This window comes from Mycobacterium sp. (genome assembly GCF_002863225.1).
In the GTDB taxonomy this organism is placed as follows: Bacteria; Actinomycetota; Actinomycetes; order Mycobacteriales; family Mycobacteriaceae; genus Mycobacterium.
Map to the genome: position 1 here is coordinate 1 of NZ_PKEK01000010.1, position 57671 is coordinate 57671.

The window sequence follows — 57671 nt, forward strand, 5'->3', positions numbered from 1 at the left end:
AGTGGCGCCCGTGGATCCCGTGGCACCGGTCGCACCGGTCGCCCCGGTTTCACCGGTGGCACCAGTCGATCCCGTCGCACCCGTCGATCCGGTGTCACCAGTGGCACCCGTGGACCCCGTCGCGCCAGTGGCACCGGTCGCACCGGTCGCGCCGGTTTCACCGGTGGCACCAGTCGATCCCGTCGCACCCGTCGATCCGGTGTCACCAGTGGCACCCGTCGCCCCAGTGGCGCCCGTTGCACCCGTGGCACCGGTCGCGCCGGTTTCACCGGTGGCACCAGTCGATCCCGTCGCACCCGTCGATCCGGTGTCACCAGTGGCACCCGTCGCCCCAGTGGCGCCCGTTGCACCCGTGGCACCGGTCGCACCGGTCGCCCCGGTCGCCCCGGTTTCACCGGTCGCACCAGTCGATCCCGTCGCACCCGTCGATCCGGTGTCACCAGTGGCACCCGTGGACCCCGTCGCCCCAGTGGCGCCCGTTGCACCCGTGGCACCCGTGGCACCGGTCGCCCCGGTTTCACCGGTCGCACCAGTCGATCCCGTCGCACCCGTCGATCCGGTGTCACCAGTGGCACCCGTCGCCCCAGTGGCGCCCGTGGATCCCGTGGCACCGGTCGCACCGGTCGCCCCGGTTTCACCGGTCGCACCAGTCGATCCCGTCGCACCCGTAGCCCCGGTGTCACCGGTCGCACCAGTGGATCCCGTGGCACCGGTGGCACCCGTCGCACCCGTAGATCCGGTCGCGCCAGTCGAACCCGTTGCGCCGGTCGCACCCGTAGCCCCGGTGTCACCGGTCGCACCAGTGGATCCCGTCGCGCCCGTGGAACCCGTCGCACCAGTCGAACCTGTAGCCCCGGTCGCACCCGTAGATCCGGTCGCACCCGTAGCCCCGGTGTCACCGGTCGCACCAGTGGATCCCGTGGCACCCGTCGATCCCGTCGATCCCGTCGCGCCCGTGGCACCCGTCGATCCCGTCGCACCCGTAGATCCAGTTGCGCCAGTTGCGCCAGTCGAACCCGTAGATCCGGTGGCACCCGTATCACCCGTTGCGCCAGTCGAACCCGTTGCGCCGGTGGAGCCAGTCGCGCCGGTTGCACCCGTGGCACCAGTCGCACCCGTGGCGCCTGTAGCGCCAGGGCCACCCGGACCGCCACCGCCGGCATGGCCGTCGTCACCATCCGCTCCGGCAACCCCGTCGTGACCGAAGATCCCGCCCTGGCCGCCGTCGCCACCGAGCCCACCGTCACCCGCGTAGCCGCCCACACCGCCGACAGCCCCTGGGCCACCGGCTCCGCCGAAGCCGCCGTTGCCGGCATCGCCGCCGGCGCCACCGTTACCGCCGTTGCCGATAAGCGTTGCGCCATAACCGCCGACGCCGCCATCGCCACCGTCACCGCCCGCGTGGCCGGGCCCGCCCGGGACGCCCAGCAACACACCGTTGCTTCCATTGGCACCGCTGGCGCCATCGCCGCCCAGGCCGCCGTCGCCGCCGTTGCCGAAGAAGAAACCGGTGACGTTGCCGCCGTCACCACCGTCGCCGCCAGCGCCCCCGGTGCCGTCACCCAGCAAAACGCCGGCGCCACCGTCGCCGCCGTCACCCGCGATGCCGTAAAGGGTGTCGCCACCGTCCCCACCGGCTCCGCCTAACAGCGCATCTCCGCCGTCGCCCGCGTTCCCGAAGTAGGCATCGCCACCGGCACCACCCACACCGAAGATGTCGGTGCCGCCGTCTCCGCCGTCACCGAACCACAATCCGCCCGCTTCGCCTGTGGCCGCAGCAAGTGTCCCACCGTCGATGCCGTCGGCGCCGTTGCCGATCAGGATGCCGGTCCCCCCGATTTGGGACCAGAACAAGTTGAAACTGTTGTCCCACTGGATGGTTAGGGGACCCAAGAAGGTCGTGCCGTTGATCCAGTCCTGCTGGAATGCATGAATCGGTTCATAGATGTACGTCTCGTACAGCTGCGCGAAATCGGTCGAGACAGCTGCCGAGCTCATGGCATCGGGACTCGACACCCCCACGAGCGCGGAGTCGACAAATGACGGGTCGATGTTCAGTGAGCCCAGTGCGGCGTCCACACTCGCCGGATCGAAGGTTGCGGCGCTGGCCAAGGCGGCATCAAGACTGTCGAGCCAGCTGGTCAGATCGAGAGCGAGTGCGGGGTCGACACTCGAGAGCGAGTTGATGATGGGGTCGATAACGAGGTCTTCGATCCCATCGGCTTTGGCCGGCGGGACGCTGAGGATCGGGCCTAGCCCGAAAGTGATGAACGCGCTGGTTGCACCGCTGAGACCAATGACTTTGCCGACGCCACGCTCTAGCGCCTTACTTGACCGCCGCTTCGCCTTCTTCTTGGCGTGTCGACCAGCCATGGTGTTCCCCTTCGAACGCGACTTGAGGTCCAGCTGAGACAGGACTCAGTTTTGGCTTTAAACCAGGCTAAAAAGCCTCAGTTTGGCTGAGGCACTGCTAGCCGGGCTCCTCTGCGATGACCACTGGGTCAAACCCTGATCACTGCAGCCGGCGTCGTGAGAGGCAATCGAAAGACCCTGAGAAAATCCCGTTAAACAGGCCGAAAGGTCCTCCGGTAAGCAGCCGCGGTGGCGACTGTGGCGGGCACCTCGGGACGCGGCTAGAGCGGTGCCGTTGCAACCACGCATTGCCCCTCCCGGCTTGCAGGTAGATTCTTCTCAGGTTTTGCTAAGGTACGACTTTGTGGGCAATCCCACAATCGAAATGCTCCAAATTCTCGGAGGAATTTTTCTACAGGTCGCTGAACAGGGATTTTGAGCGCGCAACCCTCTATCCCGCGGGTCGGAGCGGGCGGCAAACCACTCCCCTGGACCCATCGACGAGCTCCCACTCAAGCCGGGGCAACTCGACCTGACCACTTTCTCAGCTTAAACTCAGGTTTGAAGTTTCTGTGCGCTCTGCTGGTGCGGCCCAGGAATCGGCCTTTCCTCGATCGGCCAGTGGAACGGCGTCCTGACGTCCGAACGCTGAACGACGACGGCGCAGCGGCCCGGACTCGTCGTGAGTCCATGTCGACGCCTTGCATCCCAGCCACGATTCGACTCACACTTCACGTACTCCGCCGACTACAGCCTTGGGCCGAATCTTGTTCGCCCACGCAATTATCCGAGGGACGAGTCTTGCAGTTTTCCGATCCGCGACGGGTTCCGCAGTTCCCGCCTACGATTTGGCACTGTGCCCGAGCCGGTGATCGCGCGTCCCGCGATCTGCCTGAACATGATTGTCCGGAACGAGGCGCACATCGTCCATGAGGTTCTCGACTCGGTGGCGCCGTACATCACTTCGTGGGTGATCGTCGACACCGGCTCAGACGACGGAACCCAGGACGCGATTCGCAGCCACATGTCACGGCTCGGCATCCGCGGTGAGCTACACGAACGCCCGTGGCGCAACTTCGGACACAACCGCACCGAAGCGTTGGTTCTCGCCCAGGGTCACGGCGACTACATCTGGGTGATCGACGCCGACGACATAGTAATAGGCACACCGGATTTCGCTGATCTGAGCGCCGACATCTACAGCATGCGCATCGGACGAGCCGAGTTCACTTACTGGCGGCCGCAGCTGTTTCGCGACGGGGCGCGGGTGCGCTACGAGGGTGTGGTGCACGAGGGTATCGCCGGAGAACCGGGCCAAGTGCAAGCGCTGCTGCCCGGCGAGTACTACATCGAATCGCGCCGGCTCGGCTCCCGCAGCCAGGACGCTCGCAAGTATGCCCGCGATCGCGACCTCTTGCTCGCCGAGGTCGAACGTAACCCCGAAGACACTCGATCGGTGTTCTATCTGGCCCAAAGTTATTACGATTTGGGAGATTTCGTCAACGCGCGCAAATGGTACGCGCGGCGGGCCGAAATGGACGGCTGGGACCAAGAGATCTACTACTCCAAGTGGCGGGTCGCGGAGTCGATGGCGCAACTAGTAGAACCGTGGCCCGACGTACAGGACGCGTACTTGAGGGCCTGGGAGTACCGGCCGACCCGAGCTGAACCGCTGCATCTCCTGGCTCGCCGGTATCGCCTCGAGAGACGTTTCGAGCTCGGTTACCTTTTCGCCCAGCGGGCCACTCAAATCCCGCTGCCTGGTGAAGACAACCTCTTCGTCAGCGCGGACGTCTACACCTGGCGTGCGGCCGATGAACAAGCGATCTGCGCGAGCTGGATTGGCAAGCACGCCGAGGCATTCGACCTGTGCCGACAACTCGTGGCCCGCCCCGGTGTCCCCGACGACGACCGGCGCCGGGTCGCCGGCAATCGCGACTTCAGTGTCCCGAGCCTGGTCGAATCTGCATTGGCATACCCGGAGGCGGTGGTGCGGCGCCTCATCCCCAACTCCGACAACGCTGACGCGGTGGTGAGCTTGCTAGCCGGGCCCGATCAGGGCACCACCGAACAGACGCTGAATACATTTCTGCATTGCTGTCTCGACGCATGGCGGATCAAACGCGTCCTGATCCTCGATGCCGGGTTGACCGCTCAAGATCGCGCGACGCTGCAGTCCCGTTACCCGCTAGTCGATTTCATTCCGGACGTGCCCGGAGACAGTCCTGACGCCCAACTCGCACGACTGCGCAACAGTGTCGACGGACGTCTGTGGCTACACCTGGGTTTCGGCTGGCAGTTCTTTGCGGCCGAGAACTACATCACCCGGCTGGCTGCCGTCCTCGACGCCGAAACACGAGTATTCCAAGCAGGAATCAACTTCACCGATGCGGCCCAGCTGACCGGCACCTGCGCCGAGGAAGCAACCGTACGCCGCACTCCCGAAGCCGGCCGCTACGTATTGACCGACTCCGCTGCTGTCGGTCCGGCGATGTTCGATACGACGCGAATGGACTCCCGCGGCGTCGCGAACCAACACTCGATGACGGCCACACTCGACGAAGTACTCTGCATCCACTCGGGCGCCGCGCCACCGCAGCCGACGGTGAATCAACCCGACGTGGCCGGACGTCTCACCGTCCGCTCGTCGACGCGATTCGCCGTCGCTGTCGTCTCTCCCCCCGACTACCAGCACAGCGAGGTATTCCGCGAAATCGCCGAGGGCTTCCACTATGCACTTTCAACACTCGGCTACGACTCGGTCCTGACGAACCGCCTCGACATGGACGACCGTCGCACCATCGTTCTCGGCCCCAACCTCCTCGCTACCTTCGACATCGCACCCCCTCAAAACCCCATCCTGTTCAATCTCGAGCAGGTCTATTTCGAGTCGGCCGAGTCGGTCTGGATGACGCCCAAGCTGCTCGACCTGTTCCGGCGCTTCCCGGTTTGGGACTACAGTCAGAGCAACATCGACCGCCTGACGGCGCTTGACGTTCCGGATATCACGCACGTCCCAATCGGGTATGTCCCGGAACTGACTCGAATCAGCCCAGGCCACGAGGACATCGACGTACTGTTCTATGGATCGAACAGTGACCCGCGCCGGCGCGCAGTACTTGACGGCTTGCGTAGTCGAGGCCTGGACGTTAAAGAACTGTTCGGCGTCTACGGCGCTGAGCGTGACGCGTGGATCGCCCGCTCCAAAGTCGTCATCAACATCCATCTGAGCTACTACAAGGCACAGGTCTTCGAAATCGCGCGCGTGTCTTACCTTCTGGCCAACAGACGTGTCGTGGTGTCGGAGCGCGGCTCAGATTCTGCCGAGACACGTGACCTCGAGGCCGGCATAGCCTTCGCCGAGTACGACGAACTCGTTGACCGATGCGTGCAACTCTGCGGTGACGAGTCCGCCCGCCGCGAGCTCGGCGAACGTGGCTACAAAGCCTTCTCGGCTCGTAGCCAAGTAGACATCTTCCGTCGCGTTCTGGCGTCAGATCGCACATAGCGGCGCGGTCCCTTTTGCTGCTGTGCGCCAACGGATTGTGCCCCAAAGCGGAACCGCCAACGAGGCATCGAACGTGCCGGTAACTGTTACCGTTACCCGCGGAGCTCGATGCGATTCGAATTCAGTCGCGCACGTGAGGGGGCCGGGAAGGTGCACGATTTCAATCAGGCGAGTGGCACATTCCAGATGCTTGGCGTGCCATACCTGGAATTTCTGACGGCTTTGCACGCCAACCTCGCGCCGCGCACCTACTTGGAAGTCGGGACCGAGAACGGGACCTCGCTGGAAATCGTCAATTGTGACGCGATTGCGGTGGACCCGAGATTCCAGCTGCGCGCCGGGGCTACCGGCAACCGTCGACGTACATTTTTCTTTCAGATGCCGTCGGATGCTTTCTTCGCCTCAGAAGACATACCCGGTTTGCTTGGTGGCCCAGTCGATATGGCTTTCCTGGATGGCATGCACCGGTTCGAATTTCTGCTGCGCGATCTGATTGGCGCCGAAGCCGCCTGCCATTCTCGCTCACTGATACTGCTGCACGACTGCGTGCCGTTGAATCCGCGGATGGCGTTGCGGGTGTATCAGCAAGGCGAGGCCACCGAGGGCGAGACAGCGTTCTTCTGGACTGGCGACGTGTGGAAGCTGCTGCCGATTCTCAAGGAGTACCGACCAGACCTCAGGCTTCACATACTCGACTGTCCGCCGACGGGTTTGGTCGCAATAACGGGGCTCGACCCCAAATCGCGCGTGCTCGCGGATCATTACTACGAAATCGTCGACAAGCACGCGGCCCTACCCATGGACGAGATTCAGCTGAAGTCGTTCTGGGACGACCTCAGACTGACCGACTCGCGTCCGCTCTGCGAACAACCCGACCGACTGACCGAACTATTCAGCATCTTTTGATCGGTTTGTGGTCGACGCGCCAGTAGGTCCCGGTTCCATCAATGGGCAAGATCGGCGACGTAATCCCGTGACGATCGCGGAAATCGTGAACGGCTTTCGCACATGGCGGAAGGAAATAGTCGTCGACTATCACGAACCCACCGTAGGAAACCTTGCGGTAGAGGGCATCTAGCGCTTCTATCGTCGACTCATACATATCGCCGTCGAGCCTCAAGACAGCGAGCCGGTCGATAGCGGCGCCCGGCAGAGTGTCCTTGAACCATCCTTCGAGAAAGACAACCCTTTCGTCCAGAAGACCGAAGCGCCGGAAGTTGTCTTCGACGTCATCGCGAGACACCTGCAGGCGGGTATGGGTGTGGTGCTGATCGCCGGTATCGGCGGGGAAACTTTCAGGGTCCGGTGGCGGCAGCCCCGCGAAGCTGTCCGCGACGAAGACGCGACGCGCGTCGTCGCCGTAGGCTTCCAAGATTCCCTTCATGAGAATGCAGGCGCCTCCCCGCCAGACTCCGGTCTCGATGAAGTCACCTTTGATGCCGTCCAGGAGCACCGTCTCGCACGCGTGGCGTAGGTTCCGCATACGGACGCTTCCGATCATGGAAAATGACAGTGACGGCCAATCCTTGCCCAAGAGTCGCTTGTTCGGGTCGAACTCACCGCCGGACCAGATGTCGCAGGGGGCATCCTCGAAAAGCATGCCGGTCAACGAGGCCTCGAGCAGATTGAGGTAGCGCTGGACCATTCGGCCGCGTCCGTCACTCATCGTGGACCAGATTCCTAACTGAGCGTCGCTTCTCGGGACGAGATGTGGACTGAAGTTGTCGACGCTCTGGCAAGAGTAGATGAATTGGTTTCGCGATATGTGCGATACGCCGTGAACGCGACGGCCCATCACAGCCCCCGCTCCAGGCACCGATTGAACTTTCTGGAACTCGGTCATCCGGTCGAGACCTGTGATAGAGCTTCTCCTGAAAAGGCATGCCTTCAAACAGCTGGTGGCTATGGTGCAGACTTCGATCGTCAGCCCTCCTCGACATGCGCAGGGCGGGCGCCCCGCCCAACCCGGATTCCGTCCGGACATCGAGGGCCTACGTGCCGTAACGCTATTGGCGATCCTCGGTTTTCATGCCGAAGTGCCGGGCGCGGGCGGCGGGTTCGTCGGACCCGACATCTTCTTCATCATTTCGGGCTTCGTCATCACCGGGCAATTGTGGAAAGACATCGACACCACAGGCTCCGTAGGACTGCGCCGGTTTTATGCGGGACGGGCTCGCCGTCTGCTTCCCGTCTCGGCACTCATAGGCACCATCACCATGATCGGTTCGGCAATCCTGTTGCCTCCGATGCAACTTCGCAACGTGATCGGCGACGGCATCGCCTGTGCTCTCTACGTCGGCAATTACCGATTCGCCTTCCAAGGGGTTGACTATTTTGCCGCCGACCGGGCTCCTTCGCCGTTTCAGCACTTCTGGACATTGGGCGTCGAAGAGCAGTTCTATCTGATTTGGCCGGTTCTGCTGGTGGGTACGGCCTGGCTCACCATGCGTGGGCGGCGAGGCGCCAAGCTGCCGGCAGCGCCGTCGAAGAGTCCGTACATCGTGTTGCTCATTCTGATCGGGGGCGCCTCCTTCGCCTACTCGCTGTGGGCCACCGATGTAATGCCATCCATGGCTTACTTTTCCCTCCCCTCGCGGGCCTGGGACTTGGCCGCCGGCTGCCTACTGGCGCTCACCGCCCACCACTGGCGCCGGCTTCCGAAAACACCCGCCATCGCTATCGGGTGGGCGGGCTTTGCACTAATACTGCTGGCATGTAACCGATTTCGACCGACCACGCCGTACCCTGGGACCGCAGCTCTCGTGCCATTGCTCGGCACGCTGCTGGTGCTTGGCGCAGGATGCGCGGCGCCATCCGACGGGTGTGGTCGCGTCCTGGCGTGGGGACCACTACGGGCGATAGGACGACTGTCCTACTCGTGGTACCTGTGGCACTGGCCGATACTCCTCTTCGTGCCGTTATTACTGGATCGCCCAGTTGGTTTGGCGGATCGGCTGGCCGCGGTCGCCATCTCCGGTGGACTGGCCGTGTTGACATTGCACGTCGTCGAAAACCCGTTGCGATACGCCGCTCGGCTGCGTCGTTCGGCGAAAGCCAGTCTCGCACTCGGTGCCGTCGCGACCGCCGCCGCCGCGTGTGTCGGCTTCGTGATGCTGATGCTCATCCCCGCGCCCGTCGGTCGGAGCGTGGCGGCGCAGGCCTTGGACGTCACCGCAGGAACACCGTTGGTGAACGCGACAGCCGACGAATACAACAAGGCGATCCAGCGGGCCTTTGCACAGGTGCAGACCGCCGTCGCGGAATCCGCGGACCTGCCAGACGTGCCTTCGAATCTCGACCCTTCCCTGGAGGGCGCGGCCGGCGAACCGCAGCGCTTGTTCTTCGATGGTTGCCTGCGAAACTTCTTGGAAGTCGGAGTGCCCGAATGCGCGATGGCCGACACGTCGTCGTCGACGACCGTTGCCCTCATCGGCGATTCAAACGGGGCGATGTGGACGCCGGCATTGCAAGAGGTTGCCGCGCAGCGGCATTGGCGCCTGGAAATGATGGCCAAGGGTAATTGTCCGGTGATGGACTTGCCGACCATCATTTCGGGCCGCCCCTACACCGAATGTGAGCAATGGCGCAACGACGTCACCGCCCGGCTGCAGAAGGAACATCGCAGCTGATCGTGCTCAGCGTGTGGCGCCGATACGGTGCTCCGGATGTGCCCGCTCGATTCACGGCCTACGACACGGTCTGGATCGACCGACTTACCACCTTGGTGCGGCAGCTACGCGCCACCGGCGCAGGGGTTCTCGTACTCGGGCCGATCCCCGATCCGCAATCCCGTGTGCCCGAGTGCTTGTCCATACATCTCGATGATGCAACCGCGTGCTCACCGGAGAAATCGGTAGCGGTGAACCAAACCGGAATCGCGGCCGAGGCGGCTGCGGTCGACGTGGCAGGTGGTCAGTACACGGACATCACCGATCTCTTCTGCGCTGCCGATCGCTGCCCGGTAATCGTCGGCAACACGATGGTCTACTTCGACCGGAATCACATCTCACTCGAATACTCGCAACTCATGGCGCCCGCCATCGGACCTCTGGCGGACCGGGCAGTCTCCGCTCGCTGAGTAGGCGTCTGCCGATATGACGTCGCAGAAAGACGCCCATCATCGGCGCAGACGGGAGTAGGGTCGACTGGTACTCAGCGACGGCAACAGTCTGTACGTGGCGTGCCTCCTGCGGAGCGCCCGGAAGAGGTTGCCGTGAAATCCAGCCAGAATCATCCCAGCGGCTATCCGCAGCGAATTAGCGGCGCCGGTCCGAATATCCCCCCACCCGAGGATTTTTGGCGCAACCCAAACGCGGTAGCACCCCTCGGCTCACCAGCGCTGGAGGCGCCCGCCGCGGCTCGGGCTGAGCTCGCCGGCGAGACGGCGGGGTCGGCGAGCAACGGCCGAAACAGACGCAAAGCGTCACATTCGCATACCACGATCGCACTGGCCACGATTGTCGCGCTGCTGATCGGTTTCGCCGGCGGCTGGATATTTCGCGGGAACGCCAGAATCGCCGAGGCGCTCGCCATATCGAGGGTTAAATCGATCTTCAACGGGTTCGACGAGCCATCGACGCGCGGCTTCGCCAAAATTGCTACGACCGCCAAAAATTCAGTTGTCTATATCGAGGACGTAAGAGTCAAAGACAAGGTCGGCTCTTATGGTTCGGGACTCGTCATCGACAGCCGCGGCTACATCGTGACCAACAACCACGGGATCTCGCAGGCGGTCAACAAACTCGAACTGCGCACGGTCTCGGTGATATTCAATGACGGCCGTAAGGTACTGGCCAACCTTGTCGGCCGAGATCCCAAAACCGACCTGGCCGTTCTGAAGATCGACAACGTCGACAACCTCGCCGTCGCGGAACTCGGTGATTCCGACCGAGTTCAGGTGGGTGACCTGGTACTCGCGGTCGGCTCGCCGCTGGGGTTACGTACCTCGGTGACGCACGGCATCGTCAGTGCCATGCACCGGCCAGTGCCTCTGGGCGACACCGTGATCGATGCCATTCAAACCGACGCCGGGATCAACCATGGCAACTCGGGCGGCCCGCTGATCGACATGAATGCGAAAGTCATCGGCATCAATACCGCGTGTCAGATCCAGACATGCGCGGGCGGGCCGGGCTTCGCCATTCCGATCAACGAGGCCAAGGCTGTCGCCGCTGTGCTGATTCAGGACGGTCACATCAATCACCCGAAGCTCGGGGTCGCCATCCGACCGGTGAGCGAGGCTACCGACTTCGGCGCTCAGGTGGCAGCCGTGACTGCCGAGAGTCCGGCGAAGAATGCCGGAATTCTCCCGGGCGACGTGATCGTCAAGGTCGGCGACCGTTCTGTCAGCGACGCCGATGAATTTGTCGTCGCGGTCCGTCTTCTCACGATCGGTCAGCCGGCACCGGTCGAGGTGATACGGAACGGACACACCGTCATGCTGACCGTCACGCCGTACCCGGATAAGTAGTTTCGCACAGACGCTCGCATCATCGGTCGTCGCCGTGTCGCCTCTCCGCACGTCACCGGTCGACAGCTGAGAAGAATCTGAGCTGTTTAGCAAACTCCTAAGCTAAACCTCAGGTATGTTATGTCCGACTAGTCGGATGAAACGTCCAAGGAGATCGCTGTGACCCGTACTTCTCGTCCTGCCATCAGCGGCGGAATCGCCCTGGTCAGCGCCAGCCTGATCGCGATCACCCCCACCGCGGCGCCGCCGCACCACATCCTTGATCTGCCGGTCCAGCTAACCACCATCGAGCACGGCGACTTGTTCTTCCCCGAGGTCGGATGGGACGAAATGGTCGCCAACACGACCGCCAACTGGAACGGCCTGATGGAGATGTACGGGCAGAGCACCAACCTGTTCTCGCTGCCTTCGGCCGTCTACTCCGAGGGTGTGCCGAAGGTCTTCAACGACCTCGTGACGCAGCTGCAGGCGCTCGCCACCTACTCGGCCGCAGTGACCGCGCAGAACGGCGCACTGGACCCGAACACCCCGCTACCGCCGCTACCCGACTTCTTCTCAAACCCGGTGACCAACCCAGTGTCGGTGCTGACCCTCGTCCTGCAGAACGCGATCGCATCGAACTTCGCGTCGAACGCCGCCCAGGTCGGCTGGGAGGGCATTCGCCAGAACATGCTTCCGTCGTTCAACGACATCGGCACCCAATTCAGCAGCATCTCCACCCAACTCCAGACGCTGTTCACGGACGGGACCTTCTCGGTCGACGCGTTCCAGACCGATCTGACCGACATCGGCAACGACCTGACGGCGATAGGCGGTTACTTGTCGCTGGCGCCTTCGACGATTCTGAACAGCTACCTCAACGGCTACCCGATCGTCTCGGCCAGCCCTGACGGCTTGAACGGGATCGTGCCGTCAGTCGGGGACGCCTACACACTGAACGCTCCGTTCAACGAAACGACGAATGTCGCCATCACGCCGTATTTCGGCCTGCTCACCAATCCGTTTGCGGCGTTCACTGAGAATGTCGGCGGGTTCGGCGACGGCGCCTCGCCGAGCTTCCTGGGTACCGCTCCGATGATCACCGGCACTCTGGCGTCGCTGCTTCAGACTCAGCAGACATTGGCCCACGAACTGCTGACGGTGACGTCGACGATCCCGGGCAGCGGTGTCGACGCGCCGCCGGTCACGGACGCGCTGACCATCCTGGGTCCGGACAGCATCAACATCGACCTCGACCTACTGGGAATCCCCGTCGTCGGTGACGTGATCAGCGGGATCAACACCGCCATCGACTCGGTCAACTCCGCAGTGAGCGAACTCATCGGCTACCTCAACACTTTCGTGAGCGGCACGTTGGACGCTGTCGTCAACCCCTTCATTGGAGCCGTCGACGGTGTCATCGACCTGATCAACGCGATTCCCGGAGTCGACATCGATGCGATCGGTGAGGTCAGCCTGACGATTCCGACGATCCCGGAAATTCCGAGCATCCCGACTGACATCGCGGGAACGATCGGGCTGCCGGATGTAACCGCACCAGGTGTGCCCGCGTACGTCTGGGATTTGGCCATGCACCAGATGGCCATTCTCGGCAGCATGGCCAGCATCGCCGCACCGGTCACCGGAACGGTGAGCAGCGACGGCATCGGCAACTTCCTTGCGCCGGACGCGATCATGAATCTCGGTTCCATTTTCAACGCCACCATGGAGAGCATCCTGGGCGACGGACCGTTGGCGATCACCGCGACTTTGCCGCTCGACTGGACGGACCTGATTGCCACCAGCCTGGCGAACTTGTTCACCGGCTGACACCGGACGAGTCCTAGATCGCGCTGAGACAGTCGCGGGCGATCGCCAGCTCCTCGTTGGTCGGGATCACCAGCACGGCGACCGGCGAGGAATCGGCAGAAATTCGCCGAGCCCCGCTGGCATGCTGTGAGTTTCGCTGCTCATCGAGCTCGATACCAAGGCCTTCCAGCCCACGCAGAACGTCCAGGCGGACCGCGGCGTCGTTTTCTCCGACGCCGGCCGTGAAACTGATGGCATCGGCGCGACCCAGAACCGCCAGATACGCGCCGACGTATTTGCGCAGTCGGTGCACAAACACGTCATAAGCCAATTGCGCTGCGCTGTCGCCGTTCTCGATCATCGCCCGCAACCGCCGAAAATCCCGCTCGCCGGCAAGGCCGAGCAACCCGGAACGGTTGTTGAGCATGGACCCGACGTCGTCGACGCTCATGCCCGCTTCGCGATGCAAGTAGCTGATGATGCCCGGATCGATGTCACCGCTGCGGGTTCCCATCACCAGACCTTCCAGCGGCGTCAGTCCCATCGACGTCTCCACCGGCCTCCCACCGGCGATCGCGGCTGCGGACGCGCCGTTACCCAGATGCAGCACAATCTGATTCAGCTCGTCCCAGGGTCGCTCCAGGAACGCGGCGGCCTGCTCGCCGACGTAGCGATGGGATGTGCCGTGGAACCCGTATCGCCGGATGTGCCACTTCTCTGCGACTTCGCGATCGATGGCGTAGGTCGCCGCGGCGCCAGGAAGGTTGTGGAAGAAGGCGGTATCGAACACCGCGACGTGCGGAACCTCCGGCAGCATCGCGCGGGCGACCTCGATGCCTTGCAAGGCGGGCGGATTGTGCAGCGGCGCAAGCATCGACAGCTGTTTCAGCTCGGCAATGACGTCGGCGTTGACGACGGTGGGCTGGTAGAACACCGGCCCGCCGTGCACCACCCGGTGCCCAACCGCGACCAGCCCGCACGTTTTCAGATCGATACCACCGTCGGACAACGCGTCGAACGCCACCTGCAGTGCGGCGGCGTGATCCGTGGTCGGCGACGACGGCTCACCGATGCGCTCGACGGTGCCGTCGGCCAGTGATCTACCCGAATCGGGTTCGATCAGTTGATATTTCAGCGATGACGAGCCGGCGTTGAGTACGAGCACGGTACTCGTCATGTGACACCCTGCGCCTGGATCGCGGTGATCGCGACCGTGTTGACGATGTCTTCGACGAGAGCACCCCGTGACAGGTCGTTGACCGGCTTGTTCAAGCCTTGCAGCACCGGGCCGATCGCGATCGCGCCGGCGCTGCGCTGCACCGCCTTGTAGGCGTTGTTGCCTGAATTGAGATCGGGGAAAATCAGCACGGTGGCCCGGCCGGCCACCGGGGAGTCGCGCAGCTTGGTGGCCGCGACCGAAGGCTCGACGGCGGCGTCGTACTGGATGGGTCCTTCTACCAGCAGCTCCGGAGACCGGCTGCGGACCAATCCGGTTGCTTCCCTTACTTTGTCGACATCGGCGCCCGTGCCCGATTCGCCGGTGGAGTACGACAGCATCGCCACCCGCGGTTCGATGCCGAACTGCGCCGCGGTCTGTGCCCCGCTGATCGCGATGTCGGCGAGCTGGTCGACGGTCGGGTCGGGGACGATCGCGCAGTCGCCGAAGGCCAGCACCTGATCAGGCAGGCACATCAGGAACACGCTGGACACCGTCGAGATACCGGGCGCGGTGCGGATGATCTCGAAAGCCGGGCGAACGGTGTGCGCCGTCGTGTGCGCCGCCCCCGACACCATGCCGTCGACCATGCCGTTGTGCACCAACATGGTGCCGAAATACGAGACGTCGTGGATGACCTCGCGGGCCTGCTCAACGGTGATGCCCTTCTTGGCGCGAAGCTGGGCATACTGCTCGGCGAACTGGTCGCACAGTTCGCTGGTTCGAGGGTCGAACACCGTTGCGTCGTCCACATTGACGCCGAGTTCGGCTGCGCGAGCACGGATCTGCTTTTCGTCGCCGAGGATGGTGAGGTCGGCGAGACCGCGCTGCAGCACCCGGCCTGCGGACTTCAGAATCCGGTCGTCGTCACCCTCCGGCAACACGATGCGCTTGCGGTCCGAGCGGGCCCGTTCGCGCAACTGGTAGGTGAACATCTGCGGTGTGGTCACCTTGGGAATCGGAATGGCCAACTGCGCCAGCAGATCCGCGAGGTCGACGTGGGTCTCGATCAACTCCAGCGCGGTGTCGATTTTTCGCTGCGACGACGTGGTGACTCGGCCGCGGGCCGACCCGACCGCGGTGGCGGTGTCGAAAGTGCCCAGCGTGGTGGCGATGATGGGAAGCCGCAGCCGCAGGCCCGCGACCAGCGCGCCCGTCGACCGGTGCAGCTCGAGGCCACCGTTGAGAATGATGCATGCCAACGACGGAAACCCGTCGGCGGCATGGGCGCTCGCGACCGCGAGAACCACGTCGGAGCGGTCGCCGGGGGTAACCACCGCCACGGCCCCATCGAGACGCTCGAGAACATGGTCGGCGGTCATGCCGGCGACCACCACGCCCATCACCTCGCGGTTCATCAGCGCGCTGTCACCGTTGAGCACGGTGCCGTCGACCGCCGCCTGCAGATCGGCAACCGTCGGTGCCACCAGCAAGGGCTCCTCTGGCACCGCGTAGGTCTTCGGCGCGAGCGTTCTCAACGCCTCGGTGATCGCAGCCAATTGCGTTGGTTCGCAACGGTTGGCGACGACGGCGGCAGTATGCGCGTGCTGACTGCTCAGCTCCGTCAGGCACACCTCGACGGCGTGCACCAACTGCTCGGCGCTGCGGCCTTTGGCCCGCATCGCCAGCACCACTGGCGCGCCCAGATTGACCGCGATGCGCGCGTTGACGCTCAGCTCGGCGGGGCTGGTGACATCGGTGTAGTCGCTACCGACGATGACCACCGCGTCGCACCCGTCGGCCATCGCGTGATAGCGCTCGACGATGTCGTCGATCGCGCCGTCACGGTCGGCGTGCAACCGCTGGTAATCGACACCGATACAGTCTTCGTACGGCAGGTCCGCGGTGGCGTGCGCCAGGAGCAGTTCGAGAATGTAGTCGCGATCACCACCGTCGGCACGCGTGATGGGCCGGAACACACCGACTTTGGCGACGGTGGCGGCCAGCCGATGCAGGATCCCCAGCGCGATCGCCGACTTGCCGCTGTCACCTTCCGGCGCGGCGATGTAGATGCCGGCCGGCGACGATGCGGGCCGCGTAGAGGCCCGAGGAGGAACCGGCCCATCAGACCCGGCCGGCCCATCAGACCCGGCCGACTGCGGTGAACTGGAAGGCACGCCGGGATTCAGCCCAGCCGTCGCAACCGAGGCTCGAGATCCCGCTGGAACAACTCCAGGAAGCGGCGCTGGTCGTGTCCCGGCGCGTGGAACACCAGGTGGTTGAGGCCCCAGTCGACGTAATCCTTGACCTTGGCGACGGCCTCGTCGGGATCGGAAGCCACAATCCAGCGCTTGGCGACCTGTTCGATCGGCAGCGCATCGGCAGCCTTCTCCATCTCGATCGGGTCGTCGATGCTGTGCTTCTGCTCTGCGGTCAAAGACAGCGGCGCCCAGAATCGGGTGTTCTCCAGCGCCAACTCCGGGTCGGTGTCGTAAGAGATCTTGATTTCGATCATCCGGTCGACGTCATCGGGGTTCTTGTCCGCGGCTTCGGCGCCTTCGCGCATGGCGGGGATCAGCTTGTCCTTGTAGAGCTCCTCGCCCTTGCCGGACGTGCAGATGAATCCGTCACCCGCGCGACCCGCGTACTTGGCCACCTGCGGGCCGCCCGCGGCGATGTAAATCGGGATGCCGCCTTCGGGCACGTCGTAGATCGAGGCGCCCTTGGTCTTGTAGTACTCGCCCTCGAAGTCGACCCGGTCGCCCAGCCACAGTTCACGCATCAGCCGAACCGATTCACGCAGCCGGGCGTAGCGCTCCTTGAACTCCGGCCACTCTCCCTCGTAACCGGTGGCGATCTCGTTGAGCGCCTCACCGGTGCCGACTCCGAGGAAGATCCGGTCCGGGTAGAGGCAGCCCATGGTGGCGAAGGCCTGCGCGATGACGGCCGGGTTGTACCGGAACGTCGGCGTCAACACCGAAGTGCCGAGCTGAAGCCGCTTGGTGCGCTCCCCGACGGCGGTCATCCACGCCAATGAGAACGGCGCGTGTCCACCTTCGTGTCGCCACGGTTGAAAGTGGTCGCTGACCGTCGCGCTGTCCATGCCGTGCTCTTCGGCGGCGACCGCCAGCTCGACGAGTTCCCGCGGGGCGAACTGCTCCGCCGACGCCTTGTATCCGAGTTTGAGTTCAGCCACGATGTCGTTTCTACTCCACTCCTTCGGCGCGCGGCCCGGTGCCTAGACTCCGGGATATGGCACCGGTAGTGAAAGCCGTCACCGAACACGTGCACCTCGCCCAGGGCGGCGCGGTCAACTGGACGCTGGTCACCGATGAACGTGGGGTCATCCTGATCGACGCCGGTTATCCGGGTGACCGCGAGGACGTCATCAGCTCGCTGCGCCAACTCGGATACCAGCCGGGCGACGTGCGGGCCATTCTGCTGACCCACGCCCACATCGACCACCTGGGTTCGGCGATCTGGTTCGCCAAGGCCCATCACACGCCGGTGTACTGCCACGCCGACGAGGTCGGCCACGCCAAGCGCGAGTACCTCGAGCAGGCATCACCGATCGACGTGGCGATGAATCTGTGGCGGCCCCGCTGGGCGCGGTGGACCGCCCACCTGGTGCGTGACGGCGGGTTGAGCCGCGAGGGAATTCCGAGCACGCTGCCGCTGACCGCCGACGTGGCGGCCACACTGCCGGGCAACCCGATGGCCATCCCGACGCCGGGCCACACCGGCGGGCACTGCTCGTATCTGGTCGACGGAGTGCTGGTCAGTGGTGACGCACTGGTCACCGGACACGCCCTGCTGGCCCGGAGCGGCCCGCAGCTGTTGCCGGAATTGTTCAGCCACGACCAGGCCGGCTGCATCCGCAGCCTCGCCGCGCTCGCCCTGCTCGACACCGAACTCCTGGTGCCCGGCCACGGCGATTTATGGCGCGGTCCGATCCGCGAAGCCACCGAGCGGGCTGCCGCGCTGGCGCGCTGACCGGTCACAATCGGATCACGTAGCCATCAGAATTCTTTAAGAGACGCGTACGTAGTCTAAGAGAAATTCGCTCCCCGCGGCCTCGTGTGCACCGCAGCTCACATCCATAGCCCGAATTGCCGTTGCGGCAATGGTTTCCGGCGATGCGGCCCGCCAGGTCTCACGTACCTTGGTCTATAGGTCCTCGGCAACCTGTACTCACAGTGCGACCTAAAGGAAAAACACATCATGAAATTCAGTGGCAAATCCGCGCGCCGCAATGCCGTTGGCTGCTGCTCGCTGCTCGCCGGTCTGGCTGCAAGCGCCGTCGTCGCGCCGACAGCCTGGGCGGCTCCAGACTGCAGCGCCGCCGGTGTCTCGAACACAGTGAGCGCGGTGACGGGCTCGGCTTCGCAGTACCTGAACAACCACCCGGGAGCTGACGCGGTCGTCACCGCCGCGAGGAATCAGCCGCGCGGCCAGGCAGCGACAGATCTGCGTAACTATTTCACCGCGCACCCGCAGGAGTACGTCGAATTGCGAGGCATTCTCGCGCCCATCGGTGACACCCAGCGACAGTGCAACACCTCGGTGCTGTCGCCCGATCTGGAGTCGGCCTACAACGAGTTCATGGCCGGCTGAGGCCACCCATTACCGAAATCGACGCTGGCGTTCGAACGTTCGAGAAAGACCCGCGCTAACGTCGATCTCGGCGCCGAAGATCGCTGAAAGTCGCTAGAGCCCGAGATGCTCGCGAAGCGTGGTGCCGCCGTATTCGGTACGGAACCCTGAGCGTTCCTGCAGCAGTGGCACCACGCTGTCGACGAATTCGTCGAGTCCGTGCGGGGTCAGGTGCGGAATGAAGATGAATCCGTCACAAGCATCGGCCTGGATGTAGCGGTCGATCTCGGCGGCCACGTGCTCGGCGGTTCCGACGAACTGCTCCCGGCTGGAAACCGCGATGATCAGCTCTCGAATCGAAAGGCCCTGTGCTTCAGCACGTTCACGGTAACGACGGGCGACCTCGATCGGATCTCCGTGTCGGACCCGGCCCTGGGTGATGCCGACGTCGCCAGTCGGGTCGTCGCTCGGCAGCGGGCCGTCCGGGTCAAAGTCCGAGAGGTCACGGCCCCACACTTGCTCCAGCATCGCAATCGCCGTCGGTCCGCTGATCTGCTGACGGCGGATGACTCGCGCCTTCTCCTGCGCGTCCGCCGCGCTGTCACCCAGGACGAAGGTCGCAGCGGGAAACACCCTGAGCTCGTCGGGGTCTCGGCCGAACGACGCCGTCCGCCTCTTGACGTCCGCGTAATAACGCTGCCCGTCTTCCAGCGATCCGTGCAAGGTGAACAACGCATCGGCATAGTGCGCGCCGAAGTTACGGCCTTCGTCGGAGTCGCCGGCCTGCAACAGAATTGGATGTCCCTGCGGGCCACTGGGCAGAGTGGCGACCCCACGTACGTCGAAGTGCGAACCATGATGCTCGACGACGCCGATCCGATCAGGTTCGGCGTAGACACCGGCATTGACGTCAGCACGGACGGCGTCCGGCGCCCAGCTGTCCCAGAATTTCCGCGTCACCGCGAGGAACTCCTCGGCCCGCTGGTATCGGTCGGCATGGCCGAGGAATCCGCCGCGCCGGAAGTTCTCCCCGGTGAAGGCGTCTGACGAGGTGACGATGTTCCAGCCCGCTCGACCGTCGGACAACTGGTCCAGGGTGGCGAATTGCCTTGCAACCTCGAACGGTTCGTTGAAGGTCGTGTTGATCGTCCCGGTCAGGCCGAGTCGGTCGGTGACCGCGGCCAGCGCCGCCAGCACGGTGAAGGTGTCTGGGCGGCCCACCACGTCGTGGTCATAGATCAGGCCCCGGTGCTCACGCAGTCGCAGTCCCTCGGCCAGAAAGAAGAAGTCGAACAAGCCGCGTTCCGCGGTGCGGGCCATGTGCGCGAACGACTCGAACTCGATCTGGCTGCCCGACTGCGGATCGGTCCACACCGTGGTGCTGTTGACGCCCGGAAAATGGGCTGCCAGATGAATAGGTTTGCGCTGATTGCCCTCTCGGATACTCATCCACCGATACCCCAGCGCTTGGCAAGTAGTTCGTGCGAACGCAGACGGGCCTGATGGTCATGCGTTACCGAGGTGACGACGAGTTCGTCGGCACCGCTGAGACGCTGCAACGCCGACAGGCGTTCGGCCACCTCATCAGGGTCACCGACGAACTGGGTCTCCAGCCGGTCCTTGACCACCGGCAGCTGCTCTTCGGTCAACGGCGCAGTGTCACCGGGCGCCGGGTAGGGCACCGCACCAACACCGGTACGGATCGAATACACCCACTGCCCATAGCCGGACGCGAGTTCCCTTGCGGTGGCGGTGTCATCGGCGACCACTACGTCGGCGGACACCACGACGTAGGGCTCTTTCAGCGTTGCCGACGGAACGAAGGTGTCCCGGTAGGCCTCGATGGCTTCCAGCGCGGTCGCCGGCGTGATGTGGTAACTCGCGACGAACGGCAGGCCGTGCGCACCGGCAAGTCGCCCACTCTGGCCCCGGGTACTGCCAAAGATCCACGGCGCCAATCCCGATTGCTCGCCCGGCACCGCGTGCACATCGAAACCGTCCACTCGGTAACTGCCGTCGAGCATTGCCAGGATGTCGCCGAGTTGATCGGCGAAGTCGGGTGCCACCGCCTCCGGCTGTTGCAGGACGCCCATGGTGGCCAGAACACGCTCGGTGTCGAGCAGCCCTTGCAGGTTGAAGGGCAGCGGTATCACCACACCGTCGACCTCGCGCCACTGGCGGGGTGGGCGGTCCTTGCTCGACGGGTGCTTGGGTTTGAAACCGGTGTCGCGGCGCTGACCACGACCCAGGCCGAGGTCGATGCGGTCCGGGTAGAACGCGCCCAGTGTGCCGAAGCTTTCGACGACCGCCGCGGCGGTGGTGTGGCCGAGCTGGACCGCGGCCGATCCGACCCGAATCGTGTTGGTGGCCGCGGCGATCTGCCCGATCAGCACCGCGGGCGCCGAGCTGGCAACCCCGACGAAGTGGTGCTCGGCGATCCAGTAACGGCGATACCCCCACCGCTCCGCGTGCTGGGCCAGGTCGATGGTGTTGCGCAATGCTGTCGCAGCGTCGCTGCCGGCACTGATCGGTGACAGGTCCAGGACGGACAGGGGTGTGAGAGTCACGAGTTCACTTCCGCATAGCGGTTGGGCGCAATGGGCAGGCCGAGTCGTTGCCGTAACGTCTCGCCCGGTTTGTAGGTCGTACGAAATCGGTTGGCCCGCTGCAACAGCGGCACCACGTCGTCGACGATGACCGGAAGGTCTGTGACGTTGACGGCCGGCCGCAACCGCGCGCCGTCGATACCGCGCTGCTGCCAGGCGAGCAGCAGCTCGACCACGTCGGCCGGACTCCCGTCAAAAATCAAGGCATCCGAACCGAATCCGGTGTCACCACCGAACGTCACAACCAGGTCGGCGTACACCTTGAGACCCTGTCCGCCGGCCGACTTGACCTCGTCGAGGATCGCGTCGAGTGAGACGTCGTCAGTGGGCGTCACGAACACCAGATCAGCGCTGGACGCGGCAAACTCATAGATGCGCGGCCCGTGCGCCAGGGCAGCGACCACCGGCTGGCCTTGCGGTGGGCGCGGGGTGATCGACGGACCCTTCACCGAGAAGTGCTTGCCGCGAAAATCGATGTAATGCAACTTTTCCCGGTCGATGTAACGCGCCGTCGCGGCGTCGCGAATGATCGCGTCATCCTCCCAGCTGTCCCACAATCGGCGGACCACCTCGACGACATCGGCGGCCTCATCGAACAGTTCGTCGCCATCTGCGGGGGCATCGCGCCGTCCGAACAATGCGGCCTCATGTGCGGCCGAACTGACCCGCGGCTGCCAGCCCGCCCGGCCGTGCGACACATGGTCCAGCGTCGCGATGGCTTTGGATAGGTGGAAGGGCTCGGTGTGGGTGACGGTAGCCACCGGGATCAGCCCGATGTGCTCGGTGACCGGCGCGATCCGCGCGGCGACCAGTACCGCGTCGGCGCGCCCGGCCAGCCGCCGCGGGCTGACCGGCTCGCGCCGTCCCGGTTGGGGTTGCAGGCTGTCGTCGATGGTGAGGAAGTCCAGCAGACCCCGCTCGGCAGTGGCCGCAAGACCGGACCAATAACGACCGGACAGCACCGACTCCGTCGCAGGATCACCGGCCAGCGTGGGACGCCACGCATGCGGGTGCCACCCGTAGCCGTCCAGGGCAACCCCGAGGTGCAACGGGTGGCCTGTACTCACGACAAGACCTTGACGAACGCGATCGGAAACACCGGGCCGCGCGCGGGCAGGGGTGCCGGAAGTCGGGTGTATCCGGTGGATACGTAGAGCGCCTCGGCCTCCGGCTGGCGGTGACCGGTCGTCAGATAAACCCGCCGATAACCGCGCTGGGCAATGACGTTCTCCAATTCCACCAGCAGCGCGGTGGCATAACCCGCGCGCCGATGCTCCCGGCCGGTCCAGATCCGCTTGAGCTCGGCGGTCTGCGCGTCGAAGCGCTGAAACGCGCCGCCGGTAACCGCGACGCCGTCCACCTCGCCGATCAGGAAACCGCCGTCGGGGGGCGCGAACTCCGCGGCCGGGACCGACTTCAACCAGGCCATGACGGTTGGTGTCGTGCTCTCGTAGCGCTGGGCGTACTCCACCGCCAACTCGTCCAGCAGTGGTTTGGCCCTCGGGTCGTCCGCAGTCACCGTCACGAAGCGGAGCTGCTGGGCGGGCGTGATAGGTGACGGCATCACTTCATTTCTAACGTCTCGCTGTCGACCGCATTCCAGCGCGGCTACGTGAGGAATGCCCGGACGTAGCGGCCGGCAACCGGCACGCCCTTCAAGTCCTGACGGCGCAAGCCCGGTAGCCCGGTCGCGGTGAACAGATTCTCGAGCTCGGTCACCACCGTTCTCCAGCCGAGCGCCGCCAGCGACTCCGCGGCGTCGTGCTGCTCTCCGGAGTGTGTCAGTTCGGCCATGTTGCCCCGGTACCCGAACCGTCGCCAGCGCTTCGCCAGCGCGTGCTCCTGGCTCAGCAACGGGGGTTGCCGCTCGGGAACATAGTCCGCTGCGGCTCGGCTTCCGGGGGCGCTCAACGCCGTGACATTGTCAAGCAACCGGTCCTGAGCGGCCGGCTTGAGGAACCCGATCAGCAGACCCTCGGCAATCCAGACCGTCGGCTGGGCGGCATCGAAGCCGATCCGGCGCAGCGCCTCCGGCCAATCCTGGCGTAGGTCGACACCTACGGCCCGTCGGTTGGCGGTCGGAGTGGCCTCGAGTGCACGCAGTGTCTGGGTCTTGAAATCGATCACCCGCGGTTGGTCCAGTTCGTAGACGGTGGTGCCGGCGGGCCACCACATCCGGTACGGCCGCGCATCCAACCCCGAGGCCAGGATCACCGCCTGTCGGATTCCGGCCCGGCAGGCATCGGTGAGGAAGTTGTCGAAAAACCGCGTCCGGACCGCGAAAAGGTCTGTCAGCAAAGCCATTCCGTTGTCATCGCCGAGATCACTGAGGGCCAGTTCGCCGGTGGCCACCTTGGTGAAGAAGTCCACCCCGACAGCGCGGACCAATGGCTCGGCGAAGGGGTCGCTGATCAACCCGGCCCGGTTGGCCAGCGCCCTGGCGGTCGCCACCAAAGTGGCGGTGGTTCCGACGCTGGTGGCCGGCCCCCAGGTATCGCTGTCGGTCCGGGCCATGGTCAGACCGACCCCGCCCGGCGCAGTCCGGACCGCGCGATCACACGCCATCCGAGCAGCAGAAGGGCCGTGACCGTCGAGGCAACCACGATGAAACCGCCGGCCACGCTCGCGGAGGTGATTTTGCGCAACAGCATCCCGATCGCGACCGTGCACAGCCACACCAGGACCCCGGTCGGATAGACCGCGGTAGGCCGGCGCCAGGCCTGCGACAACAGCCATCCGACCGCAGTCCCGCTCAGAAACGGCCACGAAGTGGAGGCGATGCCGGCCACGTTCAGACCCTCATCGTGACTGCGCCGTCCCACGGCGCAAAACACCAAGACACAGACGACATCAATGCCCAGCCAGGCCGGACTCCGTCGCTGATGCGCCATCCGACGAGGTTACCGGGCGACTCGGTCAGCAACTCGGTTCGGGTTGACCATCTCGCTGCCTGGGTACACCGCACCTAGACCAAAGCGCCCCGCGACCAGTTGGTGAGCGCATTCCAGGGTCGATAACGATGGGAATTCTTATGTCACGCTTTACAATTCCGGGTCTTTCCGACTCACAAGGCGAGGACGTCGCGGCGCTGCTGCAGAAGCAGCTCAGCGCTTACAACGATCTGCACCTGACCCTGAAGCACGTTCATTGGAATGTCGTGGGACCCAGTTTTATTGGCGTGCATGAAATGCTCGATCCCCAAGTGACGCTGGTGCGGGGCTATGCCGACGAGGTAGCCGAGCGTATCGCCACGCTGGGTGCGTCACCGAAGGGCACCCCGGGCGCGATCATCGAAGACCGGACCTGGAACGACTACTCGTTGGGGCGCGACGTCACCGGTGCGCACATGGCGGCTCTCGATCTGGTGTACGCGGGCATCATCGAAGACACCCGTAAGCACATCACCCGGCTCGAGGATCTGGACCTGGTCACACAAGACCTTCTGATCGCGCACGCCACCAAACTGGAGAAGTTCCAGTGGTTCATTCGCGCACACCTCGAGAACGCCGGTGGCAGCCTGAGCAATGCGGGGGCCAAGACCGAGAAGGCTGCGGCGCGCGCTGCGGTCGACGCCGCTTAGCCAAGCGAAAACCCTTACATTTCAATAAATTCAGCGTTGATGACATTAGTCACAACGCTGATTACCCGGTTACCTTATGCGGTTGCAGGGTAACCCATACACGAGGTGCCATGCACCGATCGACTCATACAATCCCTAGAGGAGCAATTAGTACGTGACTACATCCCAAACCGGTTCTCTCATTGCGCAGCTGCGCACCGTTCTGGACCTGACGAACACCGAAATCCAAATCGCCGAAACCCGTGTCGCGCAGGCTCGTACCGACGCCGTACGCCGCGAGCTGACCCAGAACGCCTCCAACGGTCGCGACCGGGCGGTTGCCATCGCTTCGGCGATCCGCGATCTCGGTGGCTTTCCAGACGTGATCGGACCGTTCCTGGGACGCGCCGGGGCTGCAGTCAAGGCACTCACCGAGCAGGCTCAGCCGTTCAGCGAAGCACTCCTGGGCGACCTTGCCCTCGAGGGCCAGTTGCTGGATCGCTCGCGCTACATCAAGGCGCTCGCCGTTGCCGCTAAGCGTTCGGACGTCGAGGACTTGGCTACCCGCCTGGTGGAAGCGCACTCCGCGACGGTGGATTGGATCACCACCGTTCTCGCCGAAGACGCGCTCGGCGGACCGGCCGCACTGCGCCGCACGCCGTTACAGGCCGCGACCGGGTCGGTCGTCAAACTGGTCAACCTGCCGGTCAACTGGTCGACGCGGGGCGTCGACCGTGCGGTGGAAGTTGTCCGCTCGACCGCGCCGGCCTTCAACGACCTGTTGAGCCGCGGCGCGCACGCCGGCGATGTGGCAGCGAAAGCGGCGGTCGCCGCACGAGACGCCGCAATCCAGTCCGCGGAAAGAGTGATCCGCGACCAGGGCAGCACGCAGATCGCGGACAGGGTGCACGCCGCACGCAGTGAGACCGGGGTGCTGAGCTCCGACGAGCTGCCTATCGCCGACTACGACGAGCTCAATCAGACCGACGCGGTAGCCGCGATCAAGGATCTGACGGCTCCGCACGACATCCGCGCGATCGTCGCCTACGAGGAAGCCAACAAGGCCCGCTCGCGCGTGGTCTCGGCAGCTCAGACCCGCGTGGCCGCCATCGCTCAAGAGGTAGTCGGCATCAGCTGACCTACTTCACGCACGTCCTACAAGAGCCCCTGCAGCGATTCAGCTGTGGGGGCTCTTGCCGTGCCGGACCGGCGTCGGCTCAGCGCTTCGGTCTCGGGCGGATACGCGCTTCGGCCTGGGCGAGCTGGACGGTATGACCCTCAGCGCACTGCACCTGCGTCGCCAGCGGCGCGCCGCACCCTTCGCCGTGAACTAAGTCGAGCCGTCGTGAGTCGCCCTGCAACAGCTGGCCGAACTCGACCAAGCTGACCAGTACGGGAAACAACTGTCGACCGCGACCGGTGAGCACGTACTCGTAGCGAGTTCGCTGCCCAGGCGTCTTGTAGGGCTGCTTCACCAGGACACCGGCGTCCACCAGCTGCTTGAGACGCGTCGCCGCGATCTGCTCGGTGAATCCGGCACGTTGCGCGAAGTCCTCGAAACGGGTTGTGCCCCAAAAGGCCTCACGGAGCAAGATCAGAGCGGACCGGGTGCCGATCGTGTCCAAGGCACGTTCGATAGGGCAGACCTCGCGATACCCGGTTCGGTCACCATCCGCGAGGCGTCCCGTGAGTGTCATCGCGTCAGTCATGCGGCCATCCTACCCCGCTGACCATACTTTTATACAGCCAGATAAGTCATCGCCCGGGGATGATCAGGCAGCTACTCGTCGCCGTCGCCAGCAACTTGCCGGCCTCAGTGGTCAGCGAGGCTTCGGCCAACGCGGTTCGGCGGCCCAGGTGGCGAACGGTGCCGGTGCATCTGACGGGTCCGGTGTCCACCCGTATCGCACCGAGAAATCGCACCGACAGGTCCTGGCTGGTGTAGCCGGTTCCGGCGGGCAACAGGCTGTGCACCGCGCATCCCGCTGCCGAGTCCAGCAGGGTGCTGTAGACCCCGCCGTGCACCGATCCGATTGGATTGTAATGAAATTCGGCGGGCACCATGGAGAAGACCACGACTCCGGACTCGACCGACTCCATTCGCATGTTCAGCGTGTGCAGCAGCGGTGGCGCCGGCAGGGTCCCGGCCTGCATGGCCCGCAGGTAATCCAGTCCCGCCATCTCGGACGCGGCCTGAGCCCCGGTCAGTGGATCCTCCCAGCTGAAGGTACGGGTGCGTCGTGCGTCGTCCTGCCCGCTGCCCGACTGTGTGGTCAACGTGTTGGTCATACCGATGCCTCCAATTGATTTCGGTTGGCGCGTAGGAATTCTCGCATCGACACCGGCTTCCGGTTGATCAGTCGGGTCAGCTCGGCAGAGTCGATCGGCAGGGCACCCCGAGCTGCTACCGCTGCTCCGACGTTGGCGATGTGGCCGGCCATCGCGCTATTGACGACCCCACCGGGATAGGCCTTAGAGACATCGATGAGTTCGGCGCGCCACTGGTCCGGTGAGATCGTCTCGAATGTGATGGGGCGCCCGAGTTCCTGGGTCAACATCTCGGCGATCTCGTGGTGGTTCAGCAGCTCCGACCCGGTCGGATAACAGACCGGACCGTCGAACGCATCCGGCCGCAGCAGGGCGGCCACCGCAAGCTCCCCGGCGTCGTCGCCGTGGATCCAGCCGACCGCACCATCACCGAAGCTGTTGCGTAGCAGATTCTCTCGCCTGATCGACTCGCCGTGCAGCGCGATGACGTTTTGATGAAAAGTGGCGCCGATCCGCAGAATGAGCACGTCGAGCCCGCCCCACGTCATCACCTCCTCCGCCAGCCATTGGGCGCGGCCCAGGTCGCTCGGGTGATGCGGATGGGCAGGCCCCATCGACATCACGACGGTGCTCACTGCACGTCCCGTCTCGCGCACCGCCGCGGCGTAATTGGCTGCGGCGGTCACAACTCCGGCGTCCACCGGGTAGGTGAAGTAGGCCTGCTCGACGTCGGTCAGGGCTCTCACCAGACTGCGTTTGTCATGTAGGTCGCCGATGACCACTTCGGCGCCGAGGGCGGCCAGCGCATCGGTGCGTTCGCTCAGCGAGCGGGCCAGAATGCGAACCGGCTTGCCTTCTTCACGCAGCCTGCGGGCGACGTGCGCCCCGGTGGACCCGTGACGGCCGGTGGCGCCTGTCACCAGGATCGGTGCGGCAGATGCGTTCATCGAGGCTCTCCTCGGGTAAGCGCGACGACGACGCCGCTCGATCGATTCGACCAACGATCGTTCCTGTCTTGATTCTTGTCAAGTTAGCTAGCTTCGGGCCGTGCGACATGTGTTGCTGCAGCTGGTATTCAGCACTGCCGAGACATCAAGTGCGCAGAAGCAGGAACGCCTGACAGTTGATCGCTGTGCACAAATCTATCTAGAAACCACACTTCACATGCAGTTATTCCGAATCAGACGCCATATTTCCAGAGCAGGCCAAAAGCTGATTTTGACTTGACTTGAATAGAGCTAGCTGTGACAGTGACCCTGCAGGACCACCTTCCCGCGACACCACCGAGAGGCACGACCATGACTACGAAGGACGGCACGCTGCTGGTCACCGGTGCAGCCGGGCGCACCGGTGGCTACGCCACCAAACTCCTGCTGGAACGCGGCCATCGTGTCCGCGCGCTGGTGCACCGCTCCGACGATCGCGCCGCCCGATTGCGCAATGGCGGTGCCGAGGTTGTCGTCGGCGAGCTTCAGGACATCGACGCGGTCCGCGAGGCCGCGGAGGGCGTTGATGCGGCGTACTTCGTGTACCCGATCGACTCAGGCCTGCTCGAGGCGACCACCACGTTCGCCGAAGCCGCCGAGGACGCCGGGGTCGGTGCGATCGTCAACATGTCACACATCTCGGCCCGACGGGCCGCGCCCAGCGACGCGGCACGCATCCATTGGTTGGGCGAGCGGATCCTGGATTGGTCGCCGATAGCTGTGACTCATTTACGCCCAACCTATTTCGCCGAATGGTTCACGATCTTCTGTGCCTCGGAAATCCGCGACGAGGGCGTCATGCGGCTTCCGTTCGGTGATGGGCGCCACGCGCCCATCACCGCGGAGGACCAGGGGCGGGTGATCGCCGCGATCTTGGAGAATCCCGAAGAGCACGCCGGGCAGGTCTACCCGCTGTTCGGCGCCGTGGAGATGAACCACTACCAGATTGCCGAGGCCATCTCGGAGTCACTGGGACGCCCGGTGCGCTACGAGCCGACCGACATCCCGACCTGGATTGAAGGCATCAAGTTACTGGGGTTTCCCGAGTTCCTGGCCCAGCACTTGAGCAATGTCGCCGTCGACTACCAGAACGGGATCTTCGCCGGGACCAACGACCTTGTGGAGCGGATCGGCGGCAAAAAGCCCACCACGGTGCAGGAGTTCATCGCCGACCATCTCGCGGAATTCACCGGCTGACCGGAATACCGCAACAGGTATCGACATGAGAATTTCCCGGCACCGGCGTTCCGACGCCGGCTTCGCTGCCGCCCCCACCGTGGCGGGGTGGCGATCTCGAAAGGCGAACGAGTGAGCCACCAGTCGGCCGGGCGCGCATTTCTGCAAAGGTGGTGGCTGGCCTTGGTCACCGTGATCGCGTTGGGTCTCGGCGTGGCGTGCATGTGGAAGGTCCACCAGTTCTCCGAACCGAAGCCGGTCATCACGGTCAACGGTCCGCAAGCACCGGAGGAGTTCAACCCCAAGCGATTGACCTACGAGCTATCGGGTTCGATCGGTAGCGGCGGCATGCTCGTCTACGTCGACATCGACGGACATCCGCACAAGGTCGATGTCACGGCGTTGCCGTGGACGCATACCGAATCGACGGTGTTGACCGTGGTCTCAGGCAGCATTTCGGCGCACGTGCACGGCGGTCATGCGACCTGCCGGATGCTGGTGGACGGCGTCGTCCGCGACGAGCAGTCGACGACCCACTCAGACGCCGACGTCCAGTGCCGGGTGAAGTCCGCGTGAGCGCACACCGGGCCGGCCGACCCGTCGTCGCCAGGACGGTTCGGGTCCTGTCGATACCGATCATCGTGTTCTGGGCATTCCTGGCGGTATCCACCAATGCCTTTATGCCGCAGGTGGAACGGGTCGCCGAAGAACTCGCCGGCCCGATGGTTCCGACCTACGCGCCGTCGCAGGTGGCGATGCTCAAGATCGGCGAAAAGTTCCACGAGTCGACCTCGACCAGTTTGACCATGGTGGTGTTGGAAGCCAACCGTCCGCTGGACGAGCGGGATCACAACTATTACGACGACTTGATCGGGCGGTTGCGCCACGACACCCGACACGTCCAGTACGCCATGGACCTGTGGGGCAAACCGTTCACCGCCGCGGGAGCCCAAAGTGTCGACGGCAAATCCACCTACGTGTTGTTGCGTCTCGCCGGTGACATCGGGCAGATGCAGGCCAACCAATCCGTCGACTCTGTAAGGGAACTCGTCGACAGAGACACTCCCCCACCGGGGCTCGAGGTATACGTCAGCGGCGCGGCTCCGCTGGCCTCGGACACCCTGTCGATCGCGGATTCAAGCCTGAACAACATCACGATCGTGACGGTCATCCTCATCTTCATCATGTTGTTGTTGGTGTACCGCCGGCTCACCACCCTGGTGGTGCCGATGTACAGCGTGCTGTTCGAGATCCTGGTCGCCAAAGGTGTCGTCTCGACACTGGGCCATGTCGGCGCCATTCCACTGTCATCGTTCGCGGTCAACGTGGTGATCTCGTTGACGCTGGGCGCCGGGACGGACTACGGCATCTTTCTGATGGGTCGGTATCAGGAAGCCCGCCTGGACGGCGAGAGCCCAGAAGAGGCGTACTACACCGCGTTTCACGGTGTAGCGCCCATCATCATCGGCTCAGGGTTGACGATCGCCGGCGCCTGCTTCTGTCTGAGCTTCGCCCGACTCAACTACTTCCACACCATGGGGCCGGCGGTCGCGGTCAGCATGCTGTTCACGATCGCGGCGGCGCTCACCCTGGCTCCGGCACTACTGACGCTGGGCAGCATCTTCGGGCTGTTCGAACCGCGGACACAGGTCAAGGGAACGCTCTATCGGCGGATCGGCGCGAGCGTGGTGCGCTGGCCGGTACCGATCCTCGCGGCCAGTTCCGCTGTCGTCATGGTCGGCGCGGTCTTCGTCCCGACCTACAAACAGAACTACGACGATCGCCAGTACCAGCCGTCGAGTGCCTCGGCCAAAAAAGGCTTCGCGGCCGCCGACCGGCACTTTCCCCCGAGCAAATTGTTCTCCGAGATGCTGATGGTCGAAACCGACCACGACATGCGCGATTCCGCGGACTTCATCTCATTGGACCGGGTTGCCAAGGCTTTGATTCGACTGCCTGGTGTGGCCATGGTGCAGAGCATCACCCGACCGCTGGGACGGCCGCTCGAACACGCCACCATCCCGTACCTGTTCACCACGCAGGGCAGTGGAAACGGCCAGCAGCTTCCGTTCAACCGGGAGCAGAACATGAACACCGACCAGCAGGCGAATATCCAAGCGCACTCAGTGTCTGTGCTGCGCAAAGAGATCAGCTTCTTCCAGAAGGTTTCCGACGAGATCCACAACACCGTGCTCACGGTCGAGGATCTGGAGAAGATCACGGCGGAGATGAACGAGGAGATCTCCAATCTCGACGACTTCTTCCGGCCGATCAAGAGCTATTTCTATTGGGACAAGCACTGTTTCGACATCCCGATCTGCTGGGCGCTGAGATCGGTGTGGGACACCCTCGACCACATCGACCACCTGGCCGAGGACATCAACAAGACCAGGATCTCTCTGGTCGAGATCGACAAGGCATTCCCGCCCATCATCGCCCAGCTGAAAGCCACTGCTGACGACACCGAAGCCCTGCGGGCCAAGCTGGTGAACTCCTACGGGTCGGCCGATCTGGCGACCATCCAGACCGAGCAGACCTTCGACGACTCGATCAACGTCGGCAACGATTTCGACAAAGCCCGTAGCGACGACTTCTTCTACATCCCGCACGAGGGTTTCGACAACGAGGACGTCAAAACCGGTATGCAGCTGATGATGTCACCGGACGGCAAGGCAGCCCGCTTCATCGTGACTCACGAAGGCAACGCCATGGGTCCCGAAGGCGTGCAGCATGTCGAGCAGTTCCCCGCCGCGATCACGACGATCCTCAAAGAGACCTCGCTGGCCGGCGCAAGGGTCTACATCGGTGGATCGGCGTCGAACAACACCGACATCAAGCAATACGCGATGTCGGACCTGCTGATCGCCGCGATCGCCGCCTTTGTGTTGATTTTCCTGATCATGATGTTCCTGACCCGAAGTCTGATGGCAGCCTTCGTGATTCCGAGCACCGTGGCGTTCTCCTACGCCGGGGCATTCGGTCTTTCGGTGCTCTTCTGGCAACACCTGATCGGGCTGCCTTTGCACTGGCTGATCTTGCCGCTGTCGTTCATCATCTTGGTGGCCGTCGGTTCGGACTACAACCTGCTGCTGATCGCCCGGGTCAAAGAAGAGTTGCACGCCGGGTTGCACACCGGTCTGATCCGCGCGCTGGGCAGCACCGGCGGCGTCGTGACGTCCGCTGGTCTGGTCTTTGCGTTCACCATGCTGGCGATGTTGATCAGCGACCTGCGAACGATCGGTCAGCTGGGATCCACCGTGTGCATCGGGTTGCTGCTCGACACCCTGGTGGTCCGGTCATTCGTCGTGCCATCGATCGTCACCATTCTCGGAAAGTGGTTCTGGTGGCCGACATTGGTGCGTTCGCGCCCGTTGCCACCGCAATCGACGATGACAGGAGCCCGGCAGTGAACTGGAACGTGTGGAACTACCTGACCGCGATCACCTTCGTGCTCGCATTGGTTTTCGCCACGTGCGCTTCCATCTACGTCGGGCGTGTCTTACGGCGAAGTCCGGTGCCACTGACCAACGAGGTCAACAGCGTACCTACCGTGCTGGGCAAGCTACGCAAACGAGTGCCGCTGGAGGATTACGAAAAGCCGCTTGCCACACAGATCGTCGACGCCCGCAGACCTTTGATGGCATTCTCGATCCCGGCCGCCTTCTTCACCATTGGAGCGTTTTATGTCGTCGGCAGCCTCGAGCATCTGCATGGCGCCCAGCCCTCCGAGCGGACCTACCTCGGTTTCATCCCGATGCTCACCTCGACGAACCTGACTATGCGGATGTTTCTGAGCGGGCGGCTGAAAAACCGGATAGAGAAATAACGCAAACCGGGGCGCGAGGTGTGCGCGGCGTAAACCACGACCGGCCACGCGGCGAAAGGCTGTTGAAGTGTTGCCCGACGGCACCGTGAGCACCCGCGACCGCCACTTTGGACGCTTATCGTTGAGCAATGTGACCACCGCAGACCAGCCGCACGAATCGGATCCTGTGGCCAGCGCACAGCAGCCGCGCAACTCCCTCGAGAGTCGCCGACGTTCCGGTGACGTTCGCCGGGAGGGCAGCTTCTGCAGTTGCGGCATGCAGCTCTCCCTCACCGGAATCTGCGTCAACTGCGACTAGCATTGCGGCCGAACACGTTACGGCACCCGAGTCCACGGCTGACAATTCCTGGACTCGAAGGCCTTGACCCCGGTGTTGATGTTTGCATACATCGAACCGACCGATGAATTGGTCTGCAGCACATGGTCCTTGGCCGCATCCGGCGTGCTGTACGTGAACCACGAGCACATCGAGTCCTCGGTCGGCACGTTGTTGATCCAGACGCCGAACGTCGAACCCGACCCGGAGGTGTGATACAGCCCGGGGGCGACGTCGGGTCCGACCACGAAAACGCCGTTTCCCGGGATCGGATCCACCGGATCGGCGCCGGCCGGCGATGCGAGCGCGACTGCAAGCAGGAAGGCCGCGGAGAGGCGACGTAGTGGGGGCATGACTCTTCCCTTCGTGCCAGTTCCCCCACAGGCAGCCTAGGCCCGGTCGTCCGCGGTGGCAGTATGAGGCCATGAGCACTGGCAAACTTCCCGCCTTCAATCCGCAGGATCCGCTCGGCCTGGACGTGTCGCTGTCCGACGACGAGATCGCGGTGCGTGACACGGTCCGGCAGTTCTGCGCCGAACACGTCCTCCCACACATCGCGGAATGGTTCGAGATCGGCGACCTACCGGTGCGCGACCTGGCCAAACACTTCGGGCAGCTCGGCCTGCTCGGCATGCACCTGGAGGGCTACGGCTGCGGTGGGGCGTCCGCCGTGCACTACGGGCTGGCTTGCACCGAGCTCGAGGCCGCGGACTCCGGCATCCGGTCGATGGTCTCGGTGCAGGGTTCGCTGGCCATGTTCGCGATCTGGCGATTCGGCTCCGAGGAGCAGAAGCAGCAGTGGCTGCCAGGTATGGCCGCGGGCGAACTGCTCGGCTGCTTCGGACTGACCGAGCCCGACGCCGGATCCGATCCCGCTTCGATGAGCACCCGCGCCAAGCGCGACGGGTCGGACTGGGTGCTCAATGGCCGCAAGATGTGGATCACCAACGGGTCGGTCGCCGACGTCGCGGTGGTCTGGGCGTCCACCGACGACGGCGTGCGCGGCTTCGTCGTACCCACCGACACTGCCGGGTTCTCCGCGAACACCATCCACCACAAGCTCTCCTTGCGGGCGTCGATCACCAGTGAGTTGGTCCTCGACGACGTTCGCCTCCCCGAGGACGCGATGCTGCCGGACGTCAAGGGTCTCAAAGGGCCGCTGTCCTGTCTGTCGGAGGCGCGCTACGGCATCATCTGGGGTTCGATGGGCGCCGCGCGCTCGGCGTGGCAGGCCGCGCTGGAATACGCCGGCGAACGCACCCAGTTCGGTCGGCCGATCGCCGGATTCCAGCTGACCCAGGCCAAACTCGTCGACATGGCGGTCGAGTTGCACAAGGGCTTGTTGCTGGCGCTGCAACTGGGTCGGCTCAAGGACAGCACCGGTTTGCGCCCCGAGCAGGTCAGCTTCGGCAAGCTCAACAACACCCGTGAGGCGATCGAGATCTGCCGCACCGCACGAACCATTCTGGGCGGCAACGGAATTTCGCTGGAGTACCCCGTGATCCGGCACATGGTCAACCTGGAGTCGGTGCTCACCTACGAAGGCACACCGGAGATGCACCAACTGATCCTCGGCCAGGCCTTCACCGGTTTGGACGCCTTCCGGTGAGCGTCCGCTTGGAGTACACCGCCGAGCATCGGCAGTTCCGTGCCATGGTGCACGATTTCGTGCAGCAGACCGTGCTGCCCGCCCACGAAGAGTGGGAGAAGGCCGGTCGCGTGGACCGGTCGTTGTTCACCGAGGCCGGCAAATTGGGGCTGCTGGCCTTCACGGTTCCCGAGGAGTTCGGCGGCCCCGGCGTCGAAGACTTTCGCTACAACGCGATCGTCGTCGACGAACTCCAGCGGGCGGGTGCGGCCGCGGAGGCCATCGCGCTCTCGCTGCAGAACGACATCGTGCTGCCCTATCTGACCGACCTGACCACGACCGAGCAGAAGCAGCGCTGGCTGCCGGGCGTCGTCACCGGGGAGACGGTGATCGGGATCGCGATGACCGAGCCGGGCGCCGGAAGCGACCTGGCCGGTATGCGCACCACCGCGGTGCGCGACGGCGACGGCTACGTGCTCAACGGCGCGAAAACCTTTATCTCCAACGGACAGACCGGCGACCTCTTCGTTGTCGCGGCACGCACCGGGACCGACCGGCACAAAGGTCTGTCACTGTTCGTCGTCGACCCGAACACGCCCGGATTCAGCCGGGGCAGGAATTTGGAGAAGATCGGTCTGCACGCTCAGGACACCAGCGAGCTCAGCTTCACCGACATGCGGGTGTCGGCGGACAATCTGCTCGGCGAGGAGGGCCGGGGCTTCTACCAACTGATGAACAACCTGCCACAGGAACGCCTGTCGCTGGCCGTCGGTGCGGTGGCCGCAGCCGAGGGCGTGCTGGCCGAGACACTGGAGTATGTCAAGCAGCGCAAAGCTTTTGGCTCGCCGATCGCAAGTCTGCAGAACACCCAATTTGTGTTGGCCGAGCTGTCCACTGAAATCGACGTCGCCCGTACCTATCTCGACGATTGCATCGCCGAGCACCTGACCGGTGAGCTGACCGCCGCGCGGGCGGCGAAACTGAAGTGGTGGACCACCGAACTCCAGGTCCGGACCGCCGACCGCTGCCTGCAACTGCACGGCGGCTACGGCTATATGCGGGAGTATCCGGTATCGCGCGCGTTCGTCGATGCCCGCATCCAGACCATTTACGGCGGAACCACCGAGATCATGAAGACTATCGTCGCCAAGGATCTCGGAATCTGAAGCGAATCAGGCGCTTTCGCGGGAGATCATCGACATACCGTTGACACCCGGCACCACCGGGACTTCGAGAGGGGAAGGCAGCCGCTCGGCGGCGCCGACCAGGATCAGCGATGCCGCCGTGTTCGGGTCCACCTGCCATTGCGAGCCGCCGGCGAATTTGACCAGCTTGTCGCGACTTTCGACGTCGGTGGCGAACATGATCCAAACGGGTTCTGAACTGTTATCCATGATGGTTGCCTCTGCGGGTTTGATGGACGGGACGTGGGTCTGGGGAGCGGCGGACAATCGCTAAGCCATCTCGAACGCCTGCGCCAGGACAAGTTGTTCTGGGGTGGACGGAATCAAGGTCGAGATGTCGGTGACGATTGGCCCGCGGCGGAATTGCTCATGGAGCAAATCCTTTGTCTCACTGACGATTTTGGCCAACTGACCGGGCTGCGCGTGGCTGACGAAGTCTCGCCGGTTCCACCACATCATCTTGGTTCGGTAGTGCTCACTGGGATAGGGCGTCGCCGGGACGGGCGCGACTACCGAGCCGGACGAACGCCAGCTGTTCAAGACCGGAGTGGCGGCCGTGCACATCGTGTACTGGAAATCCAGGATGACCATCATGTAGAAGCAACTGCGGGCCAGGGCCGTGGTGAGAAATGGATTCCGGTCGGCGGCATCGGTCACCCAGCCGCTCTTCATTTCCAAAACCCCGTAGGGCACCCGCTCGGCGATCATCGATCGCACGTCCTGCTGGCCGGGCTGGCCGGCCCACTCCTCGACCGCATGAGAGTCATCGGCGCAGCGCAGCGCGATCGCGCGGTAGCCGCCGACGACATGACCGGCGTCGTCGACCACGGCAGCGAACATGATCGTGTCGTCGCCGCTGCGCAGCGCTTCGAGGTCGAGTGCAGACTCGACACCGCGCTTGCTGTAACTGCGAACTGCGCCTGCGGCGTATTCGGTCCACAGATCGCGGTCGATCGACGGCTGCGACACGACGAGAGTGCCTTCGATGTCAGAATCGGGCCAGCTGAAATTCCGACCGAGGGAGAAACGTCCGACGACGCTGCCCGCAGACATTGACCTCATCGATCCTCTTTCCGGTAGCCAGCAGACCGTATTTCGGTTGATTCGGCCTGTTTCATTCTCTTGGTATCGTTTACCGTCTTATGAATATCAGACGGTATCCATATGATGCAATAGTTGGGTCGTCCGACTTATCGGACGGTATTCAGCCTGCTACGCGGTATGTAGTTTTGGACGTCCCCATGCCGCCACGCGTTCCCTACCGGCCGCCAACCAGCGAAGACAGGGACGCCTCACGACCGGTCTCCGGGACTATCCGGCACTCCGACAGGCTTGATCGCACGGTTCCGCAGCAGACTTGACACCTGTAAAGTTCGTCGAATGGACAACATCAGGGGCAAGACCGTCGTCATCACCGGCGCCGCGCGTGGTATCGGCTACGCCACCGCACAGGCACTGCTGGCCCGCGGTGCCCGGGTCGTCATCGGCGACCGGGACATCGACGTTCTCGAGAGCGCGGTCGCAGGAATCAGCAGCCTGGGCCAGGTGAGCGGCCATCCCCTCGATGTCACCGACAAGGAGTCGTTCGCCGCGTTCCTCGACAAGGCCCGCGCCGACGGCGGCGGCCACATCGATGTCCTGATCAACAATGCCGGCGTAATGCCGGTCGGACCGTTTCTCGAACAGTCGGCACAGGCAATCCGGTCGTCGATCGAGGTGAACCTCTATGGCGTGCTCACCGGCTGCCAACTAGTGCTACCCGACATGGTGAAGCGGCGCAGCGGTCACATCATCAACATCGCGTCGCTGGCCGGCATGGTGGCGGTACCTGGTCAAGTGGTCTACGCCGCAACGAAATTCGGCGTGGTCGGTCTGTCGACCGCGATGGCTGACGAGTTCGCGCCACAGGGCGTCACCATCACCGCGGTGCTTCCCACATTCACCAACACCGAGCTGATCGCGGGCACGTCGCCGTCATCCGCGCAGAAGCCGGTCGAGCCGTCCGAGATCGCCGCCGCCATCGTCAAGGTCCTCGACAAGCCGAAATCCCGTGTGTCGGTGCCCAGTTGGGGTAAGTCCTTCGCCGCCGTGGCAACGTTGATGCCCGACCGGGGCCGACGTTGGCTCAACAAGAAAATGGGCAACGACACGGTGTTCCTCAAATTCGACACCAGCGCCCGCCGAAGCTACGAAGACCGCGCGCAGCATGCGACGGGCGTCGTCGAACACCACGAGTGATCACTCCGACACCGCCACGGCGTCAAGGCATCAGCCGAACGTGGCGGCGCCCAGGCTTCTGATGGTCTGAGATTCAATGTTCTGGAACGCAGTCCCGTCCGGACGCAGCAGATCGTGGAACCACACCTTCGGTACCGCCGAGTACGGATGCTTCCACGAATCCCACGGAAAGTAGGTCTGCGTCTTACCGGCCACCAGGCCCCAGTTGATCGCGCCGACGTTGTGCCGCTTGGCAATAGGCAAGATCGATTCGATCGTGCTGCCCTGTGATCGGGCCATGTATTCGGTACACAGAATCGGGCGGCCATGCGGGGTCAGCTCACCGATGCGTGACTCGAACGCCGACGGCCCGGCGTAGGAGTGGAAGCTGATCACGTCGGAATTGGCCAACTGGATGTTCTGAATTGTGGTGCGGCTGTTGGCATCTGCCCACTCGCCGTCCCATACACCGCTGGTCAGGGGCTGACGTGCGTCCACAGAGCGCGCCCACGTGAACACCTGGGGAAGCAGCTCGGCCACCCGGTCCAGCTTGTCACCACGCTCGACGCTGGCATACTGCGGCGCGGGATTGTCGGGTTCGTTCCACACATCCCAGCCCAAAACCCGGTCGTCGTTGCGGAACTGGCCCATCACGCCCGTGACGTAGTCCTGCAGGGTGCGGGTGTAGCTCTTGTCGTCGATGCGGTCGGCACCTGGACCCTGAACCCAACCCGAGTTGTGCACCCCGGGAGTCGGGGCATGCTGACGACCCACTTGAGGGTGTGGATCCCAGCAGGAATCGAACAACACGAACAGCGGCTTGATCCGATGCCGGGCCGCGATCCCGACGAACTGCGCCAGACGGGTCTGAAAGCCGCGGGCATCCTGAGCAAAGAGCTGATCGTGCAAGAAAACCCGCACTGTGTTGAGTCCATGCAAACGGGCCCAACCGAGTTCGGTGTCGATGCGGCGCGGGTCGTAGGTGCCCGGCTGAAACATCTCGAGCTGGTTGATCGCGGTGGAGGTGATGAAGTTCGCGCCGACCGGCCAACCCTGGGCCTGGTACCAGCGGTTGGCTCGATCAGAGGACCATCGACTCGACTCGGCCGACGCGCGTGGCGGCTCAGCAGAGACGCGTGGCACTTGAGCTAGAGCCGTGCCCGCTGCCAGCAGCAGCGGCAGCTTCAGCACGGTTCGGCGATACACAAAACGACGATAAGTTGCCCAGCGCGCGGTTCCCGGTATTCAACGAGCGCGTCGCGCCAGTTGTTATCTCGCTGTCACCAAGTGGGTCTGTCGAACCGGGCCCGCGCGACCGCGGCAGGGCCTAGCCCAGTGCCCGGTCGATGTCGGCGAGCAGGTCGTCGGTTCCCTCGAGCCCGACCGAGATGCGCACCACCCCGTCGCCCAGACCGATGGCGGCCCGGCCCTCCGGCCCCATCGCGCGGTGGGTTGTCGTCGCCGGATGCGTGACAAGGGATTTCGAATCGCCGAGGTTGTTGGAGATGTTGATCAGCTGGAGACCGTCGATCACCTCGAACGCTCGCTGCTTGGCCGCGCCGTCGGGGGCGTCGAGTTCGAAGGTCACCACGGTGCCGCCGCCGGACATCTGCCGCTTGGCCAGGTCGTATTGCGGGTGCGACGACAAGAAGGGGTAGCGGACCCACCGCACGGCGGGATGGCCTTCCAGGTACTCGGCGATCCGTTGCGCCGACTTGTTCTGATAATCAACCCGAATCGCCAATGTCTCAAGGCCTTTGAGCATCACCCAGGCGTTGAAGGCACTCATCGCCGGGCCGGTGTGGCGCATCAGTTTCTGCACCGGACCGTCGATGTATTCCTTGTCGCCGAGGATGGCGCCGCCGAGCACCCGCCCCTGGCCGTCGATGTGCTTGGTGCCGGAGTAAACCACGACATCGACGCCGAGCGGAAAACCCTGCTGCAGCAGCGGGGTGGCAAAAACATTGTCCAACACGACCTTTGCCCCGGCAGCGTGGGCGAGCTCGCTGACCGCGGCGATGTCGACCAGCGACTGCATCGGGTTGGACGGCGTCTCGAAGAACACCGCCTGAGTCGGCACCGAGAGCGCCTGCTCCCACTGCGTCAGGTCGTCACCGTCGACGAGCACGGTCTCGACACCCCAGCGCGGCAGGATCTCGGTGCACACCACGAAACAGGAGCCGAACAGGCTGCGCGAGGCCACCAGTCGATCGCCGGCGCCGAGCAGGGCGCCCAGCGACGTGAACACCGCGGCCATTCCGCTGGCGGTGGCGAATGCCGCGGGCGCGCCTTCGATGAGACGCAACCGCTCCTCGAACATGCTGATCGTCGGGTTGCCGTAACGCGAATAGACGTAGCGGTCCACCTCACCGGTGAAAGCCTTCTCCGCCTCGGCCGAGGAGCCGTAGACATAGCCGGACGCCAGGAACATGGCTTCGGAGGTCTCTTCGAACTGCGACCTCAGGATTCCGCCGCGCACCCCGATCGTGGCCTGGCTGACCCCCTCGGGCAGTGGCTCCGGTATCCGGACCGAGGGCACTTCCGGCTGAGCAGGGCTCATGTCTGCTTCCAGGGCAGACCGACTGCGCGCCAACCGCTTCCGCCGCGGTGGTTGTCGCCGTCGAGCTGTCCTTCGAAGCCGTCGAGCACGTTGTAGGACGGCGCGACACCGGCCTCGGTGGCAGCCTCGGCCGCCCCGATCGAACGATTGCCGGAGCGACAGAGGAACACCACCGGACGGTCGTCGCGAGCCGGAACACGCTCGAGCAGCTCAGCGACAAAATTGTCGTTGTGCTTGCCGTCAGAGGTGTTCCATTCGATGTAGACCACATCGCGACCCAGTCCGGCCAGGTCGGGGACGCCGACGAACCGCCATTCGGCATCGGTGCGGACGTCGACCAGCACGGCCTCGGGGTTCTCGCTGAGCAGCCCCCAGGCCTGCTCGGGGCTGATGTCTCCTGCGTAGCTCACCCGCGTGAGTCTCGCATATTCGGCTGGGAGAGCCGTGGCGGGCCGAGGGGTCACCAGAGCTTGCGCAGCGCAGCCGACGCATCCCGGACACGGCCGCGCGCGGTGGCCACGTCGGCGGCGGTGACCACGGCCGCGCCCAGCGGACGCCGCGCTTCAGACTCATCGCGAGTGAATACCCGGATGTCGCTTTCGGTGGTGCGCAGCGCCTCACCCAGCGCGCTGCCGCGCCCCGGTCGTTGCACCGAGCCGCCAGTGCCGGCGTAGATGACTTCGGCGGCGCCCGGCGAAATCATGATGGTGTCGATGGGCAGTCCCAGGATGGCCCGCGCCTGCATCTCGAATTCCGACAGCCGTTGGGTGCGGACAGTGACCAGTCCGCTCTCGAACGGCCGGGCGGTGACATCGCTGAAGTACACCTCGTCGCCGCGGACCATGAGCTCGACGCCGAACAGGCCGCGTCCACCGAGCGCTTTGACCACGCGGGCCGCGATGGATTTGGCGGCGTCCAGCGCAGCTGGGCTGAGATCCTGCGGCTGCCAGGATTCCTGTACATCGCCGATGGATTCGCCATGCCCGATCGGTGCGCAGAAGTCCAGCGTCGGCCCTGCCGATCCCTCGCTGCGGACCGTGAGCAGCGTGACGTGGAAGTCGATCTCGACCAGCGTTTCGGCCAGCACCCGGCTGTGGGCCAGCCGCCCGCCGGCGGACACCGCCCGCTGCCAGGCCGGCTCCAGATCGTCCGGCAGCAACACCACCGATTGCCCTTCGCCGCCGACGGCAGCCACCGGCTGCACACGCAGCGGGTAGCCGGCATGGTCGGCGATGGCACGCAACTCGTCGAGCGATCCGGCGAACCAGAACGGCGCGGTGGGCAGGCCGAGCTCGTCGGCGGCCAGCCGGCGCATGCCTTCCCGGTCGGCGGTGAGCCGCGCGCAGCGGGCGGTCGGGACGAACTCCGCGGCGCCGCTGTCCGCCGCGGCGGTCAGTGCGTCGGACGCCACCGCATCGGATGCCGTCACCACGAAATGCGGGCGCAGCCGCTGGATCGCGGCACCCAGCTCGTCGGCATCGGCCATGTCGACCACCAGCGCCTGGTCGGCAACGCCGTGCGCGGGCGCGTCGGCATAGCGCTCGACGGCGATCACGTGGGCGCCGAGCCGCTGCAGGGCGACGGCCAGCTCGCGACTGAACTCTCCGGAACCCAGCAACATGACCGTCGTTCGGTCGGCATCACTCGGCTGCGGGGTCGGTTCGTTCTGCGGCGTGGTCACGGTGCTCAAGGATAGGTGGGGCGCTACGGCTGGCCGGGCAGCAACCGGATCATCAGGCCGTTTGCCTCGGCCAGCAGGGTTTCACCGTCCAGCAGTTCGCCGCGGACGAACGCCTTGCGACCCTCGGTCGCCGCGACATGACCGCGCACCACCAGGGGGGTGTCGGTCGGGGTGATCTTGCGGTAGTCGACGTGCAGGAATCCGGTGCGGCTGATCGGCCGGTTGGCGGCGTGCACCACCATCCCGAAGACGTGGTCGAACAGCAACGGCAGCACACCGCCGTGCACGGCGCCGTTGCCGCCGACATGGAACCGGCTGAAGTGGCCGCGCATCTCGACGCCGTCGGGGTCGAAGCGGCTCATCGTCCACGGCGGCAGCAGCAGGCTGCCCATCCCGGGCAGCTGCGGCGACCGACCGGCCGGAGCCACCCCTTCGGCAGCCGTGAACGGGGCGAGCTGCTCACTCAGCGCCTCGGCGTGGGCGGCGGCGTCATCCCAGAGGTCGTCGCTGGGATCGGCGGACACCGCGAGATCCTGCAGCCGCCGCATGGCCGTCACGAAACGTCCGAAGCCGGGCCCGGGACTGGCCGCGCCGTATTCCGGAAATCCACCGTGGTGCTCGTAGTCGGGATCGAGTTGATCGGGGCTGCGCGAGGATTCGGTCACGCGCGAGCCGCCAGCACGTCGCGACGCACGATGGTCTGGTCGCGACCCGGGCCAACTCCGATGCACGAAATGTGAGCTCCGCCAAGCTCTTCGAGCCGAAGCACGTAATCGCGCGCCTTGGCGGGCAGATCGTCGAATTCACGGGCTTCCGAGATGTCCTCCCACCAGCCGGGCAACTCCTCGTAGATCGGCTCGGCGCGGTGCAGATCGCTCTGCGTCATCGGCATCTCGGTGGTCTCTTTGCCGTCGACGCGGTAGCCGACGCACACCGGGACCGTCTGCAGGCTGGACAGCACGTCGAGCTTGGTCAGGAAGTAGTCGGTGATCCCGTTGACCCGGGTGGCGTAGCGCGCGATGACGGCGTCGAACCATCCGCAGCGCCGGCGCCGGCCGGTGGTGACGCCGAACTCGCCGCCCGTCTTGGACAGATATTCGCCGTTCTCGTCGAACAACTCGGTCGGGAACGGGCCCGAACCCACGCGGGTGGTGTAAGCCTTCAGAATTCCCAGCACGGTGGTGATCCGGGTCGGGCCGATACCCGAGCCCACCGCCGCGCCGCCGGCGGTCGGATTGGACGACGTCACATAGGGATACGTGCCGTGGTCGACATCGAGCAACGTGCCCTGCGAGCCTTCGAGCAGGACGGTCTCGCCGGACTCCAGCGCGTTGTTGAGCAGCAGCCGGGCGTCGGCGATGCGGTGCTTGAAACTCTCCGCCTGCGTGAGCAGGGCCTCGACGACCTGCACCGGATCGAGCGCCTTGCGGTTGTAGATCTTGACCAGCACTTGGTTCTTGAATTCCAGCGCCGCTTCGATCTTGTGGGTGAGCACCTCTTCGTCGAGCACGTCGGCCACCCGGATCCCGATGCGGGCGATCTTGTCCTGGTAGCAGGGCCCGATGCCGCGGCCGGTGGTGCCGATCTTCTTGTTGCCCATGTAGCGCTCGGTCACCTTGTCGATGGCCACGTGATACGGCATGAGCAGGTGCGCGTCGGCGGAGATCAGCAACTTGGAGGTGTCGACTTCGCGGTCCTCGAGGCCCTTGAGCTCGTCGAGCAGCACACCCGGGTCGATCACCACACCGTTGCCGATGACGTTGGTGACCCCGGCGGTCAAGATGCCCGACGGGATGAGATGCAGCGCGAAGTTCTCACCGTTGGGCAGGACGACCGTGTGCCCGGCGTTGTTGCCGCCTTGGTAGCGAACGACCCAGTTTGTGCGGCCGCCGAGGAGGTCGGTGGCCTTGCCCTTGCCCTCGTCACCCCATTGGGCGCCGATCAGGACGATTGCCGGCATGGCGTTTCTCCCACTCAATTCAGCCGCTTATTGTGGTCCAGCCGGTGACCCATACTATCTCAGCCGTTTGCGGTGAAGCTTCTGAATGCCAAGCCTGGTGACGATCCAGGCCGAATCGGCCTGAGGAGGAGGCGGGCTCGTGAACTCAGATGTGGTGGTTTTGACCTTCGCTTCCGGCGTGCCACGCGCGCTGCGGGGGCTGACGGTCACCGTCCCCGATGACACTGACACCGCCCTGGCCGCCGCCCGCCGCGTGGTGGTGGTCGGCGGTGATGCCGACCTGGCGTCGGTGCTGACCCGGCTGATGCGCGCCGAGCTGCTGGGCGTCGAGGTGGCCTACGTGCCGCGGCGTCGCACACCCGCAACCCGGGCCTATCGCCTGCCGTCCGGGCGCCGGGCGGCGCGCCGGGCGTTGGGTGGATCGGTCCACCGGGTGCCGCTGATCCGCGACGAGACCGGATCGGTGATCGCCGGGCGTGCCGTCTGGCGACCGACCGACGATGAGCCGCTGCTGCATGGCGAGGCCGTCGTCGACGACGCGGTGCTCTTCGACGGCGAGGTCCGCGGGGTGACGGTCGAGCCGACGGCGGCGCTGCCCGGGTTGCGGGCGCGGGTGTCGGGAACCCGTCGCTGGCTGGTCGGGCGCGCGGCGCAGCTCGGTGGCCCCGGGGTGATGGTGGTCCGCGACGGAGTGCCCGGGTCGCGGGCGGCGCGCCGCTCGACGATCTACCGGAACACGGAGGGCTGGCTAGCCGTCCGGTGACGAGTGCCGCCAGGCGTGAGGAGCCGGCGCATTGGCACCGTCCGGTGACAAGCGCCGCCAGGCGTGAGGAGCCGGCGCATTGGCACCGTCCGGTGACCAGCACCGCAAGGCGTGAGGAGCCGGCACTCTGGCACCGTCCGGTAGCTTCGTCGAGTGAGCGCCCGTGACTTGCACCAGTCGGTGCGGCCCAGCCCGATCTTCCTGGCCATCGTCGGCGTAACGATTCTCGGCGGCGGACTGGCCTACTGGGTGGGCGACGATGTGGGGCCGCTGGCCTACGCCTCGGTTTTCATTCTCGTGATCGCCGGTTGGGTGGTGTCGCTGTGCCTGCACGAGTTCGGACACGCCTTCACCGCTTGGCGATGCGGCGACCGCGACATCGCGCTGCGCGGCTACCTCGACCTGGATCCGCGGCGCTACGTCAGCCCGGTGTGGTCGATCCTGGTGCCGATCGCGATCACCGCGATCGGCGGGATCGGTCTGCCGGGGGCCGCGGTGTACGTGCGGATGTCATACCTGTCGGCCAAGCAGCGCACGCTGGTCAGCCTGGCCGGGCCCGCAGCGAACCTTTTGCTGGCCGTGCTGCTACTCGAGGCGACCAACCTGTTCTTCGACCCACTACATCCGGTGCTGTGGGCCGGGATCGCGTTCCTGGGGTTCCTGCAGATCACGGCGCTGCTGCTGAACCTGCTGCCGATTCCCGGCCTGGACGGCTACAACGCGCTGGAGCCCTACCTGAGCCCGGAGACGCAGCGGGCTCTCGCGCAATTCAAGCCGTACGGCTTTCTGCTGCTGTTCCTGTTGCTACTCGCGCCGCCCCTGAACCAGTTGTTCTTCGGTCTGGTCGACAGCGTCTTCGAACTGTCCGGGGTTCCGAGCTTGTTGTGGCGCGCCGGAGCCGGGTTGACACAGTTCTGGCGGCGCTGATCTGACGGGAGTCTGGAACGTGCCCGAGGGAACCCGCTAGCGGGCACCCACTTTCCGGTAGTGGTAGTCGCTGTCGCCGAACATCGCGTCGACGGCCAGGATTCGTTTCAAATGGTGACCGACCGCGACCTCGTCGGTCATTCCGATGCCGCCGTGGATCTGGATCGCGCTCTCGGCAACCGCCCGGCCAAGGCGGCCGACTTGTGCCTTCAGCAACGAGATGTCGCGCGCCTGCGCGCGGGCCGATTCCACCAGCGCGGTGGTGTAGAGCAACGTCGAGCGTACCTTCACGAGGGCGATCTTCATGTCGGCCAGGCGGTGCGCCACCGCCTGGAAGGTGGCGATCGGCACCCCGAACTGCTGCCGCGTTCCTGCGTAGGAGACGGTGTTCGCCACCAACGCATTCATGGCGCCGACAGCCTCGGCGGACAGCGCAAGGATGGCTCCCTCGAGGATCCCGGCTATGGCTTCGGCGGCGTCGGCCGCCAGAAGAGTTACCGGCGCCTCGTCGAACGTGCAGTTCGCGGCCTTACGTCCGTCGATCGTGCGGTAGGCCGTCAGGGACACCCCCGGCACGTCCGGGGTCAGCAGCACGATGCCGAGTTCACCTTCGGCGTGACCAGCGCCATGCAGTCGCGCCGTCACCACCAAGACCTGCGCGTCGCCGCCACCGAGCACCAACCGCTTTTCGCCGCTGAGCAGATAGCCGTCTGCGCCGAGCGTTGCGGCGGTGGTGATTCGCGCCGGGTCGGCGGTCCCGCGGCCCTCCTCGTGAGCGAAGGCTCCGAGCGCCTCGCCGTCGGAGATCATGTCCAGCCATGTGCGCGCGGCGTCGCTGTGCTCGATCAGCGCGAGCGCCCGACCGGTCAGGATCACCGACGAAAGGTAGGGCTCGCTCACCAGATGCTCACCGAACAGTTCAGCGATCGCGACGACGTCGGTCGACGATCCACCCAACCCGCCGAGCTCTTCGGGAAATGGCAGCGCGAGAAGCCCGAACTCTTGAAATTGTTGCCACACTTCGTCGGAGGTTCCGCGTTCGGAGCCGATGATTTCCTGCCGTCGTTCGAAGCCGTAGGACCGGCCGAGGTACTGAGACACGCTGCGGCGCAGCATCGTCTGCTCATCCGAGAAAGAGAAGTCCACCGGTCAGCTCCTTCCCGCAAACGGCAGACTTCGCGCGATCAGGTCGCGCTGTACCTCGTTGGTGCCCGCGTAGATGGTGGTGGCACGCGAGTTCAGGTAGAAGGGCATGGCAATCAGGTCCTGCTCGTCGCCCAGTGCGGGATGCGAGGACCCGATGGTGAGCGCCTCGTGTTGCAACGGAAGCGACTCCAGACCGGCGACGCGCGTCATCAACACCGAGAGCTTCTGCGTCAACTCGGTGCTCATCGTCTTCTTGACCGAAGGGAACGCCGGGTCATCGGCTACGGGATGCCCACTGATCGCCAACTTTTCGAAGTATTCGTAGGACGCGACATCGGCCTCCGCTTCACCCAGGTCGCGTTGAAACACCGAATCATCGGCCAGCACACCACCGTTGGGCGCATTGGCAGTGATGCTGGCTTCGCGGATCAGACGCACCCGCCGGCGCAGGAACGGGCCCTGCGCCGAGCCACCCCGCTCGTGCTTCAGTAGCGCCTTCGCGACGGTCCAGCCGTCGTTCTCCTCCCCCACCCGACCCGATTGCGGCACCCGCACGTCGTCGAAGAACACCTCGCATTGTTCGGGAAAGCCGTCGAGACCGACGATCGGCCGGATGGTCATGCCCGGGTAGTCCGTGCGGTCGAGCAGCAGAAAGGTGATGCCCCGCTGCTTCTTTCCCTCAGAGCTGGTGCGGACCAGCATGAACATCCGGTTGGACCGGTGGGCCAGCGTCGTCCAGATCTTGCTGCCGTTGATCACGTAATCGTCACCGTCGGCGACCGCGGAGCAGGTGAGCGAAGCGAGGTCCGAACCGGAGTTGGGCTCGGAATAGCCTTGCGTCCAATAGTCTTCGGCCGCAAGAATTCTCGGGAGATACTTGGCCTGCTGCTCGGCCGTACCCAGTTCCATCAGGAGCGGGCCCACCATCTGCAGACAGTTCGGCAGCAGCGGCGGCAGGTCGCGCGCGCAGTACTCCTCCGCGAAGATGAACCGCTGTTCGACCGACCAGCCAGGTCCACCGAATTCGACCGGCCAGGCTGGGGCGGCCCACCCTTGACGATGCAGGATGCGCTGCCATTCCATGACCTCGTCGAAGGAAGCGAAGGCGCTCGTCAGCTTGCGGCCCGCCTCCCGGATCGCCGGGGTCGGCGCGGTATCCAGAAAGGCCGCCACTTCCTCGCGGAAGGTGTCTAGCTCGGGAGCGAAGTCGATGTGCACGGCGGTCAGCCTCGCTTTCCAGCGACGGCGGTCCGACGCCGCCACGAATGACCCATTCTTGACACCTGTTTAGTTTGATCGACTGAACTACAGGCGCTCCGCCCTGTCAATGGCATGCCCTCCAAGCAGCAGGCCCGTCGCTAGCGGCCGATCTTGCAATACATGCGTAACTGCGCATATATTGCGGAGCATGGGTGCCGGCCACGATCACGCGAACCCGGGCACACCCGTGCCACGACTCGCCATCGCCACCGCCCTGCTCGGCGGCTTCTTCGCGGTCGAGCTGACGACCGCGCTGCTGATCGGCTCCATCTCCCTGCTGGCCGATGCCGGCCACATCCTGACCGATGTCGCGGCCACGTTCATGGGCCTGTGCGCGGTGATCCTGGCCCGGCGCGGCAGCACGTCACCGTCTCGCACCTACGGCTGGCACCGGGCCGAGGTGTTCACCGCCGTCGCCAACGCCGTGCTGCTGATCGGTGTGGCCACGCTGATCCTGCGGGAGGCGATCGGGCGAATCGGTCAGGCACCCGATGTGCCGGGTGTTCCGATGGTCGCCGTCGCGTTGACCGGGCTGGCCACCAATGCCGTTGTCGCGCTGCTGTTGCGCTCGCACTCGTCGCAGAGCCTGGCCGTCAAAGGTGCCTACATGGAGGTCATCGCCGACACCGTCGGCAGCATCGGCGTGTTGATCGCCGGCGTGGTCACCATCACCACGCACTGGCCTTACGCCGACGTCGTGGTCGCCGTCCTCGTCGCGCTGTGGGTGCTGCCCCGGGCGCTGTCACTGGCGGCGGGTGCGCTGCGGATCCTCTCCGAAGCCTCACCCAGCCACATCGACGTCGACGAACTGCGCGCCGCGCTGGCGGCGGTCGACGGCGTCAGCGAGGTCCACGATCTGCACGTCTGGACCCTGGTGCCCGGCAAGGACATGGTGACCGCCCACCTGGCCGGCTGCGACACCTCGGCGCGGGTGCTGCGCGAGGCTCAGGCGGTGCTGGCCGCACACGGCCTCGAACACGCGACGATTCAGATCGAGCCCCCGAACAGCGCCGGGGACTGCGCGCCCGGCTTCTAGCTCAAGCCCAGCCCCGCGCGGGCGGCCGGGTCGCAGTCATCGAGGAGATCCAGACACCGGGCTTGTTCGTCGGTCTCACCGATCGCGTCGGCCGCGCGGGCCAGTGCGGCCACGCAGCGCAGGAAGCCGCGATTGGGCTCGTGCGAGAACGGGACCGGGCCGAAGCCCTTCCAGCCGTTGCGGCGCAACTGATCCAGGCCGCGGTGGTAGCCCGTGCGCGCATAGGCGTAGGCGGTGATCGCCTTGTCGTCGGCCAGGGCATCCTCGGCCAGCTCCGCCCACGCGATCGACGCCGACGGATGCGCGGCGGCGACCGCGGTCGGATTGTCACCGGCCTGCAGCTGGGCCTCGGCGTCCGGGTCACCGGGCAGCAAGGTCGGATCGGGTCCCAACAGATCATGGATCGGCGTCATGCGGGTTATTGTGCCGTGCGACGCAACAGCGGGGTGCCATGACGCCGGTGACCGGGGTCGGGTCGCTAAGCTCCAATAGGTATTTCGACACCGAAGGGGACAGCTGCGCCTATGCCCAATTCATCAGGGTCGGACCCCGACGCCACCGATCACGACGCCACCGAAGACGCGGCGCGATCCGACGCCGACACCGCTGTCGAACCGACGGCCGGCGCCGACGAGAAGACGACGGAAAGCCCGCGCACCGCGGACCCGGCGACCGAGGTGATCGACCCGGGCGCGTTGGAGCAGCAGCCGCCGGCTCCGCAGCTTCAGCCCGGTGAACGCCGCTACACCGCTCCCGGATTCGACGCCAAGGAAACCGCGATCATCGATGCGGCCAGCGACCCTGCTACCGAGGTGTTCGCCCAGGGGCGGGCGCCCGGCGGCGGCCAGCCCGGCGCGAGACCCGCTACGCCGCAACTGATTCCGCCCCGGCTCGGGTCGAAGTTCCGGCCGTCGGGCCAGCGGAGCTGGGGTTGGGTGCTGGCGCTGATCCTGATCATCTTGGCGCTGGCGGCCGTCGCGGTGCTGGGCACCGTGCTACTGACCCGCAACGACCGGAAAGCCAACGCGTCGCGGGAAGACCAGGTACGCAGCACGATTGAGAGTTTCGACGCCGCCGTGCAGACCGGCGATCTGACCAAGCTGCGCAGCCTGACCTGCGGGAGCATGCGCGACGACTACGTCAACTACAACCAGCGCGAGTGGAGCGACACCTATCACCGGGTCGCCGCGGCCAAGCAGTACCCCGTCGTCGCCGATATCGACCAGGTGGTGGTGGACGGAAACCACGCCGAAGCCAACGTCACCGCGTTCATGGCCTACGCGCCGCAGACCCGCTCGACACGCAGCTTCGACCTGCAGTACCGCGACGACCAGTGGAAGATCTGCGAATCCAGTTCGGGCTGAGCCGTTTTCGCCTAGCGCGGCTAGCCCGGTGTTCGCGCCGAACGTGAAACCAGCTTCACAGTGGCGGCCGAACGTGAAGTCAACTTCACGTTCGGGCCGGGGGGCTAGCCGCTGACCGACTTGCCGTTGCTGTGCAGGTCGTTGCAAGCCTCGACAACGCGCTCGGTCATCGCCGCCTCGGCCTTCTTGAGGTAGCTACGCGGGTCGTAGACCTTCTTGTTGCCCACCTCGCCGTCGACCTTGAGAACGCCGTCGTAGTTGGTGAACATGTGCGCGGCCAGCGGCCGGGTGAAGGCGTACTGGGTGTCGGTGTCGACGTTCATCTTCACCACGCCGTAGCGCAGTGCCTCTTCGATCTCCGACTTCGCCGAGCCCGATCCGCCGTGGAAGACGAAGTCGAACGGCTTGGATCCGTCGGCCAGACCCAGCTTCGCGGCGGCGACCTTCTGGCCCTGCGCCAGAATGTCGGGACGCAGCTTCACGTTGCCCGGCTTGTAGACGCCGTGGACGTTGCCGAACGTCGCCGCCAGCAGGTAGTGGCCGTGCTCGCCGTGACCCAGTGCGTCGATGGTCTTCTCGAAGTCCTCGGGGGTGGTGTAGAGCTTGTCGTTGATCTCGGCCTCGACGCCGTCTTCCTCGCCGCCCACGACGCCGATCTCGACCTCCAGGACGATCTTGGCGGCGGCGGCCAGTTTGAGCAGCTCTTGCGCGATCTCCAGGTTCTCGTCGATCGGCACCGCCGAACCGTCCCACATGTGCGACTGGAACAGCGGGTTCTTGCCGGCAGCGACCCGTTCGGCCGAGATGGCCAGCAGCGGACGCACGTAGGTGTCCAGCTTGTCCTTGGGACAGTGGTCGGTGTGCAGGGCCACGTTGATCGGATACTTCGCGGCGACGACGTGAGCGAACTCGGCCAGCGCGACGGCACCGGTGACCATGTCCTTGACGCCCAGGCCGGAGCCGAATTCCGCGCCGCCGGTGGAGAACTGGATGATACCGTCGCTGCCCGCGTCGGCGAATCCTTTCAGCGCGGCGTTGATGGATTCCGAGCCGACGCAGTTGATCGCCGGAAAGGCGTACTCGTTCTCCTTGGCGCGCTTGAGCATCTCCGCGTAGACGTCTGGCGTTGCGATGGGCATGCGGCTTCCTTCCTGACGGGTCGCATCAGTATCGCAATATCCTCGGCGGGTCCGCAGCCCGCCCGGTCATGGCCGACCCGAACCGCCGGTATCTTGAAACACGTGAAATCCACGAGGAAGCTCTAGCGGCAATGCCCAACATCCTCGACCCGATGTACTGGATCGGCCCCCAGGGTCTGTTCGCATCAGCCGTGCTGCCGACGATCCTGGCCATCGTCTTCGTCGAGACCGGTCTGCTGTTCCCGCTGCTGCCGGGTGAATCGCTGCTGTTCACCGGTGGTCTGCTGGCCGCGCACGGCACGCTCGACATCTGGGTGCTGGCTCCTGCCGTGGCGCTGACCGCGATTCTCGGCGACCAGACCGGTTACTTCATCGGGCGTCGCATCGGGCCGGCGTTGTTCAAGAAAGAAGACTCGCGCTTCTTCAAGCAGCACCACGTGACCGAGTCGCACGCCTTCTTCGAGAAGTACGGGCCCGCGGCGATCATCCTGGCCCGGTTCATGCCGTTCGTGCGGACCTTCACTCCGGTGGTCGCCGGGGTGTCGTACATGCGCTACCCGGTCTACCTGGCCTTCGACATCGTCGGCGGTGTGCTGTGGGGTGGCGGGGTGACGATCGCCGGCTACTTCCTGGGCAACATTCCGTTCATTCACCAAAACCTGGAAAAGATCGTCCTGGGCATCCTGTTCGTGTCGATGCTGCCGGCGTTCATCGCCACCGGCCGGGCCTACCTGAAACGTCGCCGCGCAACCCAGGACGACAAAGACAAGCTGACCGTCGCCGACTAGTCGTGTCGATGAACCGGCGCACCGCCCTGCGCGCGGGCTTCGTCGGCGTCGGCGCCCTCGCCGCCGGATGCAACCGTCGCGGCGCTCCGACAGCTTCGCCGACGGTCGAGTCGCAACACGACGCCCTAGCGGCGCTCGAGAAGCAGCTGCCGGGCAGGTTGGGGGTGTGCGCGCTCGACACCGGGTCGCCGGCAAGCCTGCGCTACCGCGCCGACGAGCGCTTCCTGATGTGCTCGACCGCAAAGACGCTGAGCGTCGCGGCGGTCCTGCAGCGAAGCGCGCGCGAACCCGGCCTGCTCGATCGGCTGATCCGCTACGACCAGGCCGACGTCCTGGAGTGGGCCCCGGTTACCTCCAAGCACGTCGACACCGGGATGACGGTCGAGGCCTTGTGCGACGCGGCGATCACGGTAAGCGACAACACCGCGGCCAACCTGCTGGTGCGCCTGCTCGGTGGCCCGCCTGCCGTCACGACGTTCGCCCGGTCGCTGGGCGACAACGTCACCCGGGTCGACCGGCTCGAACCCGATCTCAATGTGACTGCGCCAGGGGATATTCGGGACACGTCGACGCCTGGGCAGATGGCGCTGAACCTGCGAACGCTGGTTCTGGGTGATCCGTTGCCACCGGCGCCGCGCACGCGGTTCGCCGATCTCCTCAAGGCCAACACCACCGGTGGCAAGGCCATCCGGGCCGGGCTCCCCCGGCAGTGGGTGGTGGGCGACAAGACCGGCTCGGGCGCGCAGGGGGAATCGAACGACCTCGCGATCGCCTGGCCGCCAGGCCGCGCACCGATCGTCGTCGCCGTCTACACCGCGCCTGACGATCCGCGCGTGCCGGCGGATCGGGCTCGGCAGATCATTGCCCGGGCCGCCACGATCGCCGCGTCGGCGTTGGCGCCGGCCGGCGGCTGAGCCCGCTAGGCCGTCCGGAAGCCCATCGCCACACCGTTCATGCAGTAGCGCAGCCCGGTCGGTTGCGGTCCGTCGTTGAAGACGTGGCCCAGGTGGCCGCCGCAGCGGTTACACAGGACTTCGGTGCGCGTCATGCCGGCGCTGTCATCCTGCTGCTCGAGGACGGCGTTGGGAAGGACCCGGTAGAAGCTGGGCCACCCGGTGCCGCTGTCGAACTTCGTGCTCGACGCGAACAGGTCCTGGCCGCAGCCGGCGCAGGTGAACGTGCCGGACCGGTGCTCGTCGTTGAGGGGGCTGCTGTAGGGGCGCTCGGTGCCCGCCTTGCGGAGCACGTCGTAGGCCGCCGGTGAGAGCATCCGCCGCCACTCGTCGTCGCTGTGGTTGACGTCGAACGTCTTGGCCGGAGTCCTCGGCGCACCCGATGCGCTGCAGGCCAGCACCGACCCGGTGGCGGCGAGCGCACCCGCTACGGCGGTGCCGAACAGAATCTGCCGCCGGTTGAGGACCGGCCTTTGCGGTGTGGTCACCTTTTCCACCATAGCCACCCGTGGCGATCAGACCGCGACGCGGAAATCGCAGCCGGTCTTGGCGCGCACGTCGGCGACGGTGACGCCGGGGTGCAACTCGATCAGCGTGAGGCCCTGCCCGGGCTCGACGTCGAAGACGCACAGGTCGGTGATGATCATGTCCACCACCGCCTTGCCGGTGACCGGCAGCGAGCACTGCTTGAGGATCTTCGGGCTGCCGTCCTTGGCGGTGTGGTCCATCACGACGATCACCCGCTTGACGCCGGACACCAAATCCATTGCGCCGCCGGGTCCTTTGACCATCTTGCCCGGCACCATCCAGTTGGCCAGGTCGCCGTTCTCAGCGACTTCGAGTCCGCCCAGGATGGACAGGTCGATGTGGCCGCCGCGGATCATCGCGAACGAGTCGGCGCTGCTGAAGAAGCTCGACCCGGGCAGGCTGGTGACGGTCTGCTTGCCGGCGTTGACGAGATCGGGGTCGACGGCGTCTTCGCTGGGGTAGGCGCCGATGCCGAGCAGACCGTTCTCGGACTGCAGCGTGACGGTGATGTCGTCCGGAATGTAGTTGGCCACCAACGTCGGTATGCCGATACCCAGGTTGACGTAGTAGCCGTCGCGCAGTTCCTTGGCGGCGCGCTGAGCCATCACTTCGCGGATCGGGCTGTCCTTCTTGGCCGCTGCGCCGCCGGTGGTGGTGCGGAACTCGATGCGCTTCTCGTAGGACGGGCCTTCGATGATCCGGTCGACGTAGATGCCGGGAGTGTGGACCAGGTCGGGATCCAGCTCGCCGACCTCGACAAGTTCTTCCACCTCGGCGATGGTCACGGTGCCGCAGGTGGCGATCATCGGGTTGAAGTTGCGGGCGGTCTTGCGGTAGATCAAATTGCCCGCACGGTCGCCCTTCCACGCCTTGACGATGGCCACGTCGGCCCGAATGCCTTCTTCGAGAACGTATTCCGTGCCGTCGAAGACCCGGGTGTCCTTGCCCTCGGCCAGGTTCGTGCCGAACGCGGTGCGGGTGTAGAAGCCGGGGATGCCGGCGCCGCCGGCACGCAATTTCTCCGCGAGTGTCCCCTGCGGCGTCAGCACCAGGTCGAGTTCACCGGCCAGAACCTGGCGTTCGAACTCTTTGTTCTCCCCGACGTACGAGGCGATCACTTTGTTGACCTGACGCGCCTTGAGCAGCAGGCCCATGCCGAAATCGTCGACGCCGGCGTTGTTTCCGACGATCGTGAGATCTTTGACACCGCTGCCGACCAACGCCTGGATCAGGTTCTCGGGAATGCCGCAGAGGCCGAAACCCCCTGCGGCGATGGTGATTCCGTCCTTCAACAGGCCATCCCAGGCCGACACGGCGTCGGCGTGGACCTTACTCATTGCTGATCCCCTTGTAGTCGGCGACGGCGTGGGCCGCTTCCATCAATGTCCAACCCGACAGTTGCACGGACAGGTCGCGCTCGGCGATCTCCGAGCCGTTGACCGCGCCGCCGACGAACTGCGCCTGCTGGCCACCCGCCGCCGGCAGCTCGGCGGTTTCGTCCCACGACGGGCCGAACAGCGGCAGCCCCTCAACGGTCTGCCGGTTGTCCCATGCCTCCTGCGCCGACGTCAGCACGAGGCGGCGGGCGGTGTCGCGGGCCGTGACGTCGTCAACCGAGTCCCCGGGCAGGGTGGTGGCGACGAACGCGAGGTAGCGGGCGGTGATGCCGGCGAACAATCCGCCGTCTCCCCCGCCGGAGCCGCGGATCACCCCGCCCGGCGCCATGTGCTCGGCGACGGCGGCGACCAGGCGATGCACTCGCGGCGCGTGCCGGTCGTCCTGGGTACGCGCGGCCAGCTCGGTCTCCAGGCCGAGCACCACGCCCTGGCAGTAGCTGTACTGCGCCCGGACCAGCGAGCCGGCCTTGATGCCGTCGAAGACCAGATGCGTCTCCGGGTCGATCAGCGTCTCGTCGAGCCAGTCCGCCATCTGCTGGGCGCGCCGCAGCCGATCGCCGTAGCGGGCCAGGAAGATTCCGGCCGGGCCGTTGGCCGGTGCGTTGAAGAATTGGTCCTGTTTGCGCCAGGGAATGCCACCGCCGTCCTCCGGCACCCAGGAGTTGACCAGTTGATCGTTGAGCTTGCGCAACCCACCCGGACGCTCCACGCCGGCGATCCGCGCCGCGCGTTCCAGCGCGAGCGCGAGCCAGGCCATGTCGTCGTAGTACTTGTTGACCCAGGATCCGTTGTTGCGCAGTCGATGTCCGCGGATCTGGCGCGCGATCTTGACGCGGCGCTCAGGCTGCGGGTCGCGCAGCTCGGCGTCGACGAGGCAGTCCAGCAGGTGTGCCTGCCACCAGTAGTGCCAGCCGCCGAACCAGCGGTCGCGGCGGGCAGGCGGCCAGGACACCACCCCGAGTTGGGTGCCGGGCAGCGCCCACAGCCTTTTCAGATGCCGACCAGCGACCGCGGCCTCCGCGCTGACCGCCCGGTTGACCCATACCTGATCCATGACTGCTGATCCTGCCCTATCGGCCGGCCATGCAAGCGGGCATCCTTCCGAGAAGTCCCGGTCTCGGAAGGATGCCCGCTGAGGGTGCGAGTTCTCAGTCCGCCGACTCAAGCTACGAGGCGCGGTCGCGGTCGCGATACAGGGATTTCCCTTGTCTTCGATCAGGCCGCCTGATCCGGGATCACCAGGCGTTGGCGAGATCGCCGTGTTGACTGATCCAGGCGTGCATGGCGATCCCGGCGGCGACCGCGACGTTGATGCTGCGCGTCGAGCCGAACTGGGCGATCGAGACGGTCAGCGCCGCGCCGTCGCGGGCGTCGTCGCTGATCCCGGGGCCTTCCGAGCCGAACAGCAGCAGGCAGTCGCGTGGCAGCGCCGTCTGCTCCAGCCGCGCCGCACCCGGCACGATGTCCACGGCGACCACCGTCAGTCCGGCGCCGTCGGCGAAGGTCAGTAGCGCGGCGGTGTCGTCGTGATGCTGGAGACGTTGATAGCGATCGGTGACCATCGCCCCGCGCCGGT

The 57671-nt window shown here is 65.1% G+C and carries 55 protein-coding genes (1 of these 55 running past the window's edge); 24 read left to right on the top strand and 31 right to left on the bottom strand.

What is annotated here, in order from left to right; translation table 11 throughout:
• The coding region (locus CYU59_RS02055; protein ID WP_292975325.1) for a collagen-like protein at positions 1-2373 on the bottom strand (2373 nt) is incomplete at its 3' end.
• An 835-nt stretch (positions 2374-3208) separates the two neighbouring features.
• On the opposite strand from CYU59_RS02055, the gene CYU59_RS02060 reads away from it, so the two are divergent.
• Positions 3209-5860, top strand: a complete 2652-nt coding sequence (locus tag CYU59_RS02060) for a glycosyltransferase (RefSeq protein WP_292975327.1) — start codon at positions 3209-3211, stop codon at positions 5858-5860.
• Between the two features lie 108 nt (positions 5861-5968).
• A complete protein-coding gene (locus CYU59_RS02065) occupies positions 5969-6766 on the top strand; it encodes a class I SAM-dependent methyltransferase (protein ID WP_292975330.1) in 798 nt (265 codons plus the stop codon).
• Here the strand turns inward: CYU59_RS02065 and CYU59_RS02070 are convergent.
• Complete coding sequence (locus CYU59_RS02070) at positions 6753-7526, bottom strand: TylF/MycF/NovP-related O-methyltransferase (protein WP_292975333.1); 774 nt, start codon at positions 7524-7526, stop codon at positions 6753-6755. The two genes, CYU59_RS02065 and CYU59_RS02070, sit on opposite strands and share 14 nt — an antisense overlap.
• Positions 7527-7764: 238 nt before the next feature.
• On the opposite strand from CYU59_RS02070, the gene CYU59_RS02075 reads away from it, so the two are divergent.
• The 4 genes from CYU59_RS02075 (at position 7765) to CYU59_RS02090 (ending at position 13139) form a co-directional block, all read left to right on the top strand.
• On the top strand, positions 7765-9489 hold the full coding sequence (locus CYU59_RS02075; protein ID WP_292975336.1) for an acyltransferase family protein: 1725 nt from the start codon (positions 7765-7767) through the stop codon (positions 9487-9489).
• A 38-nt stretch (positions 9490-9527) separates the two neighbouring features.
• On the top strand, positions 9528-9938 hold the full coding sequence (locus tag CYU59_RS02080; RefSeq protein WP_292975339.1) for an SGNH hydrolase domain-containing protein: 411 nt from the start codon (positions 9528-9530) through the stop codon (positions 9936-9938).
• Positions 9939-10073: 135 nt separating this feature from the next.
• Entirely contained in the window at positions 10074-11330 is a 1257-nt protein-coding gene (locus CYU59_RS02085; RefSeq protein WP_292975341.1) for a trypsin-like peptidase domain-containing protein, read from the top strand.
• A gap of 159 nt (positions 11331-11489) precedes the next feature.
• Positions 11490-13139 (top strand): hypothetical protein, encoded by a 1650-nt coding sequence (locus CYU59_RS02090; protein WP_292975345.1) that lies wholly within the window; start codon positions 11490-11492, stop codon positions 13137-13139.
• A 13-nt stretch (positions 13140-13152) separates the two neighbouring features.
• On the opposite strand, the gene CYU59_RS02095 is transcribed toward CYU59_RS02090, so the two are convergent.
• The 3 genes from CYU59_RS02095 to fgd form a co-directional block, all read right to left on the bottom strand.
• Positions 13153-14295: an acetate kinase gene (locus CYU59_RS02095; RefSeq protein WP_292975347.1), complete on the bottom strand. Its 1143-nt coding sequence runs from the start codon at positions 14293-14295 to the stop codon at positions 13153-13155.
• Positions 14292-16346: a phosphate acetyltransferase gene (gene pta, locus CYU59_RS02100; RefSeq protein ID WP_292975623.1), complete on the bottom strand. Its 2055-nt coding sequence runs from the start codon at positions 16344-16346 to the stop codon at positions 14292-14294. Before pta ends, CYU59_RS02095 begins: the two co-directional genes overlap by 4 nt.
• 113 nt (positions 16347-16459) lie before the next feature.
• Positions 16460-17470 carry a glucose-6-phosphate dehydrogenase (coenzyme-F420) gene (gene fgd, locus CYU59_RS02105; protein WP_292975350.1) on the bottom strand — a complete coding sequence of 337 codons (1011 nt, stop codon included), beginning with the start codon at positions 17468-17470 and terminating at the stop codon, positions 16460-16462.
• 56 nt (positions 17471-17526) lie between these two features.
• On the opposite strand from fgd, the gene CYU59_RS02110 reads away from it, so the two are divergent.
• Together CYU59_RS02110 and CYU59_RS02115 are read left to right on the top strand one after the other, a co-directional pair.
• Positions 17527-18267 carry an MBL fold metallo-hydrolase gene (locus CYU59_RS02110; RefSeq protein WP_292975353.1) on the top strand — a complete coding sequence of 247 codons (741 nt, stop codon included), beginning with the start codon at positions 17527-17529 and terminating at the stop codon, positions 18265-18267.
• 228 nt (positions 18268-18495) lie between these two features.
• Positions 18496-18888, top strand: a complete 393-nt coding sequence (locus tag CYU59_RS02115) for a heme-binding protein (protein ID WP_292975355.1) — start codon at positions 18496-18498, stop codon at positions 18886-18888.
• A 93-nt stretch (positions 18889-18981) separates the two neighbouring features.
• On the opposite strand, the gene CYU59_RS02120 is transcribed toward CYU59_RS02115, so the two are convergent.
• From CYU59_RS02120 to CYU59_RS02145, 6 genes are read right to left on the bottom strand one after another with little or no spacing between them, the layout of a single operon-like run.
• Positions 18982-20316 (bottom strand): NtaA/DmoA family FMN-dependent monooxygenase, encoded by a 1335-nt coding sequence (locus tag CYU59_RS02120; RefSeq protein WP_292975357.1) that lies wholly within the window; start codon positions 20314-20316, stop codon positions 18982-18984.
• Entirely contained in the window at positions 20313-21434 is a 1122-nt protein-coding gene (locus CYU59_RS02125; RefSeq protein WP_292975359.1) for an LLM class flavin-dependent oxidoreductase, read from the bottom strand. Before CYU59_RS02125 ends, CYU59_RS02120 begins: the two co-directional genes overlap by 4 nt.
• The gene (locus CYU59_RS02130; RefSeq protein ID WP_292975361.1) at positions 21431-22540 is read right to left on the bottom strand and encodes an LLM class flavin-dependent oxidoreductase; all 1110 of its coding nucleotides are present in this window, start codon (positions 22538-22540) and stop codon (positions 21431-21433) included. Before CYU59_RS02130 ends, CYU59_RS02125 begins: the two co-directional genes overlap by 4 nt.
• Positions 22537-23037: a GNAT family N-acetyltransferase gene (locus CYU59_RS02135; protein ID WP_292975363.1), complete on the bottom strand. Its 501-nt coding sequence runs from the start codon at positions 23035-23037 to the stop codon at positions 22537-22539. The genes CYU59_RS02130 and CYU59_RS02135 overlap by 4 nt, the downstream gene beginning before the upstream one ends.
• A 44-nt stretch (positions 23038-23081) precedes the next feature.
• On the bottom strand, positions 23082-24038 hold the full coding sequence (locus tag CYU59_RS02140) for an SAM-dependent methyltransferase (RefSeq protein WP_292975365.1): 957 nt from the start codon (positions 24036-24038) through the stop codon (positions 23082-23084).
• Positions 23990-24364 carry a DUF3054 domain-containing protein gene (locus tag CYU59_RS02145; protein ID WP_292975367.1) on the bottom strand — a complete coding sequence of 125 codons (375 nt, stop codon included), beginning with the start codon at positions 24362-24364 and terminating at the stop codon, positions 23990-23992. Before CYU59_RS02145 ends, CYU59_RS02140 begins: the two co-directional genes overlap by 49 nt.
• A 140-nt stretch (positions 24365-24504) precedes the next feature.
• Between CYU59_RS02145 and CYU59_RS02150 the strand changes: the two genes are divergently transcribed.
• Positions 24505-25053, top strand: coding sequence for a DNA starvation/stationary phase protection protein (locus CYU59_RS02150; RefSeq protein WP_292975369.1), 549 nt, complete (start codon positions 24505-24507; stop codon positions 25051-25053).
• Positions 25054-25207: 154 nt separating this feature from the next.
• Positions 25208-26170 (top strand): ferritin-like domain-containing protein, encoded by a 963-nt coding sequence (locus CYU59_RS02155; protein ID WP_292975372.1) that lies wholly within the window; start codon positions 25208-25210, stop codon positions 26168-26170.
• 79 nt (positions 26171-26249) lie between these two features.
• Here CYU59_RS02155 and CYU59_RS02160 read toward each other — a convergent pair whose 3' ends face one another.
• The 3 genes from CYU59_RS02160 to CYU59_RS02170 are packed head-to-tail and all read right to left on the bottom strand — an operon-like array spanning position 26250 to position 28247.
• A complete protein-coding gene (locus CYU59_RS02160; RefSeq protein ID WP_292975375.1) occupies positions 26250-26741 on the bottom strand; it encodes a helix-turn-helix domain-containing protein in 492 nt (163 codons plus the stop codon).
• Between the two features lie 46 nt (positions 26742-26787).
• Entirely contained in the window at positions 26788-27321 is a 534-nt protein-coding gene (locus CYU59_RS02165) for a PaaI family thioesterase (RefSeq protein ID WP_292975378.1), read from the bottom strand.
• Entirely contained in the window at positions 27318-28247 is a 930-nt protein-coding gene (locus CYU59_RS02170) for an NmrA family NAD(P)-binding protein (protein ID WP_292975381.1), read from the bottom strand. Before CYU59_RS02170 ends, CYU59_RS02165 begins: the two co-directional genes overlap by 4 nt.
• A 351-nt stretch (positions 28248-28598) precedes the next feature.
• On the opposite strand from CYU59_RS02170, the gene CYU59_RS02175 reads away from it, so the two are divergent.
• The 5 genes from CYU59_RS02175 to CYU59_RS02195 all read left to right on the top strand — a co-directional run bounded on the left by CYU59_RS02175 (position 28599) and on the right by CYU59_RS02195 (position 33586).
• Positions 28599-29483, top strand: coding sequence for an NmrA family NAD(P)-binding protein (locus CYU59_RS02175; RefSeq protein WP_292975383.1), 885 nt, complete (start codon positions 28599-28601; stop codon positions 29481-29483).
• 201 nt (positions 29484-29684) lie between these two features.
• Positions 29685-30038: an MmpS family transport accessory protein gene (locus tag CYU59_RS02180; protein ID WP_363113754.1), complete on the top strand. Its 354-nt coding sequence runs from the start codon at positions 29685-29687 to the stop codon at positions 30036-30038.
• Positions 30017-32872, top strand: a complete 2856-nt coding sequence (locus CYU59_RS02185; RefSeq protein ID WP_292975387.1) for an RND family transporter — start codon at positions 30017-30019, stop codon at positions 32870-32872. Before CYU59_RS02180 ends, CYU59_RS02185 begins: the two co-directional genes overlap by 22 nt.
• Positions 32869-33288: a hypothetical protein gene (locus CYU59_RS02190; protein WP_292975390.1), complete on the top strand. Its 420-nt coding sequence runs from the start codon at positions 32869-32871 to the stop codon at positions 33286-33288. The genes CYU59_RS02185 and CYU59_RS02190 overlap by 4 nt, the downstream gene beginning before the upstream one ends.
• A 130-nt stretch (positions 33289-33418) precedes the next feature.
• Positions 33419-33586 carry a hypothetical protein gene (locus CYU59_RS02195; RefSeq protein ID WP_292975393.1) on the top strand — a complete coding sequence of 56 codons (168 nt, stop codon included), beginning with the start codon at positions 33419-33421 and terminating at the stop codon, positions 33584-33586.
• Positions 33587-33603: 17 nt separating this feature from the next.
• Here CYU59_RS02195 and CYU59_RS02200 read toward each other — a convergent pair whose 3' ends face one another.
• A complete protein-coding gene (locus CYU59_RS02200) occupies positions 33604-33957 on the bottom strand; it encodes a hypothetical protein (protein ID WP_292975396.1) in 354 nt (117 codons plus the stop codon).
• A gap of 71 nt (positions 33958-34028) precedes the next feature.
• Between CYU59_RS02200 and CYU59_RS02205 the strand changes: the two genes are divergently transcribed.
• Positions 34029-35213 carry an acyl-CoA dehydrogenase family protein gene (locus CYU59_RS02205; RefSeq protein ID WP_292975399.1) on the top strand — a complete coding sequence of 395 codons (1185 nt, stop codon included), beginning with the start codon at positions 34029-34031 and terminating at the stop codon, positions 35211-35213.
• Positions 35210-36358, top strand: coding sequence for an acyl-CoA dehydrogenase family protein (locus CYU59_RS02210; protein WP_292975402.1), 1149 nt, complete (start codon positions 35210-35212; stop codon positions 36356-36358). Before CYU59_RS02205 ends, CYU59_RS02210 begins: the two co-directional genes overlap by 4 nt.
• A gap of 6 nt (positions 36359-36364) precedes the next feature.
• On the opposite strand, the gene CYU59_RS02215 is transcribed toward CYU59_RS02210, so the two are convergent.
• Positions 36365-36586 carry a hypothetical protein gene (locus CYU59_RS02215; protein WP_292975404.1) on the bottom strand — a complete coding sequence of 74 codons (222 nt, stop codon included), beginning with the start codon at positions 36584-36586 and terminating at the stop codon, positions 36365-36367.
• Positions 36587-36646: 60 nt separating this feature from the next.
• Entirely contained in the window at positions 36647-37438 is a 792-nt protein-coding gene (locus CYU59_RS02220) for a hypothetical protein (RefSeq protein ID WP_292975406.1), read from the bottom strand.
• Between the two features lie 318 nt (positions 37439-37756).
• Here CYU59_RS02220 and CYU59_RS02225 point away from each other — a divergent pair, with 318 nt between their 5' ends.
• Positions 37757-38614: an SDR family oxidoreductase gene (locus CYU59_RS02225; protein WP_292975409.1), complete on the top strand. Its 858-nt coding sequence runs from the start codon at positions 37757-37759 to the stop codon at positions 38612-38614.
• 30 nt (positions 38615-38644) lie between these two features.
• On the opposite strand, the gene CYU59_RS02230 is transcribed toward CYU59_RS02225, so the two are convergent.
• The 6 genes from CYU59_RS02230 to CYU59_RS02255 form a co-directional block, all read right to left on the bottom strand.
• The gene (locus CYU59_RS02230) at positions 38645-39799 is read right to left on the bottom strand and encodes a cellulase family glycosylhydrolase (RefSeq protein ID WP_292975412.1); all 1155 of its coding nucleotides are present in this window, start codon (positions 39797-39799) and stop codon (positions 38645-38647) included.
• 121 nt (positions 39800-39920) lie between these two features.
• Complete coding sequence (locus tag CYU59_RS02235) at positions 39921-41153, bottom strand: O-succinylhomoserine sulfhydrylase (protein ID WP_292975414.1); 1233 nt, start codon at positions 41151-41153, stop codon at positions 39921-39923.
• Positions 41150-41563, bottom strand: coding sequence for a rhodanese-like domain-containing protein (locus tag CYU59_RS02240; RefSeq protein ID WP_292975417.1), 414 nt, complete (start codon positions 41561-41563; stop codon positions 41150-41152). The genes CYU59_RS02235 and CYU59_RS02240 overlap by 4 nt, the downstream gene beginning before the upstream one ends.
• A gap of 50 nt (positions 41564-41613) precedes the next feature.
• On the bottom strand, positions 41614-42834 hold the full coding sequence (gene purT, locus CYU59_RS02245) for a formate-dependent phosphoribosylglycinamide formyltransferase (RefSeq protein ID WP_292975420.1): 1221 nt from the start codon (positions 42832-42834) through the stop codon (positions 41614-41616).
• Positions 42835-42857: 23 nt separating this feature from the next.
• Positions 42858-43499 carry a PaaI family thioesterase gene (locus CYU59_RS02250; protein ID WP_292975423.1) on the bottom strand — a complete coding sequence of 214 codons (642 nt, stop codon included), beginning with the start codon at positions 43497-43499 and terminating at the stop codon, positions 42858-42860.
• Positions 43496-44794 carry an adenylosuccinate synthase gene (locus tag CYU59_RS02255; protein ID WP_292975425.1) on the bottom strand — a complete coding sequence of 433 codons (1299 nt, stop codon included), beginning with the start codon at positions 44792-44794 and terminating at the stop codon, positions 43496-43498. Before CYU59_RS02255 ends, CYU59_RS02250 begins: the two co-directional genes overlap by 4 nt.
• A 139-nt stretch (positions 44795-44933) precedes the next feature.
• Between CYU59_RS02255 and CYU59_RS02260 the strand changes: the two genes are divergently transcribed.
• The gene (locus CYU59_RS02260; RefSeq protein WP_292975427.1) at positions 44934-45557 is read left to right on the top strand and encodes a peptidase M50; all 624 of its coding nucleotides are present in this window, start codon (positions 44934-44936) and stop codon (positions 45555-45557) included.
• Positions 45558-45710: 153 nt separating this feature from the next.
• Entirely contained in the window at positions 45711-46484 is a 774-nt protein-coding gene (locus CYU59_RS02265; protein ID WP_292975429.1) for a site-2 protease family protein, read from the top strand.
• A gap of 36 nt (positions 46485-46520) precedes the next feature.
• On the opposite strand, the gene CYU59_RS02270 is transcribed toward CYU59_RS02265, so the two are convergent.
• Both CYU59_RS02270 and CYU59_RS02275 read right to left on the bottom strand, forming a co-directional pair.
• A complete protein-coding gene (locus CYU59_RS02270; protein ID WP_292975432.1) occupies positions 46521-47630 on the bottom strand; it encodes an acyl-CoA dehydrogenase family protein in 1110 nt (369 codons plus the stop codon).
• 3 nt (positions 47631-47633) lie between these two features.
• Positions 47634-48893, bottom strand: coding sequence for an acyl-CoA dehydrogenase family protein (locus tag CYU59_RS02275; protein WP_292975435.1), 1260 nt, complete (start codon positions 48891-48893; stop codon positions 47634-47636).
• 145 nt (positions 48894-49038) lie between these two features.
• Here CYU59_RS02275 and CYU59_RS02280 point away from each other — a divergent pair, with 145 nt between their 5' ends.
• Complete coding sequence (locus CYU59_RS02280) at positions 49039-49926, top strand: cation diffusion facilitator family transporter (RefSeq protein ID WP_292975438.1); 888 nt, start codon at positions 49039-49041, stop codon at positions 49924-49926.
• Here the strand turns inward: CYU59_RS02280 and CYU59_RS02285 are convergent.
• Positions 49923-50339: a DUF3151 domain-containing protein gene (locus tag CYU59_RS02285; RefSeq protein WP_292975440.1), complete on the bottom strand. Its 417-nt coding sequence runs from the start codon at positions 50337-50339 to the stop codon at positions 49923-49925. The two genes, CYU59_RS02280 and CYU59_RS02285, sit on opposite strands and share 4 nt — an antisense overlap.
• Before the next feature lie 111 nt (positions 50340-50450).
• Between CYU59_RS02285 and CYU59_RS02290 the strand changes: the two genes are divergently transcribed.
• Positions 50451-51290 (top strand): hypothetical protein, encoded by an 840-nt coding sequence (locus tag CYU59_RS02290; protein ID WP_292975443.1) that lies wholly within the window; start codon positions 50451-50453, stop codon positions 51288-51290.
• 104 nt (positions 51291-51394) lie between these two features.
• Here the strand turns inward: CYU59_RS02290 and fbaA are convergent, their stop codons facing one another.
• Complete coding sequence (gene fbaA / locus CYU59_RS02295) at positions 51395-52429, bottom strand: class II fructose-bisphosphate aldolase (RefSeq protein ID WP_292975446.1); 1035 nt, start codon at positions 52427-52429, stop codon at positions 51395-51397.
• Positions 52430-52497: 68 nt separating this feature from the next.
• Between fbaA and CYU59_RS02300 the strand changes: the two genes are divergently transcribed.
• The gene (locus CYU59_RS02300) at positions 52498-53217 is read left to right on the top strand and encodes a DedA family protein (protein WP_292975448.1); all 720 of its coding nucleotides are present in this window, start codon (positions 52498-52500) and stop codon (positions 53215-53217) included.
• Positions 53218-53225: 8 nt separating this feature from the next.
• A complete protein-coding gene (gene bla, locus CYU59_RS02305) occupies positions 53226-54131 on the top strand; it encodes a class A beta-lactamase (RefSeq protein ID WP_292975450.1) in 906 nt (301 codons plus the stop codon).
• Positions 54132-54136: 5 nt separating this feature from the next.
• Here bla and msrB read toward each other — a convergent pair whose 3' ends face one another.
• From msrB to CYU59_RS02325, 4 genes are all read right to left on the bottom strand, one after another.
• On the bottom strand, positions 54137-54568 hold the full coding sequence (msrB, locus tag CYU59_RS02310) for a peptide-methionine (R)-S-oxide reductase MsrB (RefSeq protein WP_292975625.1): 432 nt from the start codon (positions 54566-54568) through the stop codon (positions 54137-54139).
• A 117-nt stretch (positions 54569-54685) separates the two neighbouring features.
• Positions 54686-56035: a 3-oxoacid CoA-transferase gene (locus CYU59_RS02315; protein WP_292975453.1), complete on the bottom strand. Its 1350-nt coding sequence runs from the start codon at positions 56033-56035 to the stop codon at positions 54686-54688.
• The gene (locus CYU59_RS02320; RefSeq protein WP_292975455.1) at positions 56028-57149 is read right to left on the bottom strand and encodes a glycoside hydrolase family 76 protein; all 1122 of its coding nucleotides are present in this window, start codon (positions 57147-57149) and stop codon (positions 56028-56030) included. The genes CYU59_RS02315 and CYU59_RS02320 overlap by 8 nt, the downstream gene beginning before the upstream one ends.
• Before the next feature lie 181 nt (positions 57150-57330).
• Positions 57331-57671, bottom strand: the 3' portion of a protein-coding gene (locus tag CYU59_RS02325; protein WP_292975628.1) for an RNA methyltransferase. 319 nt of this gene lie beyond the right edge of the window; 341 of the gene's 660 nt are visible here — the last part of the coding sequence; the start codon falls outside the window, past its right edge; the stop codon is at positions 57331-57333.

What these genes read in the sequence shown, in the direction of transcription:
- CYU59_RS02065 (WP_292975330.1), top strand. Translation starts at nt 5,969, where the DNA reads ATGCGATTCGAATTCAGTCGCGCACGTGAGGGGGCCGGGAAGGTGCAC.
- CYU59_RS02135 (WP_292975363.1), bottom strand. Translation starts at nt 23,037, where the DNA reads ATGCCGTCACCTATCACGCCCGCCCAGCAGCTCCGCTTCGTGACGGTG.
- CYU59_RS02285 (WP_292975440.1), bottom strand. Translation starts at nt 50,339, where the DNA reads ATGACGCCGATCCATGATCTGTTGGGACCCGATCCGACCTTGCTGCCC.
- CYU59_RS02255 (WP_292975425.1), bottom strand. Translation starts at nt 44,794, where the DNA reads ATGCCGGCAATCGTCCTGATCGGCGCCCAATGGGGTGACGAGGGCAAG.
- CYU59_RS02120 (WP_292975357.1), bottom strand. Translation starts at nt 20,316, where the DNA reads ATGAGTATCCGAGAGGGCAATCAGCGCAAACCTATTCATCTGGCAGCC.
- CYU59_RS02110 (WP_292975353.1), top strand. Translation starts at nt 17,527, where the DNA reads ATGGCACCGGTAGTGAAAGCCGTCACCGAACACGTGCACCTCGCCCAG.
- CYU59_RS02300 (WP_292975448.1), top strand. Translation starts at nt 52,498, where the DNA reads ATGGCCGACCCGAACCGCCGGTATCTTGAAACACGTGAAATCCACGAG.
- CYU59_RS02095 (WP_292975347.1), bottom strand. Translation starts at nt 14,295, where the DNA reads ATGACGAGTACCGTGCTCGTACTCAACGCCGGCTCGTCATCGCTGAAA.
- CYU59_RS02140 (WP_292975365.1), bottom strand. Translation starts at nt 24,038, where the DNA reads ATGGCGTGTGATCGCGCGGTCCGGACTGCGCCGGGCGGGGTCGGTCTG.
- CYU59_RS02070 (WP_292975333.1), bottom strand. Translation starts at nt 7,526, where the DNA reads ATGAGTGACGGACGCGGCCGAATGGTCCAGCGCTACCTCAATCTGCTC.
- CYU59_RS02320 (WP_292975455.1), bottom strand. Translation starts at nt 57,149, where the DNA reads ATGGATCAGGTATGGGTCAACCGGGCGGTCAGCGCGGAGGCCGCGGTC.
- CYU59_RS02290 (WP_292975443.1), top strand. Translation starts at nt 50,451, where the DNA reads ATGCCCAATTCATCAGGGTCGGACCCCGACGCCACCGATCACGACGCC.
- CYU59_RS02180 (WP_363113754.1), top strand. Translation starts at nt 29,685, where the DNA reads ATGTGGAAGGTCCACCAGTTCTCCGAACCGAAGCCGGTCATCACGGTC.
- CYU59_RS02225 (WP_292975409.1), top strand. Translation starts at nt 37,757, where the DNA reads ATGGACAACATCAGGGGCAAGACCGTCGTCATCACCGGCGCCGCGCGT.
- CYU59_RS02175 (WP_292975383.1), top strand. Translation starts at nt 28,599, where the DNA reads ATGACTACGAAGGACGGCACGCTGCTGGTCACCGGTGCAGCCGGGCGC.
- CYU59_RS02145 (WP_292975367.1), bottom strand. Translation starts at nt 24,364, where the DNA reads ATGGCGCATCAGCGACGGAGTCCGGCCTGGCTGGGCATTGATGTCGTC.
- CYU59_RS02215 (WP_292975404.1), bottom strand. Translation starts at nt 36,586, where the DNA reads ATGGATAACAGTTCAGAACCCGTTTGGATCATGTTCGCCACCGACGTC.
- CYU59_RS02150 (WP_292975369.1), top strand. Translation starts at nt 24,505, where the DNA reads ATGTCACGCTTTACAATTCCGGGTCTTTCCGACTCACAAGGCGAGGAC.
- CYU59_RS02160 (WP_292975375.1), bottom strand. Translation starts at nt 26,741, where the DNA reads ATGACTGACGCGATGACACTCACGGGACGCCTCGCGGATGGTGACCGA.
- fbaA (WP_292975446.1), bottom strand. Translation starts at nt 52,429, where the DNA reads ATGCCCATCGCAACGCCAGACGTCTACGCGGAGATGCTCAAGCGCGCC.
- CYU59_RS02235 (WP_292975414.1), bottom strand. Translation starts at nt 41,153, where the DNA reads ATGAGCCCTGCTCAGCCGGAAGTGCCCTCGGTCCGGATACCGGAGCCA.
- CYU59_RS02115 (WP_292975355.1), top strand. Translation starts at nt 18,496, where the DNA reads ATGAAATTCAGTGGCAAATCCGCGCGCCGCAATGCCGTTGGCTGCTGC.
- CYU59_RS02075 (WP_292975336.1), top strand. Translation starts at nt 7,765, where the DNA reads ATGGTGCAGACTTCGATCGTCAGCCCTCCTCGACATGCGCAGGGCGGG.
- bla (WP_292975450.1), top strand. Translation starts at nt 53,226, where the DNA reads ATGAACCGGCGCACCGCCCTGCGCGCGGGCTTCGTCGGCGTCGGCGCC.
- CYU59_RS02220 (WP_292975406.1), bottom strand. Translation starts at nt 37,438, where the DNA reads ATGAGGTCAATGTCTGCGGGCAGCGTCGTCGGACGTTTCTCCCTCGGT.
- CYU59_RS02165 (WP_292975378.1), bottom strand. Translation starts at nt 27,321, where the DNA reads ATGACCAACACGTTGACCACACAGTCGGGCAGCGGGCAGGACGACGCA.
- CYU59_RS02315 (WP_292975453.1), bottom strand. Translation starts at nt 56,035, where the DNA reads ATGAGTAAGGTCCACGCCGACGCCGTGTCGGCCTGGGATGGCCTGTTG.
- CYU59_RS02170 (WP_292975381.1), bottom strand. Translation starts at nt 28,247, where the DNA reads ATGAACGCATCTGCCGCACCGATCCTGGTGACAGGCGCCACCGGCCGT.
- CYU59_RS02205 (WP_292975399.1), top strand. Translation starts at nt 34,029, where the DNA reads ATGAGCACTGGCAAACTTCCCGCCTTCAATCCGCAGGATCCGCTCGGC.
- CYU59_RS02200 (WP_292975396.1), bottom strand. Translation starts at nt 33,957, where the DNA reads ATGCCCCCACTACGTCGCCTCTCCGCGGCCTTCCTGCTTGCAGTCGCG.
- CYU59_RS02280 (WP_292975438.1), top strand. Translation starts at nt 49,039, where the DNA reads ATGGGTGCCGGCCACGATCACGCGAACCCGGGCACACCCGTGCCACGA.